Below are 57671 nucleotides of genomic sequence, written 5' to 3'. Positions count from 1 at the left end.
TTCTGAAATAATAGCAATACTTAAATATAACCAAGCCATATGAAGTCCAGTTTAAAAAAATCGGAATTTTACTATGTATTCTCATGCTTTAATAACGAAAATTAATATGGTGATTTATTTTTTGGATTTCTCAAGCGAGACTAATAAAACGCCCCCTAAAATAAGAAGTGAAGCTATTATAAGGCGTGTTGATGTAGGCTCCGATAAAAACAAAAAACCACCAATAGCAGCGATAACCGGTACTAGTAGCTGAGAGACAGCCGCTTGTATGCCAGTTAACAAAGGCAAAGCCTTATAGCAAATTATGTAACCGATACCTGATGTAACAATACCAGATATCATTGCAATGATTAGGCCTTTAGTTGTGATACTGCTGAAGTCAACGAATGGCAGTGCTATAAGTGCTAATGGCAGAGTTCTGATGAAATTCATAGAAGTCTCTGCTTTTGGTTGCTTTGCTCCTTTACCTGCAAGTGTATATAAACCCCACGCGACCCCAGATAAAGACATAAGAACAAACCCAATGAGAGAGGGGGTTGTTAACGTTGGAAATACCAGATAGATAAACCCGATAAGTGCAGCCAACAACCCTATCAATGCAAGCGATGAGAAGCGCTCTCCCGATAACTTAGAAATAGTTAACATGCACAGTTGAACTGAACCAAAAAGTATTAATGCACCGGTGCCAGTATCTAAAGAGATATACGCAAAAGAAAAACAAATTGCATAGATAAACAGCATAATTGATGACCACCAACTACCATAATTCAGAGGTGATTTATCAGTACGCTTATTAAAGAAAACCAAAAAATATAAGAATATAGCGGCAGAAATTAGACGGACCACGGTAAATCCTGCGGCATCTATTTGCGCATCACTCAAAGCAATTCTGCATAATATAGAGTTTCCTGCGAATGCAATAAGCGCAATAAATGTCAGAACACTTGTTTTCAATATTCAGGCCTTTTTGTCATATTCGAGCAGAATAAGACAGTTAATGTATCAAGTTTATTTCGTTGTTTTGTGAATTTTTGAAAATTGATTAATACTAGTGCCCTTGGTAGCCATTAAGAAATAAAAATAACTGTTTCTGGTAACCCGCTCTTCAAGTGAGATTTCAGATCTTCAAACTGCTCAGATGGAAATTCAAATGCCGGCACAACACCGGGTTTTATTTGATTATATGGCAATGAGAAAAAACTGGTTTCTCCACAAGTATCCATTGCCACCTTTCTGATTTGCTGCACTGGTAAGCTGTCAGACCCAATATTTAATACGTTGTCGTTAAAAGTAAGATGATTGATTGGATCTTTTACGACTTGTTGTTTTTGATACTCGGTTATACCATTCTTTGAATTAAACAAAAAAGGAAGCATTGTGAGATTTGAAATAGCTGCGAGAATGCCTAACTCAAAATCTAGCATTCCCACTGCTGTGAGCAGAAGGTAGCAGGCAATAGAACCCAGCCAGAGTAAAGTGTATTTATTTATTTTTATCTAATTATCCTTTTAATGGTTCTTGATAAAATTTTTACACTGTTTGTTAGTTTCAGTGACGCGCGTCGACTTAATCTTGAATCCAATAAATCAATCTAGATTTTCAACTTTACGAACAAGTGATTATCGTAAAATATGCCATCTTTAAATATCGCACTTTTCAAAACTGCTTCTTGGTGGAATCCGGATTTAAGCAATACTTTCTTTGAAGGCATGTTTGGTTCAAATACTGCGGCAAAAATTCTGACAATAGGTGTTGTCCGAAAAACTTCGGTAGTTATGAACTCGATTGCTTGAGGCATAATGCCTTTTCCCCAATACGTATTATCTAACCAATAACCTAATTCGCCAGCGCGTTGGTATTCAAACTCACCGGGGTTAACGCCTATACAGCCAACAAATTTACCTTGATAGCATATTGCTTTAACAAAACCCTGCTTACTTCCTTCGTTGATCCACCAAATGGCATCCGCTTCTGTGTAAGGAGAAGGTATTTTGCTAGATAAGTAGCGATTTACATCAGGGTGATTTAATACTTCTATCAATCGAGCATTGTCAGAAATTACAAAATCTCTAAAAGAAATGTCTTGCCGATTACTCATGGCTTAAGTTTAACTGCTGTACCAAAAACCATAATTTCAGAAGAACCATCCATAATGGTACTGGTTGTAAACCTAATACCGACGATGGCGTCAGCACCTTTGTCAGCCGCACTTTGAACTAAACGTTCAATTGCAATGTCTCGTGCTTCACTTAGCATTTCTGTGTAGCCTCGGATCTCTCCGCCGACAATGCCCTTTAAGCCAGCCATGATGTCACGGCCAATGTGTTTTGCTTGAACGACGTTGCCGGTTACGACACCAACGATACTTTCTATTTCTTTTCCTGGAATGGTTTCTGTTGTCGAAAAAAGCATAAGCCCTAAAAATCTGATACTTAGTCTGTATTTGAAATAAAAACACTTATCGCAATGATTGTAAATAATCTTCTTACACAGAGATGATTGATTAGCCATCGAACGCTTATAAAGAATTTAACTGGATAGAAAAGGTGATACAAAGTTGCAAATAACAATAAGGTGAAGCTACTATTTAGCTTCACCTTGCAGAGTCAGTTTATATCAAAGCGGCCTACGAGCCTATTAAGGCTATTTGCAAGTTCTACTAACTGAGTTGCACCAGCAGAGAGGTTATCAGCAGCTTCGCCAACATGCTGAGCTGAGTCATTAACCCCAGAAATGGTATGTTTAGTCTCACTTGCCGTATCACCTTGGTGTTTTGCTTGCTCAGCAATTTGCGCAATAAAGTTTTGCACTAAACGAACAGATTCAGCGATTTCGTCAAAACTTTGATGTGCTTGTTCCGAGCACTCAATGGCTTGCTCTGAGTCAGCGACACTAGACGTCATTTGTTGTGAAACACTTCGCGTTTGATCAATTAATTCGGTAAGTACTTTTTCAATATCTTGCGTCGCATCATGAGAGCGTTGTGCCAGTGTTCTTACTTCGTCGGCAACAACCGCAAAGCCTCGGCCTTGTTCTCCTGCACGGGCAGCTTCGATAGCGGCATTAAGTGCTAATAAGTTAGTCTGCTCAGCGATATTTCTAATTACTTCTAGAATATTGGTGATGTTATTTGATTGCTTCTCGAGGTCACTCATAGCGCCGGCTGATTCGCCCAAAGATCCATGAAGCTGTGCAACTTGTGAAACCGTTTGCTTAATTAAATCGTTACCATTTTGTGCGTGAGAATCAGTCGTTTCAATCGCATTTAAAGCATCACCACAGTTTTGGCTAATGGTTATGGCCATGCTTTCTACAGATTCAGTAGTATGTGTTGCTTGCTGCGCTTGGTCTAGTTGTGTCTGGCAGCGTTGTCGAATCTCACTAATGCGTGATTTTGAGCTTTGCGCTTCATCATTTAACGTAGCTGCGTTGTTTTGAATGTCTTTAACCAATTCATTAATTGAATTTAAGAATTGGTTGAACCACGAGGCTAGTTCGCTGATTTCATCGTTACCTATGACTTTAAGGCGTTTCGACAAATTACCTTCGCCTTGTGCTATTTCTTTTAAGCCTTCTGATACCATTTCGATTGGGTAGACAATTTTATTCGCTAACACCACTGCAATAAAGACAAAGACGATTAACATGACCACAGCAATCACACTGATGCTATAAGACATGTTGTAGGCAGAAGACAGAATTTCGTCTTCATCAATGATGGCGACAAACGTCCAATTCAATGCATCTGAATGGTACAACTGAGCAACCATGGTTTTATTGCTTGCTTCAATATTGATCAAAGGCTGATTTTTATTCGTTCTGATCGCATTGAAAATAGGCGAATTTAACTTGTTAATTGATTTGAAGTTGTTATTAGGGTTTTTAGGATCGGCTAGGACTGTGCCTTGGCCATCCAATAACATTAAATACCCAGTTTCACCTAAACGAATGTTGCTCACAATATCAGTGAGTGTTGATAAGGTAACATCTAACGACTGTACACCTATCGTTTGCCCTGACTTTTTAATTGCCGTTGCCACACTCACCATAGCCTGTCCTGTTACACCTTGATATGGCTCAGTAACAATGACTTCACTTGGATTTTGCGTAACTTGTTTGTACCAAGGGCGTTTACGAGGGTCGTAATTTCCTAAGGGTTCGGCAGGATATTGAATAAAACCACCGTATTGAGTGCCCAAGTATACGAACAGCAGCTCTTCATGGGTTTGACCGAACGATTCAAACAATTCAAAAATTTCAGCTTCTTCTTTTCCCGCAGAACGCGGATCCATCATTTTTTCAGCATCAAAGTAAGTAGATGTGTTTTCAGAAACAGAAGTAACAGTGCTACTTTGCGCTAAAAATCGCGCATTATTTTTCATTTGGTCAAAAAATAGGTTAAACGTATTTTCGACCTGTCGTATTTCACTGTTAGAGCTGTCGATGAAGCGCTCTAAAGATTCGGTTTTGGTTTGTGAAATGCTCACAATTGAAATTGCTAAGATAGGGACAATCACGGTTAATACAAAGCTGGCTATCAGCTTTTGGCGCATTCTCATAAATATCACCTCCCGGGTTATTATTTTTATTGTAGATGATTTATTTGAATACTATGGGGAATTAGGGGTATTTGGCAACAGTTAACGATTATTTAACTATTTTTTTGTCACTTATTCCATTTTGTTTAGGTGTGACTGAATTATTACACATAAAAACATAAGAGAAATGTAATTTTTTTGTAAATAAATTCATTTAGGGTGTGGCTCCAATTTTGATACAGCCAAGTGGATAAACAGTTTGCAAGTGAAAAGAGCCAATCGACACCTTTTTATTATTCTGCATTTAATCGTTATGATTTCCGTAACGCTCTCCTTGATAACAGGTTTGAGAGTCAGTTTGTTACAGTATGATCACTTTTCATTTCTAGCCCCTGTTTTACCGCAAGGTAAAATGCACACAGTTCACTATTATTCTGGCGTTACACTTGCTTTAGCGAGTGCATGTTTTATTATTTATCGCTTAACGTTTGATCATAAAGCAGCAAATAACAAGTATCATCGATCAGTAAACTGGTTTGGTTACGTTGTTCTTCTTGTCAGTTTAATCTCGGGGTTTACCCGATGGTTAGACTTAGCCAATGTATGGATCTCAACAGTTCATTACTTGAGTGCTTTAGCGTTCCTACTCTTCTTGATATTGCATAGTTACGTATACTTCTTAACACTAGGCAAAAAATTAGTAGGCAAACTCTTCCAAATAAAAGCGATTGTGAGACTTAAATGGCATCTCATTAGTTTTTGCTTGCTGGCAGGTATTGGCGTATTTATTTTTGATCAGAATAAATCTCTAAGCTTCCAGGTGTTACCACTTGAGCATTCAGATTTTATTGCAATCGATGGGCAAGATTCAGAGCCTTTTTGGCAAAACATCAAATGGAAAGCAATTAACACCTACGGCGGGGCAAATTTCAATAATGGTTATACACCCGTTCAAATAAAGATTGCCAGCAACGATGTCGAGAGCTACTTCTTATTTCGTTGGCAAGATGAGACTAAAAGTCTAACCCACCTGCCATTGGTTAAATTAAATCAACAGTGGCAAGTTAAGCAGCAAGGCTTCCATTCATTCAATGAAACTCGCTATTACGAAGATAAATTTGCAGTCCTGCTTAGTCAGAGTTGTAACCATGGCGGTGACGGCACGGCTCATTTAGGAAAGTCGCCTATTAAAGGCAAACCAGCTAATTGGCATGGCAAAGGCTACCATGGTGCGCTCGATGGCAGAGTGCGTGACCTTTGGCATTGGAAAGCTCTTCGCACTAATGACATGGTACAAATGGATGACAATGTAATAGCGAAGCCAAGAATAGCAAAACCCGGAGATAGGCGGTACACAGCAGGTTACTTTGCGGATGGTAAAGAAAGTGGCGCCTATGTAATGAATTGGTTTTGGTACGGCAAAAACCAAATCACCCCTAAGCGTTTGCCGTTACCTGAATATCAGCACATGTATAAAGCTGATAACCAACATATTGAACAAGCAGTACTGCCTTGGTTCTCAAGTACACCTTATAAACCATTACTAGATACCTACCCTGAAGGCACTTTATTAAGCTCAGTACTTTATCGTTCGAATCGTTTTGAAGGAGACCGAGGCGATGTCACAGCAAAAGGTCATTGGCAAGACGGATATTGGACATTAGAAGTCGCGAGAAGGAATAAAACAGGTTCTGAATATGACGTGGCGTTAGAGCAGGGCGTTTGTTTGTGGGTTGCCGCATTTGACCATGCACAAATCGCACACACTCGTCACCAAAGGCCATTGAAACTGGATTACTCGGCGCTCAGTCAAAAAGTAAAGTTATGATGCTTAAACGATTATTACTTTCTATTGGTTTTTTTACGGTTTGCTTAGCTGCTGGGCATTTAATTCAGAGTGAGCCGAGTTTACCCCTAGATAATAGATTTTATAAAGTCAGTAATAACGGTCAGTTGATGACTGCATGGAAGGGGCCTTGGGCCTGTGTTTATGATGAAAAAGAAAATCTGTTATGGGAAGTGAAGCGAGACGATGAATCCATCCATGACGGTTACTGGAGTTATTCGTGGTTCAACGACCAAATAGGCGTAAAAAATAGCGGCGATTGTTATTTTGAGTCTAGCAAATGTGATACTCAAGACTTGATCCGCAAAGCCAATCAACGTGGGCTTTGCCAAGTAACAGGCTGGCGCTTACCGACAAAACAAGAAGTAGAAGCAATCTTACAAACTCAAGACAAACCTCAGCAAGCAATGCTTTCTACAGATTATTTTCGCCATATAAAAGCGGGCGATTATTGGACACAAGACGAAGAGCAACCCTTAGATGGGCATTATCGCCATCTAGATAAAGGTGCGATTGCGGTCGATTTTTATCAAGGGCGTTTTCATACTCTTCCCTACAGAAATGCTGCATTTGTGATGTTAGTAACTTCCGAATTACCCAATTCGATTAAGGAGGCTAATGCACAATAACCCCGTCAAAATACCAACCCTCAAAATAGACCACTTAATTAAGAGGGTTGGTATATGGCGACTCTTTAAACAGCAGTATCACAATATCAAGGAACAACTATGAAAACTTATAGCAAGGTTGCTATATCATTCGCTTTACTTGGTGCGTTTAACGCGCAAGCAGGCAGTAAATATCATCGACTCATTTGGGATAACGCCCCACAGAGTCAAGCGACTATCGGCTTCACACCTGATGGCAGCACAAATCATTATGTCAAATATGGCGTATCGACAGATGAGTCTTTATGGCAAAGAAAGAACGTGACAGCTAGCCATACTTTTGATGGTTCACTACAAAGTAAATTTGTAAAGCTCACAGGGTTATCAGCGAATAAAGCCGTGTATTATCGCGTCTGTGATGATTCGGGCTGCGGTCAACGTCTATGGTTCAAAACAGCCCCAAATGACAGCTCTCCCTTTGTCGCAATCGCTGGTGGAGATACACGTACTGGATGGACGAATCGACAAAATGGCAATAAGTTAGTCGCTAAGATCCGTCCACTGTTTATCATGCATGGCGGCGACTATACCAATGCTAACACCGCTTCTGAAATGAGCAGTTACCTCAATGATTGGCAACTTACTTTCTCTTCAGATAGCATCGACGGGCTGGGTTACAAACGGATCTACCCGTTTGTTGCTACACATGGTAATCATGAAGATGATAACTACAAAACACTGTGTCAGGTGTTTGGTGTGGATTACGACAACAATAATGTGTGTGACGCTAAAGATACCTATGGTGCATTTAACGTTTCGCCATTATTACGTGTATATACGTTAAATTCTCAATATAAAAACTCGGGCTGGTCGAGTTATGCAACAGCAATGAATAATTGGTTGCAACAAGATCTGCAAAGCTCTGGTGGCTCTGCAAGTTGGCGTGTAGCACAATACCATAAGCCAATGTTTCCGCATTATTCTGGTAAATCAGACAACACCATTTTGCATACTTGGTGGGCAAATCATTTCTATAACCATAAAATGAATTTGGTGGTTGAATCTGATACGCACATCAACAAAGTGACACAAGCACTGAAACCAAGTGGTAACAATTTTACGAGTACAACCAGTGGCGGTACTGTGTTTGTAGGGGAAGGAAGTTGGGGGGCGCCTGCCCGTAGTGCCAACGATCCTAAATCTTGGACGATTGATCTTGCTAGTATTCAACAATTCAAAGTGCTGACGGTATCAAGTGATAAGCTTGATGTGAGAACTGCACAATTTAACTCTACTGCAAACACACTTTCAAAAGCTGAACGAGATGCAAGTCCAACCTTACTACCCAATAATGTTAATTGGTGGTATGCCTCAGGGGCAGGTGATGTACTTAACTTAGTTAAAGCGACTAACGGATTAACTAAAATTGATACAGGTGTTATTGATCCACCAGTGGGTGATACGGAGTTAACAAATGGTGTTGCTGCAACAAATATCAGCGGCAATAAATCGCACGAACTCGGTTTTTATATTGATGTGCCAGTTGGTCAGAATACTCTGTCTATTGAAATGTCTGGCGGTACAGGTGATGCCGACATGTATGTGCGCTATGGCAGCAAACCAACGTCGAGTACATACGACTGTCGCCCGTATAAAAATGGCAATAATGAAACTTGTAGTATTGACGCTGTGAAAACGGGAAAATACTATGTGGTCGTTAAAGGCTACAGTGCATTTAGCGGTGTGAGTTTAAAAGCAACCTATAGCAATAATGGTGGCGGTGGTAATGGCGGGTCTGATACCTTTACTAACCTGTCTGCGAGTACCGATAAATGGCAATATCGAAGCGCAACTTTACCTAGTGGTATAAGCAAAATGACGGTCACTATTTCTGGTGGCACGGGAGACGCGGACCTATATGTTAAAAGTGGTTCTGCCCCCAATAGTTCAAGTTATGAATGTCGCCCTTATAAAGATGGCAACAGTGAGACATGTACGCTCACAAACCCAAAAGCAGGCGAGTGGCACTTTGGCGTAAAAGCCTATAAAGCCTATTCGGGTGTGACTTTAAGTTATAGTTATGAGTAAATTCTAATTATAAGTAAAAGAAAGCCAAGCACGTGCTTGGCTTTCTTTTTTTGGTTATAGTGTTTTTACAAAATGATTAATTATCGAAAGTTTAATTTCAGGTGCTGTTTCTTGGCTAAAACCATGACCTGTCTTATATGCGTTATGGATCACGGTATGTTTAAACTTATGACTTTCTAGATATGCTTTTATGTCATTCGACATTTTATAAGAGGGCCATACTTGATCGTACTCAGCTGAGATAAGTAAAATTGGACCATTGATTTCCTCAAAGTTAAATTGAGCCTCGTTTGATTGTTTTTTATCGTTTAATGCAACAGAGAAACGGTCAATTAGCTTTGCTTCTTTGCTTAATCCAAGACTCAGTGCTGGAATATCTTTATTTTGGTAAGTCCAAGCTGAGCGTGCTTTTGTCATACCATACCAAGCGACCTTACTGGGAGTAGTAACAACCACTGATTTTATCCGCTTATCCAAACTTGCCATCAAAAATGCAGCTTCACTGCCTCGCGAGCCTGCGACAACACCTATTTTATTTGCATTAATCTGCTTATGGGTTGTGACATAATCAATTGCATCTAAAAAATATTCCAAAGGTATTTGGTCTAGTGTTTTTGAGATCCCTGGCGCATCAAAATAAGCAAGTGCTAAAACTGCGACACCATGCGGGGCAATCATTTCTCCATTCGCTTTACCTGTGCTAATACCGCCTTCAGAGCCGCCAAAAGCAATGACCACCGGCACGGCTTTGGTTGATTTAGGTAGGTACAACTCAGCAACTAAATTTTTATAATTGACTTTTTCGATTGAATAGGTGGCATCCTCTGCAAGAGCATTTTGTATCACAAGAAGGGCGATTGTAATGAGTAAAAACCGAATTGACTTATACATTTTTATTTCCTTTAAAGTTTTGTTTAGTTTATTCAGAAAAAACTGAAAGTTAAAGGCTGAAATGTAACCAATTATAATTTTTTAATGTTTTATAAAGATTTCTTTTGACCTGTCTATAGCTATACACTTTATGCTCTCATTATCAAAACAAGCTAATCTTAAATACGATTTAATTCATTCACAATGGGCTTATATGTTTTTAATCTCAGAGCTGGCTAAGCGAGTAGGTGTATCAAGAACGACGTTGTTGTACTACGAAAAATTAGGGGTCATTAGAGGTCAACGCTTAGACAATGGTTACCGGGTTTATACCGAATTGGATGCTCAGCGTTTAACTTTAGCCATGCAGTTACAAGCTGGTGGATTATCACTTAAAGAATGTATTGCCTGCCTGAATGGTAAAATAGATAAAGGTATTTTAAGTGAAAGACTGCATTTGTTAGATGAAGAAATAGTGCAAAAACAGAAAGCGAGAAAATTACTTTCTGGTTTACTGGGGGAAAGTTCTAATCGTGACTTTCATGCGCAATTAAATGAACTTGCTCCACAAGCGCACTATGAATGGTTATTACAGCAGGGCTTTACTGAAAAAGAAGCGCAAAGAATAAGGTGGTTATCAAAAGATATGAATACACACGACCAATATATGCAAGACTTCCTAACCGTTTTTGAACCTTTGACGCGTTGGGGCCCCGGAGATGAAAGTGACACGCTCAAAGCGATGTCATATATTTCAGATAATGCTGATAGCATTTTAGAAATAGGTAGTGGTAAAGGTTTATCGACTTGTTTATTGGCAGAGCACTCTAATGCACAGATCACAGCCATAGATAACGAGCCCATTGCGGTAACAAACTTAGTAGAGCTGATAGATAGTAAGGGCTACGCTGAACAGGTTACTCCCATGTGTGCGAGCATGTCTGAACTGCCATTTAAAGCACATAGTTTTGATGCAATTTTGGCAGAAAGCTGTGTCTATATTATGGGTTTTGAAGAGGCCCTAAAGCAATGGCAAACAGTGCTCAAGGCAGATGGTTTGATTATTGTCAGTGATTTAGTTTGGCTAACTTCGAAGCCAAATGAAAAGTATCAATCATTTTGGTCGACTGAATATCCAGCAATGACAAACGTTGATACGCGTTTGATGCAAGCTAAAAAGCTGGGTTTTGAAGTGTTAGATGACTTTACAATTAGTGCTAAAGCTTGGCAAAACTATTGGCAGCCCTTGCAAGCAAGGGTGAATGCGCTAAAAGCCAGTATGCCAGAGTCTCAGGCAATCAAAGATATTCAAAGAGAGCTCGATATTTATCAATCACATGATGGGTCGCAGTTCGGTTATCATTTCTTTGTGCTAAGAAGAAAAGAGTTATAAAGTTAAGCATAAATAGTTAGTTAGGATGTTCGTTATGTACCAACAAGTATTCGATTTTTGGTTTAATGAAATCTCACCAAAGATGTGGTGGCAAAAAGATTTAGCGTTTGATACTGAAATTGTTCGACGCTTTGGCGCATTACATCAACAAGCGGTTCTAGGAGAGTTGTTTGAATGGCGAGAGAATGCAGAGTCTAGTCTTGCAGAAGTGATTATTCTCGATCAATTTTCAAGGAATATACATCGAGATACGCCACAAGCTTTTGCTGCAGATCCGCTCGCCTTGGCACTTGCTCAGCAAGCCATTAAAAATGGTTTTGATAAATTAGTTGAGGTTGAGAAACGTAGCTTCTTTTATCTGCCATTCATGCACAGTGAGTCAAAACGCATTCATGAAGAAGCAGTAAAGCTCTATACTGCACATGGCAACGAAAATAATCTAGAGTTTGAACTTAAACATAAAGTGATCATAGACAGGTTTGGCCGTTATCCACATCGTAATGAAATTTTAGGCAGAGAATCTACCCAAGAAGAAATCGCTTTTTTGCAAGAGCCAGACTCGAGCTTTTAGGCTTTTTATAAACTAACTGACAAAGTGCGTATTAATCGCGCTTTGCTTGTTTTGAAGCTAAAAAATAGAATATGCTTCGTCATTACTGAATCATTCATAAAGATAAGTTAAACTCTCGCCTTTAATTTTAGGAGGCGAAGAAGCGTGATCTCAGGACTAACAGCAGCAGAGCGACAATGTCATAATCTAAATGATTTAAAAGCAGGGAAGTACCAAGGTTACAAAAGGCTGCAATTAGTCGAAAACTTATCTGAATTTCCTGAAGAAATCCTTTCTTTATCAAACACACTTGAAGTGTTAGATCTCTCAAATAATCTGCTATCAGAATTACCAGACAGCTTTGTTCAACTCAAAAACTTAAAAGTACTATTTTTATCGTTTAATCAGTTTAAAGTTTTCCCTGACGTGTTAGGAAAATGCATCAATTTAGACATGGTTGGATTTAAATCGAATCAAATCGAGTCAATCAGTGAAACATCACTACCAAGAAACTTACGCTGGTTGATTTTAACCGACAATCGTCTAACTCAATTACCACACAGCTTTGGTCAATTAAGTCAGCTAAAGAAGTTAGCATTAGCCGGCAATAAACTTGCTTCAATTCCAGAAAGTTTTACACAGTGCAAGCAATTAGAGTTAGTTAGACTTTCAGCAAATGAACTAACTTCAGTCCCAGCGGGTTTATTTAAACTGCCAAAATTGGCATGGTTGGCGCTATCTGGTAATCCATTGGTTGGTGAGCACAAAGTACATTCAGGTATTACCCAGTATGAACAGAATGATATTGTACTCAATGAGCAAATAGGTCAGGGCGCATCGGGTGTAATTTATCAAGGCAAATTAACTAATGCTGACACTGACACTGACATTGCCATTAAGGTGTTTAAAGGCGGAAAAACCAGTGATGGTTACCCAGAAGATGAGTTAAATGCTTGTTTAACAGCGGGTCAGCATGAAAATTTAATCAATACATTTGCGCATATTTCAGAACCAGATTTCTTGGCCCTACTTATGGATTTAATACCAAAAGGCTATGAAAATCTTGGCCTGCCACCAAACTATGAAACCTGTACAAGAGACACATTTGTTGAAGGCACGCAATATTCTATTGAAACAATCAGCAACATTGCTAAACAGTTAGCAGATGTATTATCGCATTTACATAATCAGCAAGTCAGTCATGGTGATTTTTACGCACATAACACAATGATTAATGAACAGGGACATGTGATGTTCGGTGATTTTGGCGCTGCGACGCAGTTACATAATTTGTCAGGAGTTCAGCAACAGCAATTTGAGCGAATTGAAGTCAGAGCGTTTGGTAATCTGTTAGATGATTTGCTGAAACAAAGCCAGTTAAATGAAAGTGATAACAGCACGATAGCTAAGCTAATATCCCTTAGAGATGCATGTTTGAATGACAATATTACGCTTCGACCAAACTTTGCAGACATCAAAGTTTTATTGGCTGAATAAGCTCTCAAATTATATTTGCAAAATAAATCAATCAGAAACGTAATATGGGCACTATTTAGCGGTGCTTATATTGCGTTTTACAATATCCGCGTGAAATGTCAGGGTTGCGTAACTTTAAATGTTTAGTTTCTCGTCCTGCCATGCGTTTTCGCCACATTTTGAAGCTGCTGGGTTTCATTTCTTTACGCATTAAATTAATAACTTGCGTTTCATTTAAACCATAAAGCGAATTTATTGCTTCAAATGGTGTTCTATCTTCCCACGCCATTTCGATTATGCGTGAAACTTCATGCTCTAATAAATCCATACTTTTTTAAATTTTATAAAAACAACCCTGTTTCTACGGAAAACCCTCAAATTTAGATTTATAAATTTTTTATTTTAATGAGTCAGTTAAGCCGAATTACCTTCAATAAACTTTCAAATCTCTGACATAAAACGTGAATGAATGTAAATGAAATATTGCAAATGTTTATATTTCGATCTAATACTCTAAATACGTCTGGACAGATGTCATACCAGATGTCGCACGGGAAACCTGATTTCGCGTAATCGAAATCAGGTTATTTTTGCAAGAAACTTGGAGGTTGCAATGGGCAATCTGAACACAATGAAAATAACAAGCTTAGTTTTTGCAGTATGGGCTTTAACACTAACTAATGTTGCAAGTGCAGCAAATTATAAAACTGTTTTAATTCATGGTTTTCAACCGCAACAATTATTGTTTGGTTCGCCAAATTCAGTTAGCAGTGATGGCGAGAGCTATTGGGCAGATTATTGGGGCGCTTTGGCTGATGAAAGAATAGATTGGCCCTCGTTTGAACGCGTTAAAGGTAAAATTGCCACAGACTACGTTTGGCCAAAATTAAAGTCGATGAGTGAACGTGGCGTATGTGATCAAGGTTGTGTACTTGTTACACACTCAACAGGTGATCTGGTCGCACGCTATATAATTGATAACCAAGCAAACTGGTTAAGTGCAGCAGGACTTAAGCCGCTCAATATAATTGCAACATTTGATATTGCAGGTGCTGGTGGCGGCAGTGAATTAGCTGATTTGGCAGTGAATGTGACTCAAGGTGCAACATCTTGGAACCCCCTGATAGAAGCTGCTTTGCAGGCTTGGTTGGGCGGCCCATTAACCGATAAATTAGGTGTTTTGAACGACCTTAAAGTAAATAACGCGCGTCAATTGGCAGCATTACCGAGTGACAGAGCACCAAGACTTAGATTCGTAGGTGAGGGCGATCTATTCCTCGGTGCGACAAAGTTATTTTTAAAAGGCAAAGATGATAGCGTAGTAGCCTCGCATTCGAGTTGTGGTTCAAGTAAAGCTGGTGACTTCGGTAGCTGCTCTTCAAGCATCGCTTTTAATGGCAAGATTTCATCACAAGGTGATGCAGTGACAAGCTTTATGCCAAATCACTATCCAATGTTGATGTCTGATAACTATGATCATTTATCTATCATTCTGAACAAGCAAAGAGGAAAGGTGACAGCGGCGAATGACGCTTTAAGATTGGATAATGGCGATACAATTTCATTTTCTACTTATCAGCAAGATTATGGATTTTGGATCTTTAAAACACATTACAAATATGTGAGTCAATCTGACTCTCAAAGTATGTCTAAATTGATTTACAACACGTTATAAATTTTCAAATTGAGTAATGTTATTAAGGCCGTATAAATTTACGGCCTTATATGGTCAACACTATGCAAAAGAACAAAATCGTCGTTGGACTCGTTGCTATTAGCTGTATAAGCATTTGGTATTTTTTAGGTTCGAAACAAAACATTGTAAATCGATCACATACAGCGATAAAAACAGCAAATGTAATCAACCAAGTTGATGAAATGGAATCTTCGCAAGAAACCATTCCAGAGACAAACAAGCCTATGCCTACCAGCTTTGATCAGTCAGTCGTTGAATCTGCTAAAATCATCGCAACTAAATACGAGCAAACGTTAAAATTTCCGCCTTATTCTCATCCGCTTTCCTTAAATGACTTTAGTCTGTTAAATCCAAATTATTTCGAGCCAGTGACTATGGTCACGCAAGATAATAATGTCAAAATATCCATGGTGCTAAATAAATATCATTTTGTTGCACCTGAGACTATTAAGGTTCTGGTCAAAGGAAGCGATATTTATGGTGTGAAGTTGAAAGTTCAGAATGCTGATACGCGTAAGACCCTATCTAGTTATACGATGCAACACTCACAAGATGGATACATTACAAAAATACGGGGCGACAGTGAGTATCCTACAAACTTACAGATCACTGCATTGGCGAATGTGAATGGCGATGAAATCCCACTGGTTGCGCAAATTAATTACAACCAAAAGAGTGCGACGATCATTGGAGGCTCACAGCCATATGTTGAGGAGGCAGATCTGGTGTTTCCGATTGACATTAATGTTGAAGAGTCCGGGTTATACAGAGTAAGAGCCAATTTATTTTCCGCGGGTAAACCGCTTGCATCTTTAGTAACCGAAACAAGATTGGCGTCGGGTAATAAACAGGCAATGTTAAAAGCGCATCAAAGTGTGTTGTCAAATAGTAGTCAATATGAACTCACTACATTTACCATTGAAAAACGCTCAACACACCCTGCAGAGCCTTCACGCTTTGGAAAGTCAGAAATACAGAAACTTATTTTTCAAAGCATAGATATTACAACAATTGAGCGAACTGCCTATGTCCCCAGTGAAAATGAGAAAAAGAGACTGTCTTTTTTAAAGAATATGACGAACAAAGGCTGAGTTTTTAAAAAGCAAATTTTTTCGTTAGAGTTGTTTTTGTAAGAGTAAAATTTATTGATAAACAAATAATATCGAATCGAATGCGTGTTTTTCCGTATTTGTTCCTGTTTTGGTGTTATTTGTCTCATTTAAATTTCTATTTTGGGTAATTAAGCATAATTCGACCCAGTTTTAATGATTAAGTATTTCCAATTGTATCTAGATGTTTCTAGGGCATTAGAAGTGCAAAACTAAATAACTGGGAAAAATTATGAAAATGAAATCTCTATTAGCAATGAGCATTGCCTCTGTGCTTTCGTTTGCTGCTACAGCAGATGTATCTGACAAGGTGATTGCAGATCAGCGTGCTAACCTAGCTAAAAATACCGAGGGTAAAGGTTTTGGCCCGCAATCTCCGCGTGATATTGATACTTTAGAGGGAGAAAACAACATCGCTTTTAATGCTGCGCCTTCTCATAAAGAAATGAACTTGTGTAACATCCACTTCCATAAAAATGCTGAGCATAAAGGCGGCGAATTCACTAAATATGCTGGCAATGGTAACGGTAAAGGTTTTGAAACTGGATTTGTTTATAACGGTGAACTTTCGAAGAAAGAGTTAAAAGCAGTTAAAGGCCAAATTTGTCCTTCTAAAACGGGTGGTCTATTCCCGGGCGACACCATTGAACTTCACTATGTTCATACAACAGCGCAAGTAAAACCAGGCCCAACACTGGGTGCTTGTTTAAGCGACTCAATTGCTAATCCACAATTACGTGTAGAAGCGCAAGTGTATGTACTTGTAAACGACAAAAATGCGTTAGATTTTGATGATTTAACAAAGTTTGGTAAGCAAAATGGCTACTACCAAGCGCTGAATATTCCTAACTTTACAGGTGCGCCAGTACAATATGCGGGTTCAACAACGGGTCCAAGCTACAATGAGCAAGGTTCGCCTTTACAAGTGAGCTGGAGCGTTCGCCCACGTGTTGCTAAGGTAAATATCGAGACAGTCGGTGAGTGGTGTAAAGGTAACGCATTCAACGAAGACCACGCTCATGGTGTGCGTAACCTAGTTGTTAATCCGGCGCTTATTTCAGACATTGAATAAGGCAGACTGAGAAGAAGTATAAAAAGGAGTACTAGTTAGTACTCCTTTTTTAATGTTATTGACGGTTATCTCAGCGCATTAATACGCTGTTCAAGTGGTGGGTGAGAAGCAAACATATCAACAATGCTCTTACCAGATGCAATACCAAACGCCATCATTGAGCCTTCAAGCTGTGATTCATGGTTGGTACGCAGGCGCTCAAGTGCTGCTCGCATTTTATGTGCACCAACTAATTGCGCTGCACCACTGTCTGCAGCAAATTCTCGTTTACGACTAAAGTAAGCCACTACGACTGAAGCTAAAATGCCAAAGATGATTTGGAAAATCATATCAAAAATGAAATAAGTCCAACTTCCACCACTGTTTTCACCTTCTTCATCGCTGTTTAAGAAGTTATCAACGATACCTGCAAGTACTTTAGAGATGAAGATAACAAAGGTATTCACAACACCTTGTATCAAAGTCAGGGTAACCATATCGCCATTAGCAACGTGAGAAACTTCATGAGCAAGTACAGCTTCTGCTTCATCACGGGTCATGTTGTGCATCAGCCCTGTACTTACAGCAACTAGGCTATTGTTTTTACTTGGGCCAGTTGCAAACGCATTCATTTCTGGGCTGTCGTAAATTGCCACTTCAGGCATTTTAATACCTACTTGCTCAGCTTGCGCGCAACCGTTGTCATTAACCAATGTTCAATTTCATTTCTTGGTTGCTCAATGACATAAGCTCCAGTCGATTTCTTGGCCATCCATTTCGACATGAATAGTGAAATGAAAGCACCACCAAAACCAAAAACTGTAGATATCATTAAAATACCACCAAGGCTTCGGTTACTAATACCAAAGACACTCATCAGGATGGATAAGACAACACCTAACACGATCATCACCGCTAGGTTTGTAATTAAAAACAACACGACTCGTTTCATAAGACCCCTCAAAAATAAAGCCAATCAGTAATTTGTGCGATTATTTGTATTAAAGTTCAATATTTATCAATATATGGGCGAAATGTTTCGTTTAAATAGTTTCAAACAAAAATTTAAATTTGTTGAAATCTAAATACGTTAATTTTGTGGTTTGGGTTTGAAATAGTGAGGCTATGAAACAGCCAGGATAAAATCCTAGCTGCTTATGGTGAAGTGAAGAATAATTACAGTCGTTTCATAAGTTGGTTTACTTTTGCGATAACAGGCCAAGCTGAAGACTCATAATTACCTAACACAACTAAGATATAGCCTTTTTCTTGATACATATTTAAACGAGCGGTCATACCGAGGTGCTGACCGTTATGACCAATAATGGTATTTTCTTCGTCGCCTCTTATTGAAAAGCCATACCCCCAGTTATTAGCATTAAGCTCTGGTTTTGCACTTAGTGCTTGTTGAGCGAGGGATTTGCTTATTAATTTGCCATTTTGCAGTGCAATCGCAAATTTATGAAGATCTGACACTGTAGAGTAACCCCCGCCAGCAGGGCCACCCTTAACAGATTGAAACATTAAATTCTCGGTGATTTGGCCGGTTTCTACTGAAAACCAATAGTTCCTTGCCGTATTCTTGACGGGCACGTCTAAGTCAAAACTGCCGCTATTACGCATATCTGCTTTTGCATAAACGTGTTTGTTAATGTAGTCGAAATAGCTTTCACCGGTCACATTTTCGATAATTTTCCCAAGCAGCATCATACCATTATTGCTATATCGCCATCTTGAACCGGGTTCAAAGGTCGTATCAATGGAAGGAAGTAGGGGGGTTATATCTTTTAATGATCGGACTTTATTTTGAATTGCATTAAAGCCTTCTCCATTTCCAATACCCGATGTATGACTCAGTAAATGTTTAATTTTAATTTTTGAGAAATCTCCTTCACCTAAAAGGGTTGGGTCAATATACTTTGTCATAGGGTCGTCTAGTGACATTTTACCTTGTTCAACTAGCTGCAAAATAGCAGTACTGGTAAACATCTTATTCATCGAACCAATTTGGAATTTGGTATTTAAATTATTTGGTACATCGTAACGTCTTGAAGCTAATCCGTGTGCAGCAGAGAAGAGCACTTTGTCACCTTTAGCGAGTAAAATAGCGCCAGAAAACGCGCCGTTATTCGCCAATCTGGTACTATAGCTTTTTATTTCTTCGACAAATCTATCATCCGATAATTTAGAAAGATGAGAGGTGTCTTTTGGGCTTTCCCCAATATACCAACCTGTTATAGCGCGCTGTTGCTCATTATTGAAATAGATTACCATGCGGTATTGCATATCAATGTTTTTAGAATAAAGCGTACTAATATGTTGTAAGCCATTTTCTGTTTTTTCCAATTTAGAATCCAAGACTTCTAAATTGCCAAGGTAAAGTGCTTTATTCATTGAGTAGCCAACATACCTGTCTTTGCCCGTTCCTTCCCAACGTGAAAGCGCATCTTTTGAGAAATGAGAAACCACAAAGTTTTCTATGTTAAACAGGTTTTGACTATTCAGTGTGGTTAAAAAATCATCCGCCACTTTGTTGTGATTTAGAGTATTTTCAGCAGCAACTGAGGCGCTGCTAACAACTGCTAGTAGAGATAGTGCAATAAAAGTTCGCTTCATGTTGTATTCCTTTTGTATTTAATTGATTAATATGGCTGTCTGCCTTGGTGACTGTTTTACTTTTTTATTTGCAAGCAGGCGATGATGAAGCCATTAAGAACAGATTAAAAAAGGCTTAAGGAAAATATAACTAATAATTACAAAGAGATAAGATTGGATTTATCATATACAAATTTACCAAAAAAAATTTCTATCAATGAATTTAGAGTTGATTTTGGAACCGGACAAATTTCGACAGATACAAAAATAGAGGTAATAGAGCCAAAAGTAATGGATTTGCTAAGGGTACTTTGTGGTGCACCTAGACAGGTTCATAGCGCTGAAGTTTTATTTGAAAAAGTTTGGCCCAAATCTATTTACAGCCCTAACTCAGTCAGAAGGAACATAGCTTTACTGAGACAAGCATTATCCGATGAAGATAAAACACTAATTAAAACCCACCCCAAAAGAGGATATAGTCTAGAAGCCTCGATTAAATTGATTGATAGTGCGAATGAAAAAACAGAACAACAAGGCTCAAGCTTAGAAGCTGAAAAGTCTGCATTACTCAAGATAAAGCCATCAAACTTGGCTTTGATATCCTTAATATTATGTATTGTCGCGGTTTCTAGTGTGGTTTTATTCAAACCTCAAAAGTCAAAAATTCAGCTTTTAAACCTGAGTCCGATCACATCTAGCAATGATAAAGAGCGTTATATGCAGGTTAGTCCTGATGGTCGCTATATGGCTTATATTCAGAGTGGACTTAGTCAAAGCGGACCTAGTCAACGCAGGCTACTATTGAAAGACCTTGTAACTCAAAAGGAGTGGCCTTTAAGCCAAAATGCTAAAGCTTATACATATCTTGCATGGGACATGCATTTAAATAGTATTGTTTATTCCTCAAAAGAACAAAATAGCATCTCTTTTAATCGTATTTTACTGGATGCACAACGAAAGCCAGTTTCGGATCAAGTATTATTTCAGCGCCAAGATATCACTTGGAATAGTGTATTTTTTATTGATGATAATCAAAAGCTTTATTACCTAGCTAATCAAAACAGTTCTGAGCACAGTCGTAATGTGAGCTTATATAAACACAATTTAAACACGGGACTTTTAGAGATACTTTTAGAGCCAAATGATGACTATAAGCCATATAAAATTTCCCTTTCTCCAACCCAGTCACATCTTGCCATAATAGGATTTAATAGGGATGGCATTTCTGAAGTAAAGAGCTTATCGCTGGACTCTAAACACATAACGACCATCGCTGAGATTGATCACAACTGGCACTTCTTATCTTGGTTTGAGAACGAACACGCTCTGCTTTTAAGTAATGGTAGCCAGCTAAAACAATTAAATTTGTCAGGTGACATAACAACACTCGACTATAAGAGTTATAACTTCCTTGTTTACCCTCAGATAGTTAAAAGCAAGTTATATTTCATTGAGGCCAAATCAGATCAAGACATTCTGAAAACAGATCTTCAAACGTTGGCAGAGCCAATAAAAGTTGTAGATTCAAATACGGTTGATATGAAGCCGAGTTTGTCACCCGATAGTTCTAGTATTGCTTATATATCTCTCAAAAATGGCTTGCCGCAAATATTTATAAGGGACACTTCAACGGGTCAAGAACGCCTAGTATTTCAAAATAAAGAAAATGAATATGCTCTGACTCAGACATTTTGGGATGAACAGGGACAACGACTTGTAAGTAGCATCAACAATAAACCTTTTATTATTCATCTTGAAGAAAAGCATCATTCTTTGCAGTGGCTAGATAAAATAATAGGTGTACCAAAAGCATGGTACCAACACTCAGAAGCTATTTTATTTGTTGATAAAAGTACTCATAATGACAATCTCAACAGATTTAATTTAAATACTGAAGTATCTCAAAGCTTAAATATCGAGTTGGCAAAAAAACAAGTTTTCTTAGACGCTAAAGACAACTTAATAAGTTTGTCAGAGGGTCAAATAATTGATCACACTAATGACGAGGAGCTTCTGAAAGGTGTTGAGGGTATCAAACGTGTTTACCCGCATTACCAAGGCTTTTCTTATCTGGTAAAAAAAGGCTCAGAAACACACCTTGGTTTTTATGAATATAACTCTCTTACTAATAACAACAATGAAATGCAAAGAGAATCACAAAAGTTCTGTGATTCATGGTGTGAAAGAATAACGAGTATATCAGACAAAGTAATTTTGCTTGAACAAAGCAGCAATTCAGCTGATATTCTTGAGCTTGATATTAAAAGCATTTAGTGATGGAGGCTTAAAGCTATTAAAGCTATTAAAGGTGAGATTGTAAAGTTTCGATATGATGAGAAATTATTTAAACCGTATTAAATTTGATGTAGTCGTTGTTTTGATGCTATCAGCTGTCGTTTATCTCCTGTTTGAAATTGAGTACGCTGACATTGAAGTAAATAGAATTGATTTATCACACGCAACTTTACACTGTAGTGAAGCGGATAAACTTAACAGAGTAAACGGCTATATAAAATTTCAAGGGTTACAATTAAGATTAAGAGGTTCATTTGCCCGTTGTTCAGATTTTGAAAATGAGTTTCAAGATAAAATAATAGAGGTGGAATACCTTAAAGATGATGGTTTGATCACGGAACTAAAGATGAACGATGAGGTGTATTACTCACGCTCTATATTATTGAGTTCATTTATAAGTTTATTTATATCAGTAATAGTATGGATTTATTGTCGCAGTTTTATATTTGGATTAATTAAGCTTGTGGGCAAGAGAAAATGGTAGGCAGACTATGCTTTTGTTCAAATCAAAAAAGGCGCTTTGTTAAGCGCCTTTTTACTTTATCAATTATTAATGCTGTGGCTTTGGCGGAAAGTTCTTTAATATCTCAGCTATGGTTTTGTTAATTGCTTCAGTGCGTTGCTCTGGTGTTTGTTTTTTACGTAAACGACCTTCTTTTGCACCTCGCCAAACCAGTTGATTTGATTTAGCATCGACAATATCAACTACGAGAGTGCCGACATCATATTCACGGGTTGTAGTTTGAGTTTGATAACCCCAGCCCCAGTAATTCCAACGCGCAGAGTAGGTGGTTTGCATTGTGTCTGACTCCAGTTTTTGGTCAACAGATGCATGATAATTCACTAATACATCCGCATTTTTAGCGTCAACAAACTTGATCCCTTGCGCAGCTAAATTTTCAACAATGGCTTTACGAATACGTTTTTCCATTAAGTCATTAATTTGATAGTCACTGCCGTGATTTTTAATATCAGCATGTTCTGACCATGCAAATGTTTTGTAATTAGCAAACTCAACAGAGGTATCATAATCCCAATCCGGTGTGCTACCACAAGCCGCAACGAGCGTGAGCAATACTGCAATAAATAAATGCTTTAACATAGCGTTCTCCTAGTTTCTGGGATCCATCCCAGTTGATAATGTCATTTGCTTTCTGAGACCTAACTGGCCTCAGAATGTTCCACTTCAATCCAATCTTTTTCGTCAACCCAGTTCTGACTGCCATCTTTTACACTACGGATTGGCACTAAGTAGTCACAACTGATTTGCGGTTTAACCGAAGCAAAAATTGGTACAAAGCCGAAACTCAATGCGGTTTCTATAATGGCTTTTTGGTTTTGCGGGTCAATATCTGCCGCCTCATCTATATAGATAGGAATACGATACAACGTTTGTTCCTGATCTGATAATAGATAACGAATGAACAACATACCACATAACAGCTTGATTGTAATACGCGTTCCGTTAGAACCTGCAGAATCGATTTTATCGAAATGTTCAGTCTCACCGGCGCGATTAACCACCTCAAAACGGATATCGAATAAGTCGGTAAGCGTTAAACCTGTTTTTTCGCTGGCAAGCTTGATTAAATGATCTTTTGCTGCGGTAACAGCTTTTTCGTCTGTAGGTAATTCACTCAATAGATCAAGATTGTCACCTTTTTCATAACTATCAGACGTGCTGATAATCGTATCTATAGAGTCGACTAGCATCTTACGAGGTATCACATTGATCTTAAACGCCTGTAAGTTTGAGATCCTATGTTGACTGATCCCTTTGTTAAAGCTGTTCATTTCACGACGTAAACGATCTAAATCTTCACGAAGGCCTTTAATGGTTGCAGCTACCTCAGTGAGGGCAACACGTGCTTGTTTCTCAACCGCATCACGTTCATTGTCAATATTATGATATGCGCTGATGAGTTTCTGATATTTAGTAAATTCATCGGATTCATTATCAAACTTGGTGATACCCGCATTGTAAATATGCAAATAGGTATTACGCACGTTGACAGCTAGATTACGCAGTTCATGGCAATCTTTATTGAACTGGTGGATCACATCAGCCAAGTTATCGAAATCAAGGTTTATCTCAACAGGGTAAGGCGTTTGTTGCTCGCTCACAATGTCTAGTGTGTGATCAATACGCTCAGATTTAACCTGTTTTAAACGGTCCCCTTGACGTTTAATTAAGTCTTGCTTCGATAAAATAATTGAACGTCTATCTGAGATTGAGCTGGCGTTGCGTTGAATATCTTGAAGATAGCTGTCTACTTGCTCGCGCTCAGCGTCTAATTGCTCTTTGAGTAGAGATTGTGCTTCAACAGATTGCAGCATGGTTTGGTATTGTTCGAAGCGTTTTAGCGTTGCTTCTAGTGCCATTAGCTCATCATATAATGCATCACGCTCTTGCTGCTTTTGTACTACGTTTGCTGCAACTTCACGCTGTTGTTTGAGCTCGACTAATGATTGCTGTAATGATTCTAACTGCGCCTTTAACTGTGCTTTGTTCTCGCCACTTTGCATTTGTACAGGACTGAGCTTTTTAAGCTTGATGGTTGCACCTGGCAGTGTTAATTCACCGCCTTTTACGCTGTTTGATAAGTTTGCTAAGAACTCACCGAAAGCATCTTCGTCATGAATATCAACTTCACCTTGGCTTGTCGTTGCAAAGCTCAGAATATCTGGATTCAAAATACGAGAAATTTCTTCGACTTCTTTTAGAGACAGATCTTCACGCATACGAGTAAACAAATTGAACTCAAGGTTTTTAAGTTGCAGCTTTAGGCTCTTGATCTGCTTGTTGTTCTCGTTAATACGATAATCAAGGGTATGTAAGCTTTGCCCTTGAGCGCTATTAATAGAAAACGACAACTGCTCGTATTCTTTTTTCAATAATTGCAGATTGGTTTTTAAGGTCGCGTGATTGGTTAATTCAAACTCAGTTTTAAGGGCCGAGTAGTCAATAAACCACTGCTCAATTTGCGCTTGGCGACGGGCAATGTCGCCTGACTGTTGTAAGTAAAGTTGTTGTTTTTGTTCGAAGTCGTGTTTTTCTTGCTCTATGTCTTCTAGTTGAGCTTCAAGCTCACTCATTTGTGATTCTTGATAATCGGCAAATTCCACCAGTGCCATATCAATTTTAGGGGCGTAGGCGGCAAGTTTACCTTTTATACCGCTCTCGCTATCGAGCATTTGTTCAAGGGCTGCAATGGGCTCTTGCATTGACTCAAGAGCAGCAAGTTCGCGACGAGAGTGGTTTACTTTATCAAAAGCTCGACGCCATACTTCATAAAAGTCGACTTTTGAGTTTGACATGTGGCGTTCAAATACACGCAGCATAAAGCGTTTTACGTCTTGCGCGCCTAATTTATGCAAGTTCAAAATTCGTCTGAAAATCTCTTTATAAATAGACGCATCTTGTACGTTATTTAATGGGATCATTTTAAGGTTAATATCACCATCAAATTGTGTTGCACCACCAATGAGTAGGGCATTTAGCTCTTGTGCTTTTAACTCGACCGCTTTTTTGCCTTTGCTCTCAAGGTGATTAAAAAGCTTGGTATATTTAATGATGCTCTTGTCTTGCGTGAAATCATTTAAATCAAGCTTTCCTGGGTAGCAAAAAAACTGGTGAGCGTAACCTGCAATCTTGCCTAAACCTGCAACACCGATGACGACATCACCGTGGGGTAGATTGGCTTCAAGTAAAATGTAACTTTGATCGCTTGAGAAGTAGAATTTACGTGTTTCTTCTAAATCGTGACCATCCCATTCAGTTAAACGCAGGTCGTTGATCAACGGAAATTGCAGCGCATTAATCACCGAGCTTTTACCAGTATTGTTCGGCGCACAAATAGAGGCACTCTTATTGAGCGGGATCACACATTTTGCATAGCCCGCCGTATTTAATAGTGCAAGCTTACTTAATCCATATAACTTACTCATACTTCTTCCTCGAGTTCGTCAAAGTTATTATCATTTACTTCCATTAATGCATCTATATATCTATAAACTGGCGCGAGTAATACAAAGCCTTGCTCAACTTCTTTAGCCAGCCCTAAGCGCACCATGCGTAAATACACGTCTTTACGAAGTTCTGAGCCTGAAAAAATTTCGAGCTGGTCAAACAGGTGTTTATTCATTTGTACCAGTGTTTGCATCAGCTCTAAATCGGCGATGTTATCAAATAGGGCACGAAGGGGATCTTTACCTTGGTTGGCGTAATGCTCAATAAGAATATAGATAGTTAATGCAATGGCACGAGAAATCTTCCCCATGTTTGGGGTGCTCTCATCACTGCCTAAATAATAAAAGCCTCGGGCATCATGAATAAGATCGTGACCAAGCGCAGTAAATAAGGCTTGGTAAGCATCAATTTTTTGGTCAAGTTGCTGCCATAAGGTGGTGTCTTGTTCACTGATGTGATACCCGCTAACCAATTTTTTATTGATGGCTTGTAATTCTGATAAATCAGTTAAATTAATGTTTGTCATTCTTTTGTTCTTGCTTGTTGGCGGCATTAAATGGATACAGTTTGAATGTCTGTCCCGAAATAGACACGCTTGTACGTTGTTCGTCCTGTTGTAATTCGAGATCTGTATCGTTAATTAGTTTTTGATATAAAAACAGCATTTCATCGGCTTCAAGATCTGGATACTGTTCAGATAAGAAACCTAAAATCGCTGTTCGTTTTTGGCCTGTTTTTGCGAAAGTTGTTCTTACATTATTGTAATCTGGGATATTTGGGCTCTGATAGGCCGGTACGTCGGTTTGATCGGGAAGTTCGTATTCGTCATGCTCAAATTCTACTAAGCTTGCCATATAGGCGACCATGTGGCGTTGTTGGCCTAATGAAAAACGTTGAATATCAGAGACAAACTCAGGCTGTACGGCACTAAGTGTTCGATCAACGCCGTTTTTACGAATAAGACCTAGAACTTTAGATGCCTGTCGTGTGATCAGATTGTTACGGCGCAGTTCTTCTCGTAGTGGCATTAGCATATCAGCACTCTTGCGCAGACTTTCTCGACCAACTAGGTGCATATCAAGAATACGAGTACGAAGTTGTTCGAGCATGCGCTTATCAATACTTCCACGGCCAAAGAGTTCAATGTGTTCTATCTGAGCACTAATTTGTACTTCTATGCGGTTAAAGCAGCGGTGAAAATCACCTCGAATATCGACCATTTCCAGCATAGGCTCAATATATTCGTCGAATGCCTCTATCACGGCTTTATAACGCTTTTGAAGTGAAACATGGCTGGTATCAGACTTTGCTTGCTCTACAATGTTAAAGATAGCGTTTTCATTATGACTAAACAGCTTGACGATTTTACGCACTCGCTCGTCCATAATGCGGCTAAATCGACGTAACTCAGTAAAGTCACCATCTTCACCGGATTGTGCTAGGCGGTTACCGAGTCGTTCCAGATCAGTAACCAAAACCGTTATTTCTGCAGCGATTCCTAAGTCTTCTTCTTGCAATAAAAAACTGATGAAATCAGCAATCGCTCTGTTAATTTCTAATTGTGACGATTTTGCCAGTGGTATGATTATTTCCTGGTTTAATAATTTATTAGTTTCCTTGAATATTTTGTCACTTTTCCAATGAGGATTTTTGTTTTTTATGATGTTTTGAACGTCTTTGATGCTGAAATCAGTCATTTTGAAACGTTTAAACAAAAGCTCAATGACAGACCAGTGTTCAGTGAGCGTATTTAAAACTTTCTTCGCTGGGATCATATTTTTCCACTTTGTGTCTTTTTTGTGAAAAAAGACCGTATTTTATACTTATATTGATAGCTTACATGTACCTATAATGCTAGAATCTGCGCCGACTTACGTTACCCACCATTTTTGTTAATTTTTAAACACAGGTTGTTTACGCATTATGGTTACTACTATAATCCTAACACTGATAGCGATAGCTTTTGTGCTCATCGTTATAGAGGATATAATCCATGTAAACAAGGCCAAAACTACACTTTTTTTTGGTACTTTATGTTGGATTATCGCCTTTATCTCTCCAATACATGGTCAAAGCCCAGAAAATGTACAACATGAGCTAAACCACAACATATTAGAGATAGCAACCTTGTGGCTATTTTTAATGGCCACCATGACTTTCGTCGCTTATCTAAACTCTAAAGGCTTTATACAAAATATCGTGCACCGTGTCATGCCATCACAAATCAGCGAACGTAAACTCATGTTCCTGGTTGGCATTGCCGCTTTTGTATTTTCGTCAATTTCAGACAATATTACAGCAACGCTCATTTCATTAGCTGTTGTTATGTCGTTGAAATTAGACCCAAAGAAGCTTATAAAATACGCAACTTTAATCATATTTAGTGTCAACTCAGGGGGAGTATCATTGATCACAGGCGATGTGACAACACTTATGATATTTCTTGCCGATAAAGTAACCATTCCAGACTTATTATTGCTCGTGGCTCCAGCGATTGTGAGCGTAATCGTGTTGGCTACATTGCTGTCATTTGGCATGAATGAAACGATTGTGTTTGAAAAAGAACAAACACGTCGTATCGAGAAAACGGATGTAACAATAGCGTGTATTTTTGCATTAACGGTTTTTTCTACTTTATTTTTGAGTGTTGAGTATCAAGTGCCTCCTTTATTAACCATGTTATTTGGCTTGTCACTGATGTTCTTAGTTGCTCAGTTCTTAATGCGTAAAAAAGACGTAAACCGTAAAATTATTGACTATATTCGCGAGATAGAATACGACACGCTTCTGTTCTTCGTTGGTATCTTACTTGTGGTTGGCGCACTAAAAGAAGTGGGTTTCTTGGTTAAGTTCACTCAGTTGTATGATTACCTAAAACCCGAGTATGCGAATTATATTGTTGGTATTATGTCTGCAGCAGTAGATAACGTGCCTTTAACTGCGGCACTTTTAAAAGCTGATATTACTATGTCTACACAGCAGTGGCTAATGTTTACCTATGCAACGGGGGTTGGTGGTTCAATGCTGATCATCGGCTCTGCTGCAGGCATTATTGCAATGAACAAGGTTAAAGCACTGACATTTGTTAGCTACTTACGTATGTTCTTTTATCTACTCATAGCTTATTCAGTAGGTTATGTAGGTGCTTATTACGCAGGCATGATGATTTAGAAGCTTTAAGTACAAATTAGTTAAAACAGTACTTGACACCTAGACGTCTAAAAGTTACTTTTTAAAAACCCGCACAAACTTGCGTTTGCGCGGTTTTTATTTTGCCTAAGTTCAGCTTAGATTACGCAAAATAAACAGAAGAGGCGCGAAACTTAGGTAGCTGGTTTGAGGTGACGTATACCGATGACAGTCAGTGAGGGAAGTGTTCGCCGAGAAGAATATCAGTACGTCGCTGCTATTTTTCGGTTTACGAGGCTGAATCCTCGGAACTGTCACCGATTTATGGTGGAGAGCTTCTGGCAATGAGCATATCAAATCTATCCGTATATTCTTGCCGAGTTCTCCTTATTGATGTTGAACACACAGTGTTCATAAAGGAGATAAAATGACTTCCCAGTTCACAGTTGCTAAGTTTGGTGGTACAAGTGTCGCCAATTTTGAAGCAATGCATCGCTGTGCACAAATTATTCATGATGATAATCAAGTACGTATTGTAGTAGTGAGTGCCAGTGCAGGTGTTACTAATCACCTAGTGACATTAACTCAGCAAAAAGCTGATTTAGCAGAGCGTAAAACCCTTGTTAAAGCTGTACTTGAAATCCAGGACGCCATTTTAGAAAAACTGACACTAGATGCAGACTTAGCAACCGGCTTTTCTCAAACAATTAGCGAGTTTGAACAACTGGCTGAACTCCCTGCGTTAAGTGCACAGCAGTGTGACGAAATGCTTAGCTTCGGTGAGCGACTATCCTCTTTTCTATTTACTCAAGTATTACGTAATCTAGGTGTTACTGCTGACAGGTTTGATGTACGCCAAGTACTTAAAACAGATAACCAGTTTGGTAAAGCAACGCCTGACGTGAGTGCAACTGCAAGCGCAGCAGAGCAGCATTTATTGCCACAACTTGCAGACAAAGTGTTAGTAACACAAGGTTTTATTGGCAGTGATACATATGGCCAGACAACCACGCTAGGTAGAGGTGGTTCAGATTATAGTGCCGCATTATTGGCGGAAGCGATAGGTGCACAAAGCGTACAGATATGGACAGATGTTGTAGGCATATTCAGCACAGATCCTCGTTTATGTAAAAAAGCGTCACCGATTGCACGATTGAGCTTTGATGAAGCGGCTGAAATGGCCACATTCGGTGCAAAGGTATTACACCCAGCAACCATTTTACCTGCGAGTCGCAGCGGTATAGCGGTCTTTGTTGGTTCTAGTCGCGAACCTCAAGCCGGTGGTACTTGGATTGAAAAAGAAACCGAATCAAAAGCTGGGATCAGAGCCGTTACACAACGTAAGAATCAGATTCTTTTAACGTTAAAGAGCCCAGAAATGTTGTTGGCGAGTGGTTTTTTAGCGCGTATTTTTACTATTTTAAGTAAATATAATATCTCGGTAGATTTGGTAACCACTTCTGAGATCAGTGTTGCCATCACACTTGATAATGCATTGAGTTCTTCTAGACCTGAACTAGATCAAGCGTGTTTAGAAGAGTTGAGTGAATTCTGTCATGTAACGGTAGAGACCAATCTGACATTGGTTGCATTGATCGGTTCTGAAATCCAGCTTCGTCAACACGAAGTGAATTTTATGAATGTGCTTAAAGACTTTAACATTCGATTAATTTGCCATGGCGCAAGCAAGCACAATTTGTGTTTCTTAGTTGAACAAGGTGAATCAGACGAGGTTGTTCAATCAATTCATGCACAGCTTTTAGAAGCTTGCTGATAACCAGCTCACAATTTTCAAGTATTCTAATCGGTCATTCTGTTCAAGTTTGACCGATTTTTTGTTTAGATATTCCATACGCAAGTATTACAAAGACTATAGAAATTGCTATAAATTGCTCAGATAAAGTAATTGATGATTCATTCTCAATGAGACGTAACGTATCGTTCACTATTAATACATTAACTATAGATAGTGTGCTTGCTAACAAAAAGTACTTCGGCGCACTTTGGCTGTATCTTACACAGATAATTAGCCCAGCTAGAGTGATGAAATAGCCGATTACTGACATTGCGCCCGGTACAAAAGCGGGGAGTATAGAAAGTAAAGCGAGTGCAAATCCTAATTTTGGCATTAACATTGTGAACTCCTTTTGAATGGAACTGGCCAAAAAGCAGATTACAGAAGTTTTTCTTTACTTTGCAAATTTATTTAGTCTTATTACTGATTACAAGTGATAATTAAACGCAGTCTATTAGCAAAATCAGCTCAGTTGCGTATAATCGTCAGTTAACAATAATAAACATATAGATGTATAAATGGCTCAATTGCGTGATGGCTTTCAAAGTCGCTTAGGCTTTGTTTTAGCAGCAGCTGGTGCTGCTGTAGGGCTTGGAAATATTTGGGGCTTTCCTACCCAAGCTGCAAACCATGGTGGTGGTGCATTTTTATTAGTGTACTTTGTGGTTATATTTCTTTTGGCATTACCAGCTTTGTACACTGAGTTGTACATAGGTCACCAAGCACAATCTAATCCAGTTAAAGCACTTAAACAAGCATGGCAGGATAGCAATCCTAAAGTGGGTGCTACAGCAGGTTATGTTGGCCTATGTGGTGCCATTGTGATGTTAAGTTTTTATTCGATCGTTGCTGGTTGGATGCTGGCCTTTTCACTTGAACCACTTGCAAGGCTATTAGAACTAAATGAACTCGCAGCATTCTTAAAAGGTGACTCAACATTGCGGAATTTCATTTTCACCCCGCTTATGTTGTTGCTTACTGCCAGTATCATTTTGCAAGGTGTTAAGTCTGGTATAGAGGCATGGTCTAGAAGATTAATGCCCTTATTATTGTTATTACTTATAGGTTTAATTGGTTATATGGCAACGCTTGACGGTGCTATGGAAGGCTTTAAGGCTTATTTAGTACCAGATTTTTCAAAAGTAACAGATCCTGATTTGGTTATTGCTGCTATGGGTCAAGCTTTCTTCTCACTTTCATTAGGGGTTGGCTGCATGATGATTTATGGCTCGTATTTAAAACCACATGAAAATTTACCTAAATTAACTGCGAGTGTTGCCTTGCTTGATACTGGTGTTGCTTTTCTTGCAGGTTTATTAATCATTCCTGCAATATTTGTTGCACAGCAAAGTGGCGTTGAGGTTTTTCAAGATGGTAAACTGATCGGGGAAGGGCGCTTGATTTTTGCTGTTTTGCCAGAGCTATTTATGAATATGGGGCAAATAGGCCTATTTGTAGGTCTAACCTTCTTTGTACTTATGTCTATTGCTTCATTAACTTCTACAATATCTTCTACTGAGATACCCGTTTCTTTTTTAGTGGAAAACCATGGTTTGAAACGAAAAAGTGCCACAATTTGGGTAACTCTAGTGATTATGTTGGTTTCAACGACGATTATACTTAATTTTGAATGGCTATTTGGTTTGATTATCAGTGTGTTCACACAATATCAATTACCTTTAATGGGACTGTTCTACTTTTTGACAGTCGGCTGGATGTGGCAAAGAGGCAATAAGCTTTTAGAAGCAAGTAGCGGTTTCCATTATTACTTTGCGCAATATGTTCGTTTTGTATGCCCGGTATTAATGACTGCGGTATTTGTAAATGTAGCTTTGAAATAGGTAATACGATTAAGTAAAGCCAAGCAAGTTTGTATTAATCACAAAGCACTTAAACATAAAATTTATAATTCAGCCCTGACATTTGTTGGGGCTTTTTTATGTTTATTAATTCATTAAAGTAACCAATTAAGAATGTTAAGCCCAAACTTGAATAACCTAAGCTGTAGATAACAAATTAAATTACAGCGGCTAATCTTAATTAAAACGGCTTGCACTTACACAAAATAGATCTGTAAATTCTCCCTTATTTTTCTAAAGATTATAGTCTGATGGTGTAGATTTCTTTTTAAGCAATGTTTCAGGGTTTATTTCAAATAGGCTGAGGTTGAAACTGATCCAAGTTTAGAGGAGTTTAAACTGCTGTTAGCAGAGCCAAAAGTAATAGGCTTCTTTGTGGAACTGAAGTTAAAGCTGCGAGTTGCAGTTTATCAACCTTTGAGGAAAATTAGGGCCTTTTTACGTAATCAACAAACTCTTTATGCTCGATAGATAGGGTTTTGAAAGGAATTTTAAGGTAAATTTGGCGCAAAAAAATAGCCAGTTAAAACTGGCCATTTTCTAATGAAATTTAGTTGCAGTAGTTGTCTACAAACGTTAAGTCATTAATGTGTTCAGGTGCATCCATCACATAGGTTGCAACCGCTGTCTGAGGATTTACACTGTAAATTTTTGCGTTTTCTCCTGACACACGACCTGATACGTATAGAGCACCGTTGTCAGAAATTGCCAAACCAGATGCCCAATTAATTCCGTGATGGCCGATTAATGTCAGCGCCATAGTACTGTCATCAATCGTGTAAAGAGACTTGCCAGTTAACACATAAAGCGTGTTGTTATCTGCAGAATAGGCAACATCACCGTGTGAGAATGTGTCACCAGAATAGCGCATTTTACCTAAAACCGTTTTCTCGCCAGTTTGTAGATCGTAGTCGTACATATATGTTTTGCTGGTTGCACGTAAAGACTGACCGTCAGCGGTAACTGCAGAGCGATAAATCGGCCATGAAGTAGCATCTGCTTCAGCGGTTTGAGTACCTGTTTCTAAATCTAAAGACCAAAGCTTAGATGCTTTAGTTTTTGAATCTAATTGTTCCATGAAATATAGCTTGCCGTTGTGGCTAGCAATGTTAGATGCTGTGTTTTGTGCGCCAGCAACAACACTGTACGTTTTAGATTCAAGATCGAATTTGTATACGTATCCTGTTTCTAGGTCGCCATAATTATTAATACCGAAAATACCAGTGTGGCATGATTGCTTTTTAGTCACACTAACATTGTCGATGAATGCGCCAAGGCTATCGTTCTTGCCTGTACCAACAAAGCGCAACTCAGATGAATCAGAGTCAGCAGTTACAGTGACGTTAAATGACTGCCAACCGCGAGTTGTAGAATTAAGGTTTAGTACAGTTTGACCATTCCATTTAACTTCAGCTTTGTTTGTTGAACTATCACCTTGAATACGAGGAGAGTAATAGAAAGAAACTTCATAACTTTGACCAGCTTCAGTGCTAATATTTTGAAACACACTGTGGTTAGCAGTCGAGTCTAACTCAATGTACTGATTGCCGTTTTGTGCATTTATGATGCCCAGTCTAGAAGTTTGAATCTCGAAACGTGCGCCTTCACGCTCCCATCCGTTAACTGAATTCAACAATGTCCATTTAGAGTTGATCACATTTTCTTCAAACGAGCCGTTTGTAACTAAATTATCAGCCATTGCAAATTGCGTTGCAAAAAGCGTCGACATTGCTAATAAAGATAACTTCATTTAGTAGTTCTCCAAGTTTAAAAACTGCTTACAACAAACTTTGAAAGCGAAATTAATCCTATTGTCGTATTTTGTGTCGGTTTCGTCAACAATTAATAAACAATTAAGTCAATAATTTGTTTTGTGCAGTAATTTAATATTCCAAGAACATAGCAGGCAAAGTAAATGCCAAGTAGGAGGTTTTTGATTCTATTTGATAAATGAAGGGTTTTTAAGTCGTTTTGACATAAAGAATTTACTTTGTGCCAAAACGACTAAATTTACATTGATTCCAACGCGCGTTCTAATGCATCACTTCTAGAATTACAAAATGCATTTTCACCAAGTTTTTCGTTAATTTGAAAACGATGGAGTTGATCAGATGTTTCTGAGTTTGGCGAGAAGATAAAGACTTTACAGTCTGCATCTAATGCATCAGTAATCGCATTTTCAAGCGCTAGGCTCACAGTGACATCAAGCATTGGCACATCACTTAAGTCTAAAACCATGGCTTTGTATTTACTTATATCGCGATGTTGACGTGCAATGGCTTTAGAGACACTGAATATCATGGGGCCCGATAAGTAAAAATAGAGCAGTTGGCCGTTCGCTTGTTCAAATAATGCTTGTTCTGATTTATTCATCGGAACATCGTCATCAGAGTCACTAATGGCTTTAACTTGTTCTGATTGAACACGACTAAGTCGCTCTATCACCATGATATTTGAGATAAAGACACCTAAGCCTACAGCGGCAATGAGATCTACAAATACAGTGAGTAACATTACACCATACATAATTGCCATTTGAGATATACTTAATTTGTGTGCTCTTTGAATAAAGCTCCAATCAAGAATATTTATACCAACATATACGGCAATACCCGCTAAAACAGCCAAGGGAATTGGTTCTGTTAAGCCTCCGGCTACAAAGACAACCGCCATTAAAATCAGTGCTCGGAAAATACCCGCCAGTGGAGAACGCGCACCGACTTGAATATTTACCACTGTGCCCATAGTTGCACCTGCACCAGGTAACGCCCCAAATAAGCCAGAGATGATATTTGCAACACCTTGACCTCTTAACTCTTTATCAGAATCGTGCTCAGTTCGAGTTAAGCTGTCTCCGATAACGGCAGTTAATAAGGTATCAATGCAACCCAGAGTACCCAGCACTAGGGCATCGATTACCATTGACTGAAATTGGTCAGCAGTAAAAGTCGGGATAACTATAGAGGGTAGGCCACTTGGTATCTCACCGATCCTACGAATGCTATCAGTATCAAAAATGATTACTGAAACTATGGTCACTGCAACGAGTGCGACTAATTGAGCTGGCACATATTGGCGATATTTTTTAGGGAAATAAAACAATATTGCTAATGTGGCCGCGCCTAATAACAACTCTGAAAACTGAATATTTAGTAAGAGTTCAGGAAGTTGACCTAAAGTGCCAGTGACGCCTCCAGCGGGAGCTTGGTGGCCTAATAAAGGTGCAAGCTGTAATATGATGAGGATAACACCAATACCTGACATAAACCCAGAGATAACAGAATAGGGCATTAATGTTACGTATTTACCGAGCTTTAAGGTACCTAGTAACACTTGAAAAGCACCGGCCATCATCACAACCGTGAAGCCCATAGCCAGGCCAGATTCAGGATATTTAGCCATCATTGCGGTCAAAACTGCGGTCATAATAACCGTCATTGGACCAGTTGGCTCAGAAATCAGGGAAGTAGAACCACCAAACAAGGCAGCGAAAAGACCGACTAAAATTGCACCCCACATACCTGCTTCAGCACCGGCTCCTGAAGCAACACCAAACGCGAGGGCAAGCGGGAGAGATATTATGGCAGTGGTCACACCACCAAATAAATCGCCCTTTAAATTCATATGCTTATATCGAGATAGAGATAACATAGAACTTCCATACCGCGAGATTTCACGCATTTTACACCAAATTTTCTTTTTAACTATCGGATTTACAAACTTTTTTACAAGTTAGTATTTATATATGTCATGTGACTTTGTGGTAGTATGCGGGCATGTAGAAAATGAAAGTTTAATTTATTATATATGTTTCAACCAGTTAGCCTTTTTGTTGGGCTTCGGTATGCCAAAGCGAGCAAAGGAAATGCGTTTATTTCATTCATTTCTTTTTTTTCTATCGCAGGTATCGCATTAGGACTTATGTCCTTGATCACAGTGAGCTCTGTGATGAACGGCTTTGAGCAAACACTTAAAAATGCCATGCTGGATATGATCCCCCATGTGCAGCTAAAGCCTGAAGATGAAATAAAAGCCTCTAATAGTTTAAAGACACAATTAGCCGAGTTAAGTACGGTTAAGCGAGTGCAATCTTATCTGACCTCAGATGTCATTCTACAGACCAATGAAGAACTTTTAGGTGTTAGATTACAGGGGATTTTTGAAGGCGGGACCTCACAGTTAGAGAGTCATATTGAGTCTGGCAGTGTGGAGCAGTTTCAATCGGGTAAGTATCAATTAGCCATTAGCCGTTACTTGGCAAATAGTTTGAAAGTACAGGTTGGTAATCAAATTAGAGTGATTATGCCTGAGGTCACAACTTATTCGCCTATGGGAAGGGTGCCTGCACAAAGATTATTTACTGTGGCCCTTATTTATAATTCAAGAAGTGAAGCTGATACACAACTTGCCTTCGCAAATGGTAAAAGCCTAGCAAGGTTAATGCGAAAAAAGTCACAATCTCAATTAGATATTAGTATTTCGTTACATGATGCCTTTTCTCTTGAAGACTTTTATAAAGATCTTTCTACCCTAGATACCTCTGGGTACACAAGCATTGACTGGCAAGTCCAACAAGGTGCTTTGTTTGCAGCCGTTGCAATGGAAAAAAGAGTGATGTCTTTGTTGCTAGGGCTAATTGTATTAGTCGCGATTTTCAATATTATTTCGGGTCTTTCAATGATGGTCAAAGAAAAGCAGGGTGAAGTAGCCATATTGCAAACCTTGGGCTTTACACCCGCGATGATATCGAAAGTGTTTATGGTTCAAGGACTTTATAATGGTGTTATCGGTACTTTATTGGGGTTATTTGCTGGATTATTACTGGCAAATTATATCAATGAAGTGATGTCACTGGTCGGCTTGTCTTTATTGGGGGGGATGGCCTTACCCGTTAAGTTTGAAATTACAGGTCTAATTATCATGGGCACTTTGAGTGTTTTATTAAGTTTTATAGCTACCCTTTATCCAGCCAAACAAGCTGCGAAAGTAATGCCTGCTGAGGTTTTAAGATATGAGTAATTTAGTAATTGATTGTCAAAACTTAGGCAAAGTTTACCAAGATGGAAAGAACAAAGTCGAAGTGTTGAAAGGTGCAAACTTACAGCTAAAGCAAGGACAAATGCTTGCAATAGTTGGCAGTTCTGGATCGGGTAAAAGTACCTTATTACATATACTTGGCACCCTAGATCATGCAACAACTGGCTATGCCAAAATTAAAAGTACAAATGTTGCGGAGTTATCAAGAAATCAGCAAGCTGAATTTAGAAATAAACATATGGGGTTTATCTACCAATTCCACCACTTATTGATGGAATTTACTGCGCTCGAAAATGTTGCCATGCCACTACTCATTCAAGGAGTCAAAGCAAATCGTGCGCATTCTGAAGCACTCAGTATGCTAGAGAAGGTGGGATTAGATCATAGGGCTGAACATAAACCTTCGGAGTTATCTGGCGGTGAGCGTCAACGCGTGGCAATCGCTCGTGCACTGGTGACAAAACCCGCATTGGTTTTGGCTGATGAGCCCACTGGTAATCTAGATAAGCAAAATGCCATAAAAATTTATGATTTATTAAATGAACTCAATCAACAACTTCAGACAAGTTTTGTCATTGTTACTCATGACTTAGAGCTCGCAGAGAAACTTGGTCGAAGTGTGCAATTAGATGATGGTGTATTGACTGAGGTTAGTCATGCTTAGTTTATTTTTATCTAAGCGCTTTAGTCAATCTCGACAAAAGGGTTTCGCTTCAATCCTAAATAAAGCGTCTACTATAGGCGTTTTACTTGGGGTTAGTGTTTTAATTGTGGCCTTGTCGGTTATTAATGGTTTCGAAGAACAACTTGAAAAGCGGCTTTTATCTGTTGTGTCTCATGTCACCTATGATGCACCTTATGATCCAATCAATGATTGGCAATCAAAGATACATATTCTAGAGCAACAACAGGGTGTTGTTGCAGCTGTACCTGAAATAAATGTGACTGGTATGGTGCAATTTAAGGGGAAGTTAAAAGCCGCTCAAATAAAGGGTATTGATGTTCATTCACATGAAGATGTATCAAGCGTCGGTGAGTTTATTAAAGATGTTAGTATAAAGAACTTGGCACTAAATGAAGTAATTCTAGGTGCTCAGATAGCAGAGAGTCTTAACCTTTCTATTGGTGATAATTTTACTTTATTAATAGCTAATAAAAATGCGAAATCAATGTTGTCAGCACCTAAACGCTTAAAAGTGACGTTAGTCGGTTTGGTTAAAATGGGCGGTCCAATAGATCAATCTATGGCACTGATAAGCTTAGAGTCCTTACAAACGGTATTAAGTCTTAAGGCAGATCAAGTCACGAGTTTGAGAGTCAAAGTGACGGATGTATTTGAAGCTCATAATATTGCTATGTCTGCAGGCAGAAGCTTACCCGATCTAGTGTATGTGAATAGTTGGTTTAGAACACAAGGCAGCCTGTATCAAGATATTCAAATGGTTCGTACAATTGTATTTCTAGTGGTTATTTTGATAATTGCTGTAGCGAGTTTTAATATCGTTTCGTCTATGGTGATGGAAGTTAAAGATAAGCAGTCGGATATCGCAATACTCAAAACAATGGGCGCTAAGGATAGTACAATCTTTTCTACTTTTGCCTTCAAAGGTGTTGGTAATGCGTTACTAGGTTCATTAGTTGGCAGTGCGCTAGGTGTTTTAGTATCTCTTTATTTGCCTGAATTATTTGTCTGGTTTTATGGTGAGGGCACACAAAATCCACTTTCAGGAGTCTATTTTGTTGAGTTTCTTCCATCAAAATTGATCTGGACCGACATTGCTATCACTTTAGGCGTAACGTTAATACTCGCACTTTTAGCCAGTATTTATCCTGCTTGGCAAGCTACAAAAACTGATCCAGCGAAGGTGTTAGGCAATGGTTAAGAATCAAAGTGAAGATAGCTAGATTTATCTTCTAGCACATATTCCACAAATTCAGTAATAGCTAAGGGTTTACTATAGTAATACCCCTGTATGTAGTTAACCCCCTTAGCTTTTGCATAAATCATTTGTTCCATTTCTTCCACGCCTTCCGCAACAATTGGCTTGTCTAAATTCTTGGCTAAAGAAACAATGGAATTGAAAATTGACTGGAGTTTAGTGTCTTTAATCACGTTAGTAACGAAAGCTCTATCTATTTTTAATTCATCAAAATTCAGTTTGCATAAATAACTTAAACTTGAAAACCCAGTACCAAAATCGTCAATTGCAATGGTGAAGCCTTTTTTCTGAAGTGATACAAGCACGTTATTTACATAGCTGAAATTGTCAATTAAAGCTGATTCAGTCAACTCAAGCTTAATCTTTTTAGGATTAAGGCGCTGTTCAGTTAATTTTTCAAGTAGCTTTTTTTCAAAGTTTACGTCGAGAATCTCTGTAACTGAGATATTTATAGCAAATGTATAAAAATTCGCGTCAATTTCTTCTTCATCAAGTAAATCTAACAATTTTCTGATTTGCTCAATGCTGAATAAAGTTAGCTTATTAATTTCACCAGAGCTTTCAACAATTGGAATAAATTCATCAGGAGGAACTAATTTACCATCCACTTTCCAGCGCATTAGGCATTCAGCTCCAATTAAACATTCAGAGCGTGTGTCATGGATAGCTTGAAAGGCAACAAAAAAAGAATCTGCTAGATTCTTGTTTAAAGTAACCTGAAGCTCTGTTTCAATCTTATTTTGATGTTCAATCTGTTTGGCTAATGTATCTTGGAATTCAACTAGTCGTAGTTTCTCAGACAAAACATCAAAAGTGGCCATTTCAGCTTTGTTTAAGCTGAGTTCATGGTCATCATTATTTTTTTCCTTGTAATAACCAAGCGCAATGTTGCTATAGAAGCTGCTACCATTAAAAGTAAAAGGGGCATTAAGCGTGTTATACAGTTTTTCGATATTGAGATTTTTAGTACTCGGAATATACACTGAAAAGCAATCGGTAGAATATTTCGAAAAAATAGCCGATTCATACTCGATTTGAAAGCGAGATAAAACCTCCATAAATACCAAGTTAGCTACACCAATATTCCAAAGCTCTGAAATTCTTTGGTAGTTACAAATTCGCACACAACACACCAGACCGACAGTATCCAGTTCTTTTATTTTAGTAACAAAAGCCTCTCTGTATAGTAAACCGGTATGAGGGTCTTGAATGGCCAATTGCTTGTTGAGCCGCCTTATTGCAACAAGTTCTTCTGCTTTAGAAAAAAGCACAAATTTAGCGTCAGAAGTGCGTACAAAATCTAATTGCAGCCAGTCAACTGTACTGTTGTTTATGCTTAATCCAATCTCAGTTTTATCTGTGCATTCAGATAAGAATACATGTTCAGGATTAAGTGTTTCATAACTTTCATTGATTAGGCTGAGATGTTTAACTTTCAGAATATTATCAGATACATTTAATCCAAACCGCTGCCATGCTTCAGGTGACACTGACAATACATTCCCCTTATTATCTATAGAGAAATAACAAATAGAGAAAAGTTCTGTGATGTTATCTTCTAACATAAGGCTAACTCAATACTTTTTGCAGTTGATACGGAATGTTATGTAGGGAATACACTTTATCAACGCCGCCTCTTGCAATGGCTTCTTTAGGCATACCAAATACGACGCAGCTTGACTCGCTTTCAGCAAAATTTATTGCACCTTGTTTCTTCATTTCAAGCATCCCGTTTGCTCCATCATCACCCATACCGGTTAAGATTATACCTATGGCATTTTTACCTGCAGACTGAGCTACAGAACGAAATAGCACATCTACTGATGGCTTATGGCGACTTACTAATGGACCATCTTTAACTTCTAAATAATAGTCGGTACCTTGCCTATTTACCAATAAATGCTTACCACCAGGCGCAATGAACACTTTTCCCAAAGTCAGTTTATCACCTGTTTGCGCCTCTTTTACATCATGAACAGACACTTGATTTAAGCGAGTTGCAAAAGCATGTGTAAATTTCTCGGGCATATGCTGCACTATTACAATAGGCGGGTAATTTTGGGGGATTAAACCTAGTAGTGTTTGAATTGCATCTGTACCACCCGTAGATGCGCCAATTGCAATGATTTTTTGAGTCTTGATAGAGCTTGTACTGGGTGCGACAGGTAATATTTTATCTGCAGTATAATTCTCTCTAATACAAGTGCTACTGGTATAAGACATGGATTTAACTTTGGCTTTACCAGCTGCTTTGATTGATTCTACTATTTCGGTGATACCTGAAGAGTGAAGGAAGTCATTTAATCCTGCAGTAGGCTTAGCTATTACATCAACCGCACCTGATGAAAGTGCCTCCATGGCTGTTGATGTATTTTTTTGGGCAAGCGTCGAGCAAATAATGATGGGAGTAGGGCGCTCTTGCATGATTTTTTTCAAAAAAGTGATGCCATCCATTTTTGGCATTTCAATATCAAGTAAAATGACATCAGGCCAATTTAGCTTCATTTTTCTTTCGGCTAATACAGGGTCGCTCGCAACACCAGATAGTTTTAAATGCCTATCATGATTTATTATCTCGCTCATTACCTGGCGCATTACTGCCGAGTCATCAATAACAAATACGCTGATCATGTGGCAACCTTTTTATAAATGCATGGTTGTAATAGTTTTAAGTCATTGCGTTTTTTCTTAAGGGTTTCTGAATGGCCTAAAAACAATAACCCAGAATAATTAAGTCTTTTTACTATGTTGTCTAAAATCTTTTGTTGCTTATTTTCGTCGAAATAGATTAATACATTACGAAGAAAAATGATGTCAAATGAGTAGTCTACGGTTTTAAGTTCAAGTAAGTTATCAATGGTAAAAGTACAATTATGTTTTATTTTGTTGATTAGCGTAAATGCGCCTTCATTATCTCCATGACCTTTTAAACAGTAGCTTTTTCTATATTTACTTGGGATTTTTTGTGCAGTAGAAATGGCATAGCACGCATCTTGAGCCATGTTTACAGCAGTTCTTGATATATCAGTACCATAAATATGCCAAGGTTGATTATAGAATAGGTCATCTATAAGCATGGCTAGGCTGTATGCCTCTTCACCAGTTGATGAGGCTGCACTCCAGACTTTAATAGGAAACCGTTTGGGCTTATTATTTTTTAAATAATCGTACAAAAATTCAAATTGCGCAATTTCTCTAAAAAAATAGGTTTCATGGGTGGTCATCTTATCGATGAAGATACTTAGCTCATTTCTTCCTTCATCACTGATTATATACTGGTAGTAACGACCAAATGATTTGAGTTTAGTTGCTCTTAAACGCCTGCTCATTCTACTGGCCATAATATCTTTTTTACTTGATGCTAGCCGTATACCGGTATGTTGCTCTAATACGCGATTTAGTTGATTAAACTCTTGCGTATTAATCATATCTTAACGCTCACAATGTCTAAGGAAAAAGCCATCTTGCGCTATTTTTAGCTGTTGATTTATTTCGTTAATATCTATCACTTTTGCCATATCTAAGAGGCTAGTCAGTCGATTATTCAATTTCGCCATTTTCCATACAAATTGACGAGGTATATTTGACCCAAAAGATGGTGACTCTTCTAAATGTTGAGAAGTGATTGATTCAATAGATACCACACTGTTTACTAGCATGCCGAGTGTCATGGTTTCGTCAATGATATCATCATAAAAGTCGTACAAAACGATACAACTGTACCTATCATAAGGTGTGACCGATTTTAAATTTAATCTCGCTTGCACATCTAAAACTGGGATCACACTGCCACGTACATTGATGACACCGCTGATAACATTAGAGCACATAGGTATCATGGTGCTTTCGGTATGTTCAATGACCTCTTTTACTGATTCAATGGGTATACCGAAAGTGTCATAACCAATACAAACAAATAAATACCTTCCTTGCTCAGAGTTTGAAATCGCTTTGCTTTGTTCATTCATAGTGTGGCTCCGAGCTTTCTTGATGTTCGAGCTCTAAATCAAGCTGGTTGCTACTTTGCGTAATATCCTGAATAAGCTCAAATTCGTTGATGGTCAGCAATTTGGAGATATCTAAAATAGTTAAAAGGTTAGTATCAAGTTTCGCTAAGCCCATCACAAAACGACTTTGAAACTGACCTCCTATACTAGGTACTGTATCAATTTCATCCATAGAAATATCAAGTACCTTAGTCACCATATCAACTTTAAATCCAATGACAATTGGAATATTTTTAAATTCGCATTCGACAATAATAATACAGGTTCTATTAGTGCAAGGTTGCTTATCTTTTGCGAGTCTTATCGATAAATCAAAAACAGGAATTACCTCTCCGCGCAAATTTATCGCACCGATTATAAAATCTGGAGCCATTGGAATAGGGTCAACCGTGATAAACTCCATTATTTCTTTTACAAGAGATATGGGCACAGCGTAAGGCATATTGTTTAGCTCAAAAGCCAAATATTTGTCTTTCTCTGCAACTAAAAACTCATGCTCACTATTATCCACTAAATTATTTTCCATACTCATTTACTCATCAAAAGGACTAAAACCACTTTCAGAAGATGGAGAGGCATTGTTGCCTTGCGACTGAACCTGTTGTCTAATTTTTACTTGAGTTCTATCATTACTCAGTTTGAAGTAATTTACTGTTGAGCGAATGTCACTTGTTTGGTCTTGTACCATTTTCGCAGTAGAGGCGAGCTCTTCAGAAGCTGACGCATTTTGTTGCGCTATTTCATCTAACTGAGAAACCGTTCTATTGATTTCGCCTACGCTAGTACTTTGCTCGGTAGAAGCTGCAGTAATTTCTTGGACTAAATCAGCTGTTTTACCAATATTTGGCACCATTCTATCTAGCATACCACCTGCATGCTGGGCAATTTTGACACTATTATCGGCAAGTGTACTGATATCTTGGGCTGCAATTTGTGAACGTTCTGCTAGCTTTCGGACCTCATCAGCTACGACCGCAAAGCCCTTACCATGTTCGCCAGCTCTTGCAGCCTCAATTGCTGCATTTAAGGCAAGAAGATTTGTTTTATATGCGATGTCTTCTATGATACCTATTTTTTCTGCAATCTGCGTCATGGCGACAACAGTATCTTTAACTGCTTGTCCTCCATCATTGGCTTCACTGCTAGACTGTTTGGCGATGTCATTCGTTACTTTTGAATTTTCGGTATTCATCGATATCGAAGAACTCATTTGTTCTAATGACGCGGATGTTTCTTCGACGCTGGCAGCGAGTTGGTTAGAAGTTGAACTGAGCATTCTAGAAGTGGTACTGACTTCATTCGTACTATGCGCAATCGATTCGACGGATTCTTGAATATCAAGGAGTATATTTTGCAGACGTTCGATAAAGCCATTAAAGCTCTTGGCAGTTTCGCCAATTTCATCATTGCCGAAATCAGGAATTCGTCTAGTTAGGTCGCCTTCACCTGAGCGCAGATCTTCCGCGGCTTCGGCGAGGGCATTAATAGGCAGTACAATCCCTTTTATCAGGAATGCGGCTGTGGCTACAGCTAGTATGATAGCAAGAACAAGTAATGACCAGACTAATGTAATACTTTCACGGGCTGCGTGAATAAGTTCATCTAAAGATTGATTCCCTTCATCTATGGCTTCATTAGATATCGTCTCTAGTAAATCTTCAATTTTGTTAAACACTTCATGTTCTAATCTGTCAATATCTTGTGTTGCCTGAATCTTCTTTTTAGGGTCATAAGTAGAGAATATTTCTTTACCACCGTTATAAAGTGCTAGATACATCCTTTCAACTTCAGCCAAATTTTTGATTTCTTGTGGTTTTCTCTCAAGGGGCTTTATATCCGCAAGGAAGCCAGAAAAGGTTCTAGCGTCTTTTTCGAATGCATTCACGGCGCCAATACCACCACGCATATAGGCATTTAATGAGCTCATCATGTCACCTTGTTCATCAATGAGCTCTAAGTAATAACGAACACCAGGTAGGTCATCATTTACAACCTCATTGAAATCACCAGAACTTCCAGCATCTGCAACTTCTTCTTCTTTTAAGGTATCTAACAAAAGTTCCATTGGTTCAGCAAATTCTTTGTTGAGAAAGTCGTATTTCTCAGTCGCTTTTTGTTCTAATTCAGGATCAAACCTTTGAAATATCAGTTCTTGGTTTTCATTCGCATATCGAGTTATTAGATCTTCAAGCTGTCGAATATATGTATTACTTACTGTATCTAGCTGTCTGAGATCTTCAAGGTAGCTTAAAAATTCGCTGTAATTAGACCTAAAGTCTTCGCTTTCATCTTTTTCACCGGCAATATACTCAAGCACGTTACTATTCATATCCCCGAGCTCGTCTAGCATATTAAGCGAATAAATGGCTTCTGGAATATTTTCCTTACCAACATTTACAGCGAAAGCTTCGATGCTGCCATTTTTTATCTGCACGGAAGCTGCAATCACAAGTAAGAGTAGTCCCATGGTAAACATGGCTAATATGATTTTGTTTCGAATGGTTAGGTTCTTGAACATGGTTAACTCCAGTAATAACTACTGCTTAATTTCTAGCGACTCATAAACAGATATAGCTGATTTTATGAGTGCAGAGACATCCAATATGATTGCAACATTGCCACTACCTAAAATAGTGGCCCCACTGATACATTTGAGTCCTTCAAACAACCTTCCTAATGGTTTTACTACTGTCTGAAACTCACCTTTGAGCGAGTCAACAACGAGACCAGCACGTAAAGTACCAAATTGCACTATGACTAATGACTCACGTGAATGGTCTATTTTTTCTGAGATACCGAATAAGGACCTTAACCGAATAAAGGGGAGCACTTCAGTTCTTAAATTGATGTAATTTTTATCTTGAATATCTTCTTCAGGTACAACCTCATGCAACTCCAGACACTCAACAACCGTATCTAAAGGGATAACATAATTCGCATCGTGTACTGAGAACATGAAGCCATCAATAATAGATAGGGTTAGAGGAAGACGTATACTGATTGATGAACCAAGCCCTTGTTTACTTTCAACTTCAACACTACCACGAAGACTTTCTATATTTCGTTTAACGACATCCATGCCAACACCTCGACCAGAAATGTTGGTAACTGCTTCAGCTGTTGAAAATCCAGGTTCAAATATCAATAAGTTTATTTCTTTATCAGCCAGTGTTTGCTCAGGAGTGATAATGCCTCTCTCGATAGCTCTATCGAGGATCCTCTCTTTGTTTAGACCTTGTCCATCATCTTTTATTTCTATAACAATCGAACCAGAATCATGGTAGGCACGTAGAGTAAGTGTGCCAGTGGCATCCTTTCCATTTTGTTTTCGTACATCGGGTGATTCTATTCCATGGTCAATCGCGTTTCGTACGATATGCATGAGCGGATCGCTGACTTTTTCGACAAATGTCTTATCTAACTCAGTTTCAGCACCTTCAATGCTCAATTCGACCTCTTTACCTAGCTCTTGCGCTATGTCTCGAACAACTCGTTTAAATTTATTGAAGGTTTCTCCAATCTGCACCATCCTGAGCTTTAATGAGCTATCGCGTATATTCTCAACAAGACGCTCTAGAAGTGACATAGCTTCAATGAGTGTTTCATTGCCTGTTTCATGTGCTAATAAGTTTGTTCTTGCACCTGTGATCACCATTTCACCAACTTGGTCAATTAATCTATCAAGCTTTAATGCTTCAACTCTTAATGTTTTACTTTGGTGAATTTTTTGTTGGTTAGATTTGGGTTGACTGTTAGTGTCACTAGGCGAGCTATCATCGCTAGTTTCTAATTCGCTTCTACCAGACTTTATAGAATCGATATAATTAGTTGGCAGGCTTTGGCTATTTTCAAGCATTGAAACGGCTGAAGCTGAGTCAGGAAACTGTCCTAATGCATTAAAGATGTCTTGGTAACTACTATTTGGAGGAATGATTGAAATATTAGCTTCGGTTTGTATAAACTCAAAAATTTCAGCTATTTCTTCGCTTGATTTGTCAGAATCGAATACAGCATGAAATGAGAAATAGTTACTTTCCGGATCAAATGTGTGTGTTTGTTCCAATGAAGTAACAAAAGTGTCAATGTGCAGATTTTCAACTTCATTCGATAAGAAATAAAGAAAAGCGAATGGGTCTAAACCATTTCTAAGTACATTTTCGTTAGGGACAAAAAACAGATGCCACTTACTATTTGACTCAACTGTTCCTATATCAGCAGGCTGATCTTTAAGTATCCTGTCTTCTTCATTTTCATTATTAATGTAATTTGAGAGTGAAGCAATGAGTTCATTAACCTGTATTTTTGTACTGTCGTCCGGCTCAATCTCTTCAACTGCTAATTCAACTAAAGTCTCAACCAGATCTCTGCTAGATAAATATGCTGATATTAAATCTTTATCTAGCAAAATTTGATTTAGGCGTAATGCGTCAAGTGTTGTTTCTACGATATGAGTAAGGCTAACAACATGATCAAACCCAAATATACCAGCACTGCCTTTAATAGTATGGATAGCCCTAAATACGGCGTTGATCACTTCACCGCGGTGATATTCATCAAGCTCTGATTCAAGCTCAATTAGACCATCTTCCATTTCTTGGAGTAACTCTTTTGATTCACTCAAAAAAGTTGAAATTGCAGAGGACAAATCTAATGTCATGGCTTTTACTCCTCATGCACTTGAACAGGAAGGCTTAAACCTAGAATGCAAAACTTCTTTTTTACAACCTCACTGATGCTAAAAGTGGCAAGCGGTTTGTTCTCTTTATTCAGTTGATGAAGTGCTTTATAAATAAGTTGAATACCAGCAGAATCGAGCTCTTCAATTTGGCTTAAATCAAGAGCGACTTCGTCGTTACTTTCGAAGTAGACTTTTAACTCATTATGGATGTGTGCAACTTCGTAAATCGTTAACTCTTCAGGAAAATTAAACTTCAAGGTAGTCATAATAATTACCAATAACGAAGTTAAATGCTGAGCAGTTTAGAAACCGCTTGCAACATTTGTGCTGGTTTAAAGGGTTTAACCATCCAGGCTTTTGCACCGGCTTTTTTGCCTTCTTCCATCATGCTTTGCTGGTTCTCTGTCGTTAGCATAATGACAGGCGTAAATTTATACTGAGGCAATTGCTTAGCTTGTTTTACAAACTCTATGCCGTTCATGTTGGGCATGTTCACATCACTGACGATTAAGTGAACTTTAGTACCGTTTAATTTTGATAAAGCATCTCTCCCATCGCAGGCTTCAATCACATTATAACCAGCACCAGAGAGGGCTATATTCACGACTTGTCTGAGAGAGTCAGAATCGTCAACAATTAGTATAGTTTTACTCATGTCCTACCTCATAAGAAAGTAATATCGTCGACTATGTTGTCGTCGCTTTTGGATAATATGGATCTTTGTTCGTTAGTTGCTGCGGTTTTTTCTAGTACTTGACTGATTTTATTGTGGTCAAATGTTGCTTTGTTACAGCTTCTTCTATTGGCAATGAATCTTGCTAACTCTTCACTTGTGACCGACAGAGCACTGTCAACGCTTGATTGAATTTGGTCGACTCTGTCTTGAAATTGCAAATCAACCATAATTTCAGAAACTTTATTTCTAATTTCTAAACTGTCGTTATGAAGCGCTAGTGATTTATCATGCATTTTGTTTGATAAGATGAGCCATTCGTCAACAACACAATTTATTTGCTGCTCATATTTACTCGCAGAGTGTTGTTTACTCTTTAAATCTTCTTCTAGCAGTCGCATAGAATTTTGCATATCATTGGTAATTGATTCGACAAGTTCGCTGATTTTATGACCTGTTTCACCACTTGAATTTGCAAGAGAACGAACTTCATCGGCGACGACTGCAAAACCGCGGCCATTTTCTCCTGCACGTGCAGCTTCAATTGATGCATTAAGGGCTAACAAGTTTGTTTGCTCTGCGATTTTTGACACATCTGTGGACATGCTTTTTAGCTGCTCACTGCGAGTTACCAAATTTTTCACTGTATCAGTCATTTGCTGTTGAGATTCAGTGCTTTTGTTAACATCGCTGATGATGTCATTGAGTTTAGTTTTATTGTCATCACAGACATTTTGGATGTTTGCACTATCTGATTGTTCAAACTGCTCGGCTGTATGAGTAATACTTTGCACAAGTACAGCAAATTCACCAGACATATGCACGATAGAGTTTTTGGTTTGATTTCTTGCTTGATTTATCTGAGCTGATAACTGAGGAATAATTACGGTTGCAAGATTTTCTAGACAAGCAAGGTCAGCATCATCGGCTTGATTAGTATTAGCAATGGGGTCTTTTAGAGTACTGGATTTGGTTGTTGATTCAGCACTTTTATTCAGCTTAAAAAATAAAAATGTTGAGGATATAGCTAATAATATTATTAATAGTGTGATGATGGAGGAGGGCATATTAAACAAAACTAAAGCACACAAAGCTGATTGTGTACCAAGACCTATGAATACGAGCTTTTGCATATTAATTGTCCACTCATTTCTCTATTAGAAGCTTAGTGAAGAATGTTTTTTGTGCAAATAAATCAATAAATAAATTTTTGGGCGTGCATATGTTGACAAGGTGTTGTTAGGAAGTAGAGTGACTGCAAGAAAAATTATGGGAAAACGACATGTCTGAAGAAAAGAAAATACCGGTTGAACTGACTGAAGCGCAAGTTAATCAATGGCAAAGAGAATGTTTAGGTAATGCACAAAAGTTTTTGGCTGACAAAGGTGTACTGCCTGTTAGCATTTTAGAGAAGGAATGTAGGATTCTTCCACCACTGTGCGCCGTTTGGAAAATAAAGGGCAATGATGGCAACACCTATTGGGTTATCACAGGTCGTTTACCTACCGATGCAGTACAAGTTAGTGCAGCAGAAAATGCAAGAGATGTGTTACGTCACTTTTCATTTCAGTGGCAACTGAAGGCTGATGGGATTATGGCAAGTAAACCAATCGACAAAACCCAAGTAGACTTCGCAAACTTGCTTGTTAACAGAGCACATGGCTTATACGAGTTATTTGAGAACGAACAGCTATGGGCTAATGTAGCATCGTAAAAGGCTCTGCATTAAAGTCATTCACAGGGCAGTATAATTGCTGCCTTGGTATTCCTGCCTCCATGAATACCCCTCCTTTTTTAGAGAAGCCATACTCAACAAAAGCAGGTACCTCATCAAGTACCGAATTAATGAAAATATTATTCAAGCCTTTTTCTTTCGCAATAACAACTAAGTAATTTAGAATAGAATAAAAGGCGTCTTTGTTCCTATGCTGGCTAATAATAGCAACGCGACTTATCAAGCCATTAGGGCATAGCCTACCAGTTCCAACGGGTGTATCACAGTCATCGTAAATGATTGCGTGTTCAGACTTTTTATCGAGTGAATCAAACTCAACTTTCTTAGGTAAGTTTAGTTCATAAACAAACACTTTTTCTCTTAGCTCAGTTAATAGCGTTTGATGCTCAAACCAATTAACTTTAGTTACATGGTAAACCATGTGTCCTCCAGTAAGATTCAAATCAAATGTGCAAGCCTAGGCACTCAAAGTAATTAATTGTCAGGCTTGCTTGCACATACAGGATCTTTATTCTTCTTGTTGGATAAAGTAGTAACCTTCATTAATAAGCTTAGTTAACATTTCAGCAAACTCCAAACATGTGACTGAAGGAATAATTTTGCTAGCTTCAAAATAGGTTAAGTCTGTGAGTAATTTGGCCGCATCTAACATGTTGATTGGTAGTGAGAAAGTTTCACTGTTTATACTTAGAAGTATCGAGTCTTCAAATAATTGGTAAAAGGTTCTAACACCACCTGCTCTGTTAATTACTTGTGATGATAAGTAGTTAGCTAACTCATCTGATGAGATTGGTTCATCTAATGGTAGTAAATCCATATCATGTTTAGGCTGGCTTAAATAATTACCAAGCCAACGCTTGATTACTTCTTTGTCTTGAATCGCATCAAGCATGAGAGATTGTATTTTTTCAACTTCGCCAGTATTGAGTTCTCCAGATGACTCTCTGAGTGTAAGTGTTTTGTCTGAATAGCGTGTCTTACCGAGCTCATTATCAATTAAGTAATCTGCAAAATTACTTAAGAAATCCTTCGTGTCAGGCGCTCTAAAGCCAACAGAATAGTTTAATGCATTCTCAACAGCATAGCCTTCATGCGGGCAGCCTGGTGGAATATAAAGAATATCACCAGGTTCCAGAACCTGATCAATGATTGCATTGAATTGTTCAACTTGAAGGAGACTTTTGTTCTGTGCAAACTCTTTTAGGTTTGAATCAGGCATACCCACCCGCCAATGTCTTTTACCTTCACCTTGAATAATGAACACATCATACTGATCAAGATGAGGCCCAACACCACCTCCAGGCGTAGAATAGCTGATCATCAAGTCGTCAATTCGCCAGTTGGGAATAAATCGAAATGGCTCTAACAATTCAGCAGCAACAGGGTGCCAATGGTCCACTGCTTGAACAAGTAGGGTACTATTCGTTTCGGTTAATAGTGAAAAGTCTTCGAATGGGCCATGGTAAGATTCCCACTTATCGTCATGGTTTGTGATAAGACGAGATTCAATGTCTTCTTCCATGGCAAGACCCGCTAATTCTTCAGGCTCAATCGGATCTTCGAAATCAGCAAAGCCACCTTTGATTAATAACGGCTTTTTTTGCCAATACTCTTTTAGAAATTCGGCATGAGTTAATGCGTTAATTTTTAAATCAAACATATTTTTTCCATAAAAAAAGCGAAAGGAAACCCTTTCGCTTTATAAACTAAATTTGTGTGTAATTACACTAATTCGTCAATGAATGCTTCAGCACGACCGATGTAGTTAGCCGGTGTCATTAGCTTCATTTCAGCTTTTACAGTATCTGGTAATTCTAAACCATCAATGAAATCAGCCATGATTTCTTGGTTTACACGCTTACCACGAGTTAGCTCTTTAAGCTTCTCGTAAGGCTTTTCGATACCGTATTTACGCATAACTGTTTGAATTGGCTCTGCAAGCAGTTCCCAGTTTTGATCTAGCTCTTCTAGAAGACGATCAGCGTTCACTTCTAATTTGCTTACACCTTTTAATGTTGCTTGGTACGCAATCAGTGTATAGCCCATACCAACGCCAAGGTTACGAAGAACTGTTGAGTCAGTTAGGTCACGCTGCCAGCGAGATACTGGAAGTTTTTGCGCTAGGTGTGCAAAAATCGCGTTAGCTAGACCTAGGTTACCTTCTGAGTTTTCAAAGTCGATAGGGTTAACTTTGTGCGGCATAGTTGATGAACCGATCTCACCAGCAATTGTTTTTTGCTTGAAGTGATTTAGTGCAATGTAACCCCAAACGTCACGGTCGAAGTCTAGTAAGATCGTGTTGAAACGCGCGATTGCATCGAATAGCTCAGCAATGTAATCGTGTGGCTCAATCTGTGTTGTGAATGCATTCCAGGTTAAACCAAGGCTAGTTACGAATTGCTCTGCATGCGCATGCCAGTCGTAATCAGGGTACGCGCTCAAGTGCGCATTGTAATTACCTACAGCACCATTGATTTTACCAAGTAATTCTACCTTTGCGATTTGCTGACGTTGACGTTGTAAACGAACATACACGTTTGCAAACTCTTTACCCATTGTTGAAGGAGAAGCTGGCTGACCGTGTGTACGAGTCATCATAGGTACGCTTTTGTACTCAACAGCTTTTGCTTTGATTGCTGTAAGTAGCTCATCACAGTAAGGTAAAAGTACTTTGTCACGCGCTTCTGCTAACATTAAACCGTGAGACAGGTTATTGATATCTTCAGACGTACATGCAAAGTGAATGAATTCATTGATTGCATTTAATTCTGCATTATCTGCAACTTTTTCTTTTAGAAGATACTCAACCGCTTTAACGTCATGGTTCGTTGTGCGCTCGATTTCTTTAACGCGCGCAGCATCTGCTTCGCTAAAGTTGTCAACAATGCTGTCTAAAAGCGCATTTGCTTCGTCACTGAAAGCTGGTACTTCATCAATACCTTGTGCTTTAGCTAGGGCTTGTAACCAACGTACTTCAACAGTTACGCGGTACTTGATAAGGCCGAACTCACTGAAAATGCCACGCAATTCAGTAGTTTTACTACCATAGCGGCCATCCACTGGAGAGATAGCGGTTAACGCTGAAAGCTCCATAATTTCTCCTAAACTAATTGGTTTGTTTGAACGATTTCTTTAAATACTGTTTTTTGCGATTTCGATAATTTTCTTTTTGCCAAAGAAAAATTGACGTCGCTTACCACCAAGTTGACGCCAGAGCACGGCACTACGAATGCCTGCTAATAAAAGCGCTCGGATCTTATGTTGGTAACTTGGTTGTTTTAATAAATCTGGTTGACCAAATACCTGAATTTTTTGACCAAGTGGACTAAGTACTTGGCTGTAGATATCAGCAAAAGCAGCAACTATGGTGCTGTCGCAAATATCAAAGTGTAATAGTTGTCTTTCGATTTGATTCAAACGGCTTGCCAGCTCATCTAACGCTTTGGGGTTTGCTGAAAGTGCACGTTCTAATTGCATCAAACTGCCAACGTATTTAACCAGCTCAACATCTTTTTCTCCTTCTGGGGAGAGCTGTTGAATAAGCGTTTTATAACCGTCTTTAATCACCCATTTGTCGTCATAGACGTCTTCTGGGTGAGCTGGGTTCAGGTTAACGATACTTTTTAAAAAAGTACTGACTTCCGCTTCATTAAACTGGCCGTATTTTGCTGTTTTTTGAACAAGTTTGCTGATCTGACACATGGCCGCCAGCGGTAAAACATAACTTGTCGACATTATTTGATCACCGAGTCGATGATACCGCCACCTAAGCATACGTCATCAGCATAAAATACTGCTGACTGACCAGGGGTTACTGCTTTTTGAGGCTCATCAAATAAAACCCTTGCCATACCGTCTTCACCAACCAACAAAGTACATGGAATGTCAGTTTGTCTATAACGGGTTTTTACTGTGCAACGTGTTGTGCCTTTTGGTCCAACTCGGTCAACCCAGTGTAATTGATTTGCGTTAAGGCCGTTACTAAATAGGCGAGGGTGGTTTTTGCCTTGACCAACAATTAACACGTTACGCTCTACGTCTTTGTCAACGACATACCAAGGCTCGCCACTGCCTTCTTTCATACCACCGATTAATAGGCCTTTTCTCTGACCAAGTGTGTGGTACATTAAACCTTCATGTTCACCCACCTCATGACCATCAGTGTCTTCAATTTTACCTGGTTGCGCAGGTAGGAATTTTTGCAGGAAGTCTTTGAACTTGCGCTCACCAATAAAGCAGATGCCTGTACTGTCTTTTTTGTCGTGTGTAATTAACCCTTGCTCTTCAGCAATACGACGTACTTCAGGCTTTTCAACTTGACCTACAGGAAATAGTGTTTGTGCAATATGCTCATGGCTAAGTGTATAAAGGAAGTAACTTTGATCTTTGTTGTCATCGAGACCACGTTGCATCACAAACTTACCATCACGTTCTTCTCGACGAACATAGTGACCCGTTGCAATGTAATCCGCTCCAAGTGCTTGTGCAGCGAATTCTAAGAAAGCTTTGAATTTGATTTCTTTATTACACATGATGTCTGGGTTTGGCGTGCGGCCCGCTTTGTATTCCTCTAAGAAATACTCAAAAACGTTGTCCCAGTACTCAGCTGCAAAGTTTACGGTATGAAGTTCGATACCTAACTTATCGCAGACAGCTTGTGCATCTTTAAGATCTTCAGCAGCAGCACAATATTCGTCATTGTCATCTTCTTCCCAGTTCTTCATGAACAGGCCTTCTACCTGATAGCCTTGTTGTTTTAATAAGTAAGCTGAAACTGAAGAATCTACACCGCCGGACATACCAACGATGACTTTAATCTGACTATTATCGCTCATATTTTTTGCTGTTAATCTCTATGATTTTGAAAGGCGTGAGTATAGCACGATATTTTAAGAGGCTGAATCCCAAGTTAGCGTTTAACGCTAAAGCACTTTATATTCGCCATTGTGAATGCCATCAAGAGTGTATTTTCCAATACGATAGCGTATCAAGCGAAGTGTAGGGTGGCCAATATGGGCTGTCATTCTACGAACCTGGCGGTTTTTTCCTTCAGAAATGGTTATTTCAAGCCAAGTAGTCGGAATATTTTTGCGTTCTCGTATTGGAGGATTACGAAGCCAAATATTTGGCTCATTAATAATTCTGACTTTTGCAGGTTTAGTAAGGCCATCTTTTAATTCGACACCTTTATTTAGTGCATAAATTGACTCATCGCTTGGCACACCTTCAACTTGCACCCAGTAGGTTTTATCTGTGTCTTTCTTCGGGTTCGTTAGAGTGTGTTGTAATTTTCCGCAATTTGTTAAGAGTAATAACCCTTCGCTGTCTCGGTCTAACCGACCTGCAGCGTATACGCCTTTTTCTTTTACGAAGTCTGCCAAAGTTGCACGGTTTTGATCATCGGTGAACTGGCAAAGTACATCAAAAGGTTTATTGAACAGGACAATTTTAACTTGATCTGCAGGAAGCGCATCTTTGACCACGCGTTTTTTATTAAATGACTTTTTACTATGTGGTTTCTTCGGGAATGTTTTGTTATTGCGATTAGGTACGCGATTTTGCATTTTTTATAAGAGGTAAAAGCATTGATGTGTGCATAATAGCAAATTATATGCTGGCTACTAAGTAAAACACTTATAAAAAAGGGCATCAAACGATGCCCTTAATCATTCAAGTTGGCATTAAGCTAGTTTAGCTAATACTGTATTGAAAGTTTCGCTAGGACGCATAGCTGCAAAAGCAAGTTCGTCATTTGGCTGGAAATAACCGCCAACATCTTTGCTTACACCTTGCGCAGCGTTAAGCTCTTCAACAATTGTTTGCTCTTGTGCCGTTAACTCTTCAGCGAACGGCGCGAACAACGCTTTTAGCTCAGCATCATCTGATTGCGCTGCAAGTGCTTGTGCCCAGTACAGAGATAGGTAGAAGTGGCTACCACGGTTATCAAGTTCGTTTACTTTACGAGACGGTGACTTGTTTTCATCTAGGAACTTTCCAGTCGCTGCGTCTAGTGTATCAGCAAGAACTTGTGCTTTAGCATTACCATTCATTTGGCTTAAGTGCTCTAGTGATGCAGCAAGTGCTAAGAACTCACCTAAAGAATCCCAACGTAAGTGGTTTTCTTTTTCGAACTGTTGAACGTGCTTAGGTGCAGAACCACCCGCACCAGTTTCGAATAAGCCACCACCGTTCATTAGAGGAACGATTGAAAGCATTTTCGCACTTGTGCCCAGTTCAAGAATTGGGAATAAGTCGGTTAGGTAGTCACGTAAAACGTTACCTGTTACTGAAATCGTGTCTTGACCTTCTTTCATGCGAGCAAGAGAGTATTCTGTTGCTTCAACTGGTGCTTTGATAAGAAGTTCAAGGCCAGCTGTATCGTGGTCAGCAAGGTATGTATTTACCTTTTTGATAAGCTGAGCATCGTGCGCACGAGCTTCATTCAACCAGAAAACAGCAGGTGTGTTTGTAGCGCGAGCACGGTTAACAGCAAGTTTAACCCAATCTTTAATTGGCGCATCTTTAACCTGACACATACGCCAGATATCACCTTGTGCAACATCATGTTGTAGAAGTACATTACCGTCAGTGTCTACTACGCGGATTGTACCAGCAGAAGCCGCTTCAAATGTCTTATCGTGTGAGCCATACTCTTCTGCTTTTTGAGCCATTAGACCAACGTTTGGAATTGTACCCATAGTACGAGGGTCGAAAGCGCCATTTTTCTTACAGA

At 38.8% G+C, this 57671-nt stretch carries 51 protein-coding genes, 1 pseudogene and 1 riboswitch (2 of these 53 cut by a window edge); of the genes and pseudogenes, 18 read left to right on the top strand and 34 right to left on the bottom strand.

Annotated features, from left to right (window positions below; translation table 11 throughout):
* From C1E24_RS14090 to C1E24_RS14065, 6 genes are all read right to left on the bottom strand, one after another.
* Window positions 1–39, bottom strand: the start of a protein-coding gene (locus tag C1E24_RS14090) for a DMT family transporter (RefSeq protein WP_138482480.1). It extends 291 nt beyond the left edge of the window; 39 of the gene's 330 nt are visible here — the first part of the coding sequence; the start codon lies at window positions 37–39; its stop codon lies beyond the left edge, outside the window.
* Window positions 40–114: 75 nt separating this feature from the next.
* Window positions 115–954, bottom strand: a complete 840-nt coding sequence (locus C1E24_RS14085; protein WP_171040897.1) for a DMT family transporter — start codon at window positions 952–954, stop codon at window positions 115–117.
* Between the two features lie 113 nt (window positions 955–1067).
* Window positions 1068–1424 carry a hypothetical protein gene (locus C1E24_RS14080; protein WP_138482478.1) on the bottom strand — a complete coding sequence of 119 codons (357 nt, stop codon included), beginning with the start codon at window positions 1422–1424 and terminating at the stop codon, window positions 1068–1070.
* A 167-nt stretch (window positions 1425–1591) separates the two neighbouring features.
* A complete protein-coding gene (locus C1E24_RS14075; protein WP_138482476.1) occupies window positions 1592–2098 on the bottom strand; it encodes a GNAT family N-acetyltransferase in 507 nt (168 codons plus the stop codon).
* On the bottom strand, window positions 2095–2412 hold the full coding sequence (locus C1E24_RS14070; RefSeq protein WP_138482474.1) for a heavy metal-binding domain-containing protein: 318 nt from the start codon (window positions 2410–2412) through the stop codon (window positions 2095–2097). Before C1E24_RS14070 ends, C1E24_RS14075 begins: the two co-directional genes overlap by 4 nt.
* 194 nt (window positions 2413–2606) lie before the next feature.
* Window positions 2607–4559, bottom strand: a complete 1953-nt coding sequence (locus C1E24_RS14065) for a methyl-accepting chemotaxis protein (protein ID WP_138482472.1) — start codon at window positions 4557–4559, stop codon at window positions 2607–2609.
* Window positions 4560–4896: 337 nt separating this feature from the next.
* On the opposite strand from C1E24_RS14065, the gene C1E24_RS14060 reads away from it, so the two are divergent.
* The 3 genes from C1E24_RS14060 (at window position 4897) to C1E24_RS14050 (ending at window position 9080) form a co-directional block, all read left to right on the top strand.
* Window positions 4897–6366: an ethylbenzene dehydrogenase-related protein gene (locus C1E24_RS14060; RefSeq protein ID WP_240722023.1), complete on the top strand. Its 1470-nt coding sequence runs from the start codon at window positions 4897–4899 to the stop codon at window positions 6364–6366.
* Entirely contained in the window at window positions 6363–7013 is a 651-nt protein-coding gene (locus C1E24_RS14055) for a DUF1566 domain-containing protein (protein ID WP_138482470.1), read from the top strand. The genes C1E24_RS14060 and C1E24_RS14055 overlap by 4 nt, the downstream gene beginning before the upstream one ends.
* 99 nt (window positions 7014–7112) lie before the next feature.
* The gene (locus C1E24_RS14050) at window positions 7113–9080 is read left to right on the top strand and encodes a pre-peptidase C-terminal domain-containing protein (protein WP_138482469.1); all 1968 of its coding nucleotides are present in this window, start codon (window positions 7113–7115) and stop codon (window positions 9078–9080) included.
* Between the two features lie 54 nt (window positions 9081–9134).
* Here the strand turns inward: C1E24_RS14050 and C1E24_RS14045 are convergent, their stop codons facing one another.
* Window positions 9135–9971, bottom strand: coding sequence for an acyl-CoA thioester hydrolase/BAAT C-terminal domain-containing protein (locus tag C1E24_RS14045; RefSeq protein ID WP_138482467.1), 837 nt, complete (start codon window positions 9969–9971; stop codon window positions 9135–9137).
* A gap of 193 nt (window positions 9972–10164) precedes the next feature.
* Here C1E24_RS14045 and C1E24_RS14040 point away from each other — a divergent pair, with 193 nt between their 5' ends.
* The 3 genes from C1E24_RS14040 to C1E24_RS14030 all read left to right on the top strand — a co-directional run bounded on the left by C1E24_RS14040 (window position 10165) and on the right by C1E24_RS14030 (window position 13390).
* Window positions 10165–11343: a MerR family transcriptional regulator gene (locus C1E24_RS14040; RefSeq protein WP_138482465.1), complete on the top strand. Its 1179-nt coding sequence runs from the start codon at window positions 10165–10167 to the stop codon at window positions 11341–11343.
* 34 nt (window positions 11344–11377) lie between these two features.
* Window positions 11378–11914: a DUF924 family protein gene (locus tag C1E24_RS14035; protein ID WP_138482463.1), complete on the top strand. Its 537-nt coding sequence runs from the start codon at window positions 11378–11380 to the stop codon at window positions 11912–11914.
* 144 nt (window positions 11915–12058) lie between these two features.
* Window positions 12059–13390, top strand: coding sequence for a leucine-rich repeat-containing protein kinase family protein (locus C1E24_RS14030; protein WP_240722022.1), 1332 nt, complete (start codon window positions 12059–12061; stop codon window positions 13388–13390).
* Between the two features lie 55 nt (window positions 13391–13445).
* On the opposite strand, the gene C1E24_RS14025 is transcribed toward C1E24_RS14030, so the two are convergent.
* Window positions 13446–13697 (bottom strand): TIGR03643 family protein, encoded by a 252-nt coding sequence (locus C1E24_RS14025; protein WP_138482461.1) that lies wholly within the window; start codon window positions 13695–13697, stop codon window positions 13446–13448.
* 285 nt (window positions 13698–13982) lie between these two features.
* Here C1E24_RS14025 and C1E24_RS14020 point away from each other — a divergent pair, with 285 nt between their 5' ends.
* The 3 genes from C1E24_RS14020 (at window position 13983) to C1E24_RS14010 (ending at window position 17246) form a co-directional block, all read left to right on the top strand.
* Complete coding sequence (locus tag C1E24_RS14020) at window positions 13983–15044, top strand: hypothetical protein (RefSeq protein ID WP_138482459.1); 1062 nt, start codon at window positions 13983–13985, stop codon at window positions 15042–15044.
* 62 nt (window positions 15045–15106) lie between these two features.
* Window positions 15107–16156 (top strand): hypothetical protein, encoded by a 1050-nt coding sequence (locus C1E24_RS14015; RefSeq protein WP_138482457.1) that lies wholly within the window; start codon window positions 15107–15109, stop codon window positions 16154–16156.
* Window positions 16157–16406: 250 nt separating this feature from the next.
* Window positions 16407–17246, top strand: coding sequence for a delta-class carbonic anhydrase (locus C1E24_RS14010; RefSeq protein WP_138482455.1), 840 nt, complete (start codon window positions 16407–16409; stop codon window positions 17244–17246).
* A gap of 65 nt (window positions 17247–17311) precedes the next feature.
* On the opposite strand, the pseudogene htpX reads toward C1E24_RS14010, so the two are convergent.
* Both htpX and C1E24_RS14000 read right to left on the bottom strand, forming a co-directional pair.
* A pseudogene (gene htpX, locus C1E24_RS14005) lies at window positions 17312–18177 on the bottom strand (protease HtpX).
* 224 nt (window positions 18178–18401) lie between these two features.
* A complete protein-coding gene (locus tag C1E24_RS14000; protein ID WP_138482453.1) occupies window positions 18402–19841 on the bottom strand; it encodes a serine hydrolase domain-containing protein in 1440 nt (479 codons plus the stop codon).
* Window positions 19842–19994: 153 nt separating this feature from the next.
* Between C1E24_RS14000 and C1E24_RS13995 the strand changes: the two genes are divergently transcribed.
* Entirely contained in the window at window positions 19995–22094 is a 2100-nt protein-coding gene (locus tag C1E24_RS13995; RefSeq protein WP_138482451.1) for a winged helix-turn-helix domain-containing protein, read from the top strand.
* Between the two features lie 55 nt (window positions 22095–22149).
* Window positions 22150–22599 carry a hypothetical protein gene (locus tag C1E24_RS13990; RefSeq protein WP_138482449.1) on the top strand — a complete coding sequence of 150 codons (450 nt, stop codon included), beginning with the start codon at window positions 22150–22152 and terminating at the stop codon, window positions 22597–22599.
* A gap of 66 nt (window positions 22600–22665) precedes the next feature.
* Here C1E24_RS13990 and C1E24_RS13985 read toward each other — a convergent pair whose 3' ends face one another.
* Genes C1E24_RS13985 through C1E24_RS13970 form a run of 4 tightly spaced genes read right to left on the bottom strand, consistent with a single transcriptional unit; the run spans window position 22666 to window position 27860 of the window.
* A complete protein-coding gene (locus C1E24_RS13985) occupies window positions 22666–23217 on the bottom strand; it encodes a DUF4136 domain-containing protein (RefSeq protein WP_138482447.1) in 552 nt (183 codons plus the stop codon).
* Window positions 23218–23276: 59 nt separating this feature from the next.
* Complete coding sequence (locus C1E24_RS13980) at window positions 23277–26063, bottom strand: ATPase (protein WP_138482445.1); 2787 nt, start codon at window positions 26061–26063, stop codon at window positions 23277–23279.
* Window positions 26060–26611 carry a condensin complex protein MksE gene (locus C1E24_RS13975; RefSeq protein ID WP_138482443.1) on the bottom strand — a complete coding sequence of 184 codons (552 nt, stop codon included), beginning with the start codon at window positions 26609–26611 and terminating at the stop codon, window positions 26060–26062. The genes C1E24_RS13980 and C1E24_RS13975 overlap by 4 nt, the downstream gene beginning before the upstream one ends.
* Window positions 26598–27860: a hypothetical protein gene (locus tag C1E24_RS13970; RefSeq protein ID WP_138482441.1), complete on the bottom strand. Its 1263-nt coding sequence runs from the start codon at window positions 27858–27860 to the stop codon at window positions 26598–26600. The genes C1E24_RS13975 and C1E24_RS13970 overlap by 14 nt, the downstream gene beginning before the upstream one ends.
* Before the next feature lie 148 nt (window positions 27861–28008).
* Between C1E24_RS13970 and nhaD the strand changes: the two genes are divergently transcribed.
* Window positions 28009–29256: a sodium:proton antiporter NhaD gene (nhaD, locus tag C1E24_RS13965; protein WP_138482439.1), complete on the top strand. Its 1248-nt coding sequence runs from the start codon at window positions 28009–28011 to the stop codon at window positions 29254–29256.
* A 130-nt stretch (window positions 29257–29386) separates the two neighbouring features.
* Window positions 29387–29560: riboswitch (Lysine riboswitch) on the top strand.
* A gap of 81 nt (window positions 29561–29641) precedes the next feature.
* A complete protein-coding gene (gene lysC, locus C1E24_RS13960; RefSeq protein WP_138482437.1) occupies window positions 29642–30988 on the top strand; it encodes a lysine-sensitive aspartokinase 3 in 1347 nt (448 codons plus the stop codon).
* Window positions 30989–31031: 43 nt separating this feature from the next.
* On the opposite strand, the gene C1E24_RS13955 is transcribed toward lysC, so the two are convergent.
* Entirely contained in the window at window positions 31032–31349 is a 318-nt protein-coding gene (locus C1E24_RS13955) for a hypothetical protein (protein WP_138482435.1), read from the bottom strand.
* A gap of 178 nt (window positions 31350–31527) precedes the next feature.
* Here C1E24_RS13955 and C1E24_RS13950 point away from each other — a divergent pair, with 178 nt between their 5' ends.
* Window positions 31528–32850 carry a sodium-dependent transporter gene (locus tag C1E24_RS13950; RefSeq protein WP_138482433.1) on the top strand — a complete coding sequence of 441 codons (1323 nt, stop codon included), beginning with the start codon at window positions 31528–31530 and terminating at the stop codon, window positions 32848–32850.
* Between the two features lie 568 nt (window positions 32851–33418).
* Here the strand turns inward: C1E24_RS13950 and C1E24_RS13945 are convergent.
* On the bottom strand, window positions 33419–34618 hold the full coding sequence (locus C1E24_RS13945; RefSeq protein WP_138482431.1) for a DUF642 domain-containing protein: 1200 nt from the start codon (window positions 34616–34618) through the stop codon (window positions 33419–33421).
* 260 nt (window positions 34619–34878) lie between these two features.
* Window positions 34879–36519, bottom strand: a complete 1641-nt coding sequence (locus C1E24_RS13940) for a SulP family inorganic anion transporter (protein ID WP_138482429.1) — start codon at window positions 36517–36519, stop codon at window positions 34879–34881.
* Window positions 36520–36675: 156 nt separating this feature from the next.
* Here C1E24_RS13940 and C1E24_RS13935 point away from each other — a divergent pair, with 156 nt between their 5' ends.
* From C1E24_RS13935 to C1E24_RS13925, 3 genes are read left to right on the top strand one after another with little or no spacing between them, the layout of a single operon-like run.
* Window positions 36676–37887 (top strand): lipoprotein-releasing ABC transporter permease subunit, encoded by a 1212-nt coding sequence (locus tag C1E24_RS13935; RefSeq protein ID WP_138482427.1) that lies wholly within the window; start codon window positions 36676–36678, stop codon window positions 37885–37887.
* The gene (gene lolD, locus C1E24_RS13930) at window positions 37880–38569 is read left to right on the top strand and encodes a lipoprotein-releasing ABC transporter ATP-binding protein LolD (RefSeq protein WP_138482425.1); all 690 of its coding nucleotides are present in this window, start codon (window positions 37880–37882) and stop codon (window positions 38567–38569) included. Before C1E24_RS13935 ends, lolD begins: the two co-directional genes overlap by 8 nt.
* The gene (locus C1E24_RS13925) at window positions 38562–39788 is read left to right on the top strand and encodes a lipoprotein-releasing ABC transporter permease subunit (RefSeq protein ID WP_138482423.1); all 1227 of its coding nucleotides are present in this window, start codon (window positions 38562–38564) and stop codon (window positions 39786–39788) included. Before lolD ends, C1E24_RS13925 begins: the two co-directional genes overlap by 8 nt.
* Here the strand turns inward: C1E24_RS13925 and C1E24_RS13920 are convergent.
* The 10 genes from C1E24_RS13920 to C1E24_RS13875 are packed head-to-tail and all read right to left on the bottom strand — an operon-like array spanning window position 39785 to window position 50336.
* Window positions 39785–41410 carry an EAL domain-containing protein gene (locus C1E24_RS13920; protein WP_138482421.1) on the bottom strand — a complete coding sequence of 542 codons (1626 nt, stop codon included), beginning with the start codon at window positions 41408–41410 and terminating at the stop codon, window positions 39785–39787. The genes C1E24_RS13925 and C1E24_RS13920 overlap by 4 nt on opposite strands.
* A gap of 4 nt (window positions 41411–41414) precedes the next feature.
* Window positions 41415–42476 carry a protein-glutamate methylesterase/protein-glutamine glutaminase gene (locus tag C1E24_RS13915; protein ID WP_138482419.1) on the bottom strand — a complete coding sequence of 354 codons (1062 nt, stop codon included), beginning with the start codon at window positions 42474–42476 and terminating at the stop codon, window positions 41415–41417.
* Window positions 42473–43273 (bottom strand): CheR family methyltransferase, encoded by an 801-nt coding sequence (locus tag C1E24_RS13910; RefSeq protein WP_138482417.1) that lies wholly within the window; start codon window positions 43271–43273, stop codon window positions 42473–42475. Before C1E24_RS13910 ends, C1E24_RS13915 begins: the two co-directional genes overlap by 4 nt.
* 3 nt (window positions 43274–43276) lie before the next feature.
* On the bottom strand, window positions 43277–43813 hold the full coding sequence (locus tag C1E24_RS13905; protein WP_138482415.1) for a chemotaxis protein CheW: 537 nt from the start codon (window positions 43811–43813) through the stop codon (window positions 43277–43279).
* Window positions 43806–44378 (bottom strand): chemotaxis protein CheW, encoded by a 573-nt coding sequence (locus tag C1E24_RS13900; protein WP_138482413.1) that lies wholly within the window; start codon window positions 44376–44378, stop codon window positions 43806–43808. The genes C1E24_RS13905 and C1E24_RS13900 overlap by 8 nt, the downstream gene beginning before the upstream one ends.
* Before the next feature lie 6 nt (window positions 44379–44384).
* Complete coding sequence (locus tag C1E24_RS13895) at window positions 44385–46370, bottom strand: methyl-accepting chemotaxis protein (protein ID WP_206078137.1); 1986 nt, start codon at window positions 46368–46370, stop codon at window positions 44385–44387.
* Window positions 46371–46388: 18 nt separating this feature from the next.
* Window positions 46389–48509: a chemotaxis protein CheA gene (locus C1E24_RS13890; RefSeq protein WP_138482411.1), complete on the bottom strand. Its 2121-nt coding sequence runs from the start codon at window positions 48507–48509 to the stop codon at window positions 46389–46391.
* A gap of 5 nt (window positions 48510–48514) precedes the next feature.
* On the bottom strand, window positions 48515–48796 hold the full coding sequence (locus tag C1E24_RS13885) for an STAS domain-containing protein (protein ID WP_138482409.1): 282 nt from the start codon (window positions 48794–48796) through the stop codon (window positions 48515–48517).
* Between the two features lie 20 nt (window positions 48797–48816).
* Complete coding sequence (locus C1E24_RS13880) at window positions 48817–49185, bottom strand: response regulator (protein WP_138482407.1); 369 nt, start codon at window positions 49183–49185, stop codon at window positions 48817–48819.
* An 8-nt stretch (window positions 49186–49193) separates the two neighbouring features.
* Entirely contained in the window at window positions 49194–50336 is a 1143-nt protein-coding gene (locus C1E24_RS13875; RefSeq protein ID WP_138482405.1) for a methyl-accepting chemotaxis protein, read from the bottom strand.
* 149 nt (window positions 50337–50485) lie between these two features.
* Here C1E24_RS13875 and C1E24_RS13870 point away from each other — a divergent pair, with 149 nt between their 5' ends.
* Complete coding sequence (locus C1E24_RS13870; RefSeq protein WP_138482403.1) at window positions 50486–50917, top strand: DUF4826 family protein; 432 nt, start codon at window positions 50486–50488, stop codon at window positions 50915–50917.
* Here the strand turns inward: C1E24_RS13870 and C1E24_RS13865 are convergent.
* From C1E24_RS13865 to C1E24_RS13835, 7 genes are all read right to left on the bottom strand, one after another.
* Window positions 50901–51359, bottom strand: coding sequence for a GNAT family N-acetyltransferase (locus C1E24_RS13865; RefSeq protein WP_138482401.1), 459 nt, complete (start codon window positions 51357–51359; stop codon window positions 50901–50903). The two genes, C1E24_RS13870 and C1E24_RS13865, sit on opposite strands and share 17 nt — an antisense overlap.
* A gap of 87 nt (window positions 51360–51446) precedes the next feature.
* On the bottom strand, window positions 51447–52598 hold the full coding sequence (locus C1E24_RS13860; protein ID WP_138482400.1) for a cupin domain-containing protein: 1152 nt from the start codon (window positions 52596–52598) through the stop codon (window positions 51447–51449).
* A 62-nt stretch (window positions 52599–52660) separates the two neighbouring features.
* Window positions 52661–54031 (bottom strand): adenylosuccinate lyase, encoded by a 1371-nt coding sequence (gene purB, locus C1E24_RS13855; RefSeq protein ID WP_138482398.1) that lies wholly within the window; start codon window positions 54029–54031, stop codon window positions 52661–52663.
* Between the two features lie 39 nt (window positions 54032–54070).
* Complete coding sequence (gene hflD, locus C1E24_RS13850; protein WP_138482396.1) at window positions 54071–54673, bottom strand: high frequency lysogenization protein HflD; 603 nt, start codon at window positions 54671–54673, stop codon at window positions 54071–54073.
* A complete protein-coding gene (mnmA, locus tag C1E24_RS13845; RefSeq protein ID WP_058029681.1) occupies window positions 54673–55773 on the bottom strand; it encodes a tRNA 2-thiouridine(34) synthase MnmA in 1101 nt (366 codons plus the stop codon). Before mnmA ends, hflD begins: the two co-directional genes overlap by 1 nt.
* An 87-nt stretch (window positions 55774–55860) precedes the next feature.
* Window positions 55861–56502, bottom strand: coding sequence for a pseudouridine synthase (locus tag C1E24_RS13840; RefSeq protein ID WP_138482394.1), 642 nt, complete (start codon window positions 56500–56502; stop codon window positions 55861–55863).
* A 117-nt stretch (window positions 56503–56619) separates the two neighbouring features.
* Window positions 56620–57671: the 3' end of an NADP-dependent isocitrate dehydrogenase gene (locus tag C1E24_RS13835; protein WP_138482392.1), read on the bottom strand. 1171 nt of this gene lie beyond the right edge of the window; only the last 1052 of its 2223 coding nucleotides appear in the window; its start codon lies off the right edge, out of view; the stop codon is at window positions 56620–56622.

Source organism: Pseudoalteromonas phenolica (assembly GCF_005876835.1).
Lineage (GTDB): Bacteria > Pseudomonadota > Gammaproteobacteria > Enterobacterales > Alteromonadaceae > Pseudoalteromonas > Pseudoalteromonas phenolica_B.
This window is presented reverse-complemented; position numbering and strand designations above follow the sequence as displayed.

Excerpts from the sequence above, each read along its gene's own strand:
- lysC (WP_138482437.1), top strand. The coding sequence starts at position 29,642 with ATGACTTCCCAGTTCACAGTTGCTAAGTTTGGTGGTACAAGTGTCGCC.
- C1E24_RS13970 (WP_138482441.1), bottom strand. The coding sequence starts at position 27,860 with ATGATCCCAGCGAAGAAAGTTTTAAATACGCTCACTGAACACTGGTCT.
- C1E24_RS13860 (WP_138482400.1), bottom strand. The coding sequence starts at position 52,598 with ATGTTTGATTTAAAAATTAACGCATTAACTCATGCCGAATTTCTAAAA.
- C1E24_RS13920 (WP_138482421.1), bottom strand. The coding sequence starts at position 41,410 with ATGTTAGAAGATAACATCACAGAACTTTTCTCTATTTGTTATTTCTCT.
- C1E24_RS14035 (WP_138482463.1), top strand. The coding sequence starts at position 11,378 with ATGTACCAACAAGTATTCGATTTTTGGTTTAATGAAATCTCACCAAAG.
- C1E24_RS14040 (WP_138482465.1), top strand. The coding sequence starts at position 10,165 with ATGTTTTTAATCTCAGAGCTGGCTAAGCGAGTAGGTGTATCAAGAACG.
- C1E24_RS14010 (WP_138482455.1), top strand. The coding sequence starts at position 16,407 with ATGAAAATGAAATCTCTATTAGCAATGAGCATTGCCTCTGTGCTTTCG.
- C1E24_RS13955 (WP_138482435.1), bottom strand. The coding sequence starts at position 31,349 with ATGTTAATGCCAAAATTAGGATTTGCACTCGCTTTACTTTCTATACTC.
- mnmA (WP_058029681.1), bottom strand. The coding sequence starts at position 55,773 with ATGAGCGATAATAGTCAGATTAAAGTCATCGTTGGTATGTCCGGCGGT.
- C1E24_RS14065 (WP_138482472.1), bottom strand. The coding sequence starts at position 4,559 with ATGAGAATGCGCCAAAAGCTGATAGCCAGCTTTGTATTAACCGTGATT.
- C1E24_RS13975 (WP_138482443.1), bottom strand. The coding sequence starts at position 26,611 with ATGACAAACATTAATTTAACTGATTTATCAGAATTACAAGCCATCAAT.
- C1E24_RS13985 (WP_138482447.1), bottom strand. The coding sequence starts at position 23,217 with ATGTTAAAGCATTTATTTATTGCAGTATTGCTCACGCTCGTTGCGGCT.
- C1E24_RS13950 (WP_138482433.1), top strand. The coding sequence starts at position 31,528 with ATGGCTCAATTGCGTGATGGCTTTCAAAGTCGCTTAGGCTTTGTTTTA.
- C1E24_RS13905 (WP_138482415.1), bottom strand. The coding sequence starts at position 43,813 with ATGAATGAACAAAGCAAAGCGATTTCAAACTCTGAGCAAGGAAGGTAT.
- C1E24_RS13990 (WP_138482449.1), top strand. The coding sequence starts at position 22,150 with ATGATGAGAAATTATTTAAACCGTATTAAATTTGATGTAGTCGTTGTT.
- C1E24_RS13875 (WP_138482405.1), bottom strand. The coding sequence starts at position 50,336 with ATGCAAAAGCTCGTATTCATAGGTCTTGGTACACAATCAGCTTTGTGT.
- C1E24_RS13865 (WP_138482401.1), bottom strand. The coding sequence starts at position 51,359 with ATGGTTTACCATGTAACTAAAGTTAATTGGTTTGAGCATCAAACGCTA.
- C1E24_RS13935 (WP_138482427.1), top strand. The coding sequence starts at position 36,676 with ATGTTTCAACCAGTTAGCCTTTTTGTTGGGCTTCGGTATGCCAAAGCG.
- C1E24_RS13840 (WP_138482394.1), bottom strand. The coding sequence starts at position 56,502 with ATGCAAAATCGCGTACCTAATCGCAATAACAAAACATTCCCGAAGAAA.
- C1E24_RS14070 (WP_138482474.1), bottom strand. The coding sequence starts at position 2,412 with ATGCTTTTTTCGACAACAGAAACCATTCCAGGAAAAGAAATAGAAAGT.
- C1E24_RS13885 (WP_138482409.1), bottom strand. The coding sequence starts at position 48,796 with ATGACTACCTTGAAGTTTAATTTTCCTGAAGAGTTAACGATTTACGAA.
- C1E24_RS13895 (WP_206078137.1), bottom strand. The coding sequence starts at position 46,370 with ATGTTCAAGAACCTAACCATTCGAAACAAAATCATATTAGCCATGTTT.
- C1E24_RS13880 (WP_138482407.1), bottom strand. The coding sequence starts at position 49,185 with ATGAGTAAAACTATACTAATTGTTGACGATTCTGACTCTCTCAGACAA.
- C1E24_RS14045 (WP_138482467.1), bottom strand. The coding sequence starts at position 9,971 with ATGTATAAGTCAATTCGGTTTTTACTCATTACAATCGCCCTTCTTGTG.
- C1E24_RS14015 (WP_138482457.1), top strand. The coding sequence starts at position 15,107 with ATGCAAAAGAACAAAATCGTCGTTGGACTCGTTGCTATTAGCTGTATA.
- C1E24_RS13890 (WP_138482411.1), bottom strand. The coding sequence starts at position 48,509 with ATGACATTAGATTTGTCCTCTGCAATTTCAACTTTTTTGAGTGAATCA.
- C1E24_RS13925 (WP_138482423.1), top strand. The coding sequence starts at position 38,562 with ATGCTTAGTTTATTTTTATCTAAGCGCTTTAGTCAATCTCGACAAAAG.
- C1E24_RS14080 (WP_138482478.1), bottom strand. The coding sequence starts at position 1,424 with ATGCTAGATTTTGAGTTAGGCATTCTCGCAGCTATTTCAAATCTCACA.
- C1E24_RS14055 (WP_138482470.1), top strand. The coding sequence starts at position 6,363 with ATGATGCTTAAACGATTATTACTTTCTATTGGTTTTTTTACGGTTTGC.
- hflD (WP_138482396.1), bottom strand. The coding sequence starts at position 54,673 with ATGTCGACAAGTTATGTTTTACCGCTGGCGGCCATGTGTCAGATCAGC.
- C1E24_RS13910 (WP_138482417.1), bottom strand. The coding sequence starts at position 43,273 with ATGATTAATACGCAAGAGTTTAATCAACTAAATCGCGTATTAGAGCAA.
- C1E24_RS13940 (WP_138482429.1), bottom strand. The coding sequence starts at position 36,519 with ATGTTATCTCTATCTCGATATAAGCATATGAATTTAAAGGGCGATTTA.
- lolD (WP_138482425.1), top strand. The coding sequence starts at position 37,880 with ATGAGTAATTTAGTAATTGATTGTCAAAACTTAGGCAAAGTTTACCAA.
- nhaD (WP_138482439.1), top strand. The coding sequence starts at position 28,009 with ATGGTTACTACTATAATCCTAACACTGATAGCGATAGCTTTTGTGCTC.
- C1E24_RS14020 (WP_138482459.1), top strand. The coding sequence starts at position 13,983 with ATGGGCAATCTGAACACAATGAAAATAACAAGCTTAGTTTTTGCAGTA.
- C1E24_RS14075 (WP_138482476.1), bottom strand. The coding sequence starts at position 2,098 with ATGAGTAATCGGCAAGACATTTCTTTTAGAGATTTTGTAATTTCTGAC.
- C1E24_RS13945 (WP_138482431.1), bottom strand. The coding sequence starts at position 34,618 with ATGAAGTTATCTTTATTAGCAATGTCGACGCTTTTTGCAACGCAATTT.
- C1E24_RS14000 (WP_138482453.1), bottom strand. The coding sequence starts at position 19,841 with ATGAAGCGAACTTTTATTGCACTATCTCTACTAGCAGTTGTTAGCAGC.
- C1E24_RS13980 (WP_138482445.1), bottom strand. The coding sequence starts at position 26,063 with ATGAGTAAGTTATATGGATTAAGTAAGCTTGCACTATTAAATACGGCG.
- purB (WP_138482398.1), bottom strand. The coding sequence starts at position 54,031 with ATGGAGCTTTCAGCGTTAACCGCTATCTCTCCAGTGGATGGCCGCTAT.
- C1E24_RS13900 (WP_138482413.1), bottom strand. The coding sequence starts at position 44,378 with ATGGAAAATAATTTAGTGGATAATAGTGAGCATGAGTTTTTAGTTGCA.
- C1E24_RS13915 (WP_138482419.1), bottom strand. The coding sequence starts at position 42,476 with ATGATCAGCGTATTTGTTATTGATGACTCGGCAGTAATGCGCCAGGTA.
- C1E24_RS14025 (WP_138482461.1), bottom strand. The coding sequence starts at position 13,697 with ATGGATTTATTAGAGCATGAAGTTTCACGCATAATCGAAATGGCGTGG.
- C1E24_RS14050 (WP_138482469.1), top strand. The coding sequence starts at position 7,113 with ATGAAAACTTATAGCAAGGTTGCTATATCATTCGCTTTACTTGGTGCG.
- C1E24_RS13870 (WP_138482403.1), top strand. The coding sequence starts at position 50,486 with ATGTCTGAAGAAAAGAAAATACCGGTTGAACTGACTGAAGCGCAAGTT.